Source organism: Methylocella tundrae (assembly GCF_901905185.1).
In the GTDB taxonomy this organism is placed as follows: domain Bacteria; phylum Pseudomonadota; class Alphaproteobacteria; order Rhizobiales; family Beijerinckiaceae; genus Methylocapsa; species Methylocapsa tundrae.
Genome location: NZ_CABFMQ020000087.1, coordinates 1 through 57671 on the forward strand (window position 1 = coordinate 1; position 57671 = coordinate 57671).

50 protein-coding genes and 1 tRNA gene (1 of these 51 running past the window's edge) are annotated in these 57671 nt (G+C 62.5%); 31 read left to right on the top strand and 20 right to left on the bottom strand.

What is annotated here, in order from left to right; genetic code table 11:
• Positions 1–353: 353 nt before the first annotated feature.
• Positions 354–1076 (top strand): leucyl/phenylalanyl-tRNA--protein transferase, encoded by a 723-nt coding sequence (gene aat / locus MPC4_RS12405; RefSeq protein ID WP_174512787.1) that lies wholly within the window; start codon positions 354–356, stop codon positions 1074–1076.
• Here the strand turns inward: aat and MPC4_RS12410 are convergent.
• The 7 genes from MPC4_RS12410 to MPC4_RS12440 are packed head-to-tail and all read right to left on the bottom strand — an operon-like array spanning position 1045 to position 7562.
• On the bottom strand, positions 1045–1521 hold the full coding sequence (locus tag MPC4_RS12410) for a cytochrome c-type biogenesis protein (RefSeq protein WP_174512788.1): 477 nt from the start codon (positions 1519–1521) through the stop codon (positions 1045–1047). The two genes, aat and MPC4_RS12410, sit on opposite strands and share 32 nt — an antisense overlap.
• 1 nt (position 1522) lies before the next feature.
• Positions 1523–3505: a heme lyase CcmF/NrfE family subunit gene (locus tag MPC4_RS12415; protein ID WP_174512789.1), complete on the bottom strand. Its 1983-nt coding sequence runs from the start codon at positions 3503–3505 to the stop codon at positions 1523–1525.
• A gap of 7 nt (positions 3506–3512) precedes the next feature.
• Positions 3513–4001, bottom strand: a complete 489-nt coding sequence (gene ccmE / locus MPC4_RS12420) for a cytochrome c maturation protein CcmE (protein WP_174512790.1) — start codon at positions 3999–4001, stop codon at positions 3513–3515.
• 7 nt (positions 4002–4008) lie between these two features.
• Positions 4009–5145 (bottom strand): c-type cytochrome biogenesis protein CcmI, encoded by a 1137-nt coding sequence (gene ccmI / locus MPC4_RS12425; RefSeq protein ID WP_174512791.1) that lies wholly within the window; start codon positions 5143–5145, stop codon positions 4009–4011.
• A gap of 47 nt (positions 5146–5192) precedes the next feature.
• Positions 5193–6644: a sensor histidine kinase gene (locus tag MPC4_RS12430; protein ID WP_174512792.1), complete on the bottom strand. Its 1452-nt coding sequence runs from the start codon at positions 6642–6644 to the stop codon at positions 5193–5195.
• A complete protein-coding gene (locus tag MPC4_RS12435; protein WP_174512793.1) occupies positions 6644–7354 on the bottom strand; it encodes a response regulator transcription factor in 711 nt (236 codons plus the stop codon). Before MPC4_RS12435 ends, MPC4_RS12430 begins: the two co-directional genes overlap by 1 nt.
• Before the next feature lie 25 nt (positions 7355–7379).
• Positions 7380–7562 (bottom strand): PepSY domain-containing protein, encoded by a 183-nt coding sequence (locus MPC4_RS12440; protein ID WP_174512794.1) that lies wholly within the window; start codon positions 7560–7562, stop codon positions 7380–7382.
• 530 nt (positions 7563–8092) lie between these two features.
• On the opposite strand from MPC4_RS12440, the gene sseA reads away from it, so the two are divergent.
• The 5 genes from sseA to parE all read left to right on the top strand — a co-directional run bounded on the left by sseA (position 8093) and on the right by parE (position 14310).
• Positions 8093–8956, top strand: coding sequence for a 3-mercaptopyruvate sulfurtransferase (gene sseA / locus MPC4_RS12445; protein WP_174512795.1), 864 nt, complete (start codon positions 8093–8095; stop codon positions 8954–8956).
• Positions 8957–9376: 420 nt separating this feature from the next.
• On the top strand, positions 9377–9766 hold the full coding sequence (locus MPC4_RS12450) for a hypothetical protein (RefSeq protein WP_174512796.1): 390 nt from the start codon (positions 9377–9379) through the stop codon (positions 9764–9766).
• A gap of 437 nt (positions 9767–10203) precedes the next feature.
• Positions 10204–10542 carry a P-II family nitrogen regulator gene (locus tag MPC4_RS12455; RefSeq protein WP_174512797.1) on the top strand — a complete coding sequence of 113 codons (339 nt, stop codon included), beginning with the start codon at positions 10204–10206 and terminating at the stop codon, positions 10540–10542.
• Between the two features lie 82 nt (positions 10543–10624).
• Complete coding sequence (glnA, locus tag MPC4_RS12460; protein ID WP_174512798.1) at positions 10625–12037, top strand: type I glutamate--ammonia ligase; 1413 nt, start codon at positions 10625–10627, stop codon at positions 12035–12037.
• 194 nt (positions 12038–12231) lie between these two features.
• On the top strand, positions 12232–14310 hold the full coding sequence (gene parE, locus MPC4_RS12465) for a DNA topoisomerase IV subunit B (protein ID WP_174512799.1): 2079 nt from the start codon (positions 12232–12234) through the stop codon (positions 14308–14310).
• Between the two features lie 504 nt (positions 14311–14814).
• Here the strand turns inward: parE and MPC4_RS12470 are convergent.
• Together MPC4_RS12470 and MPC4_RS12475 are read right to left on the bottom strand one after the other, a co-directional pair.
• On the bottom strand, positions 14815–16230 hold the full coding sequence (locus tag MPC4_RS12470; protein WP_174512800.1) for a PleD family two-component system response regulator: 1416 nt from the start codon (positions 16228–16230) through the stop codon (positions 14815–14817).
• A 62-nt stretch (positions 16231–16292) separates the two neighbouring features.
• Entirely contained in the window at positions 16293–16664 is a 372-nt protein-coding gene (locus tag MPC4_RS12475; RefSeq protein WP_174512801.1) for a response regulator, read from the bottom strand.
• A 110-nt stretch (positions 16665–16774) separates the two neighbouring features.
• Here MPC4_RS12475 and MPC4_RS12480 point away from each other — a divergent pair, with 110 nt between their 5' ends.
• Positions 16775–17101, top strand: coding sequence for a DUF3572 domain-containing protein (locus tag MPC4_RS12480; RefSeq protein WP_174512802.1), 327 nt, complete (start codon positions 16775–16777; stop codon positions 17099–17101).
• A gap of 9 nt (positions 17102–17110) precedes the next feature.
• Here MPC4_RS12480 and MPC4_RS12485 read toward each other — a convergent pair whose 3' ends face one another.
• Positions 17111–18103 (bottom strand): glutathione S-transferase family protein, encoded by a 993-nt coding sequence (locus MPC4_RS12485; protein ID WP_174512977.1) that lies wholly within the window; start codon positions 18101–18103, stop codon positions 17111–17113.
• A gap of 137 nt (positions 18104–18240) precedes the next feature.
• Here MPC4_RS12485 and hemB point away from each other — a divergent pair, with 137 nt between their 5' ends.
• The 7 genes from hemB to MPC4_RS12520 all read left to right on the top strand — a co-directional run bounded on the left by hemB (position 18241) and on the right by MPC4_RS12520 (position 27029).
• The gene (gene hemB, locus MPC4_RS12490; protein WP_174512803.1) at positions 18241–19329 is read left to right on the top strand and encodes a porphobilinogen synthase; all 1089 of its coding nucleotides are present in this window, start codon (positions 18241–18243) and stop codon (positions 19327–19329) included.
• Positions 19330–19872: 543 nt separating this feature from the next.
• Entirely contained in the window at positions 19873–21372 is a 1500-nt protein-coding gene (locus MPC4_RS12495; RefSeq protein WP_174512804.1) for a replicative DNA helicase, read from the top strand.
• Positions 21373–21467: 95 nt separating this feature from the next.
• On the top strand, positions 21468–22874 hold the full coding sequence (radA, locus tag MPC4_RS12500; RefSeq protein ID WP_174512805.1) for a DNA repair protein RadA: 1407 nt from the start codon (positions 21468–21470) through the stop codon (positions 22872–22874).
• Between the two features lie 221 nt (positions 22875–23095).
• Positions 23096–23698 carry a CvpA family protein gene (locus tag MPC4_RS12505; protein ID WP_134487233.1) on the top strand — a complete coding sequence of 201 codons (603 nt, stop codon included), beginning with the start codon at positions 23096–23098 and terminating at the stop codon, positions 23696–23698.
• 259 nt (positions 23699–23957) lie between these two features.
• The gene (gene purF, locus MPC4_RS12510; protein WP_174512806.1) at positions 23958–25439 is read left to right on the top strand and encodes an amidophosphoribosyltransferase; all 1482 of its coding nucleotides are present in this window, start codon (positions 23958–23960) and stop codon (positions 25437–25439) included.
• A gap of 123 nt (positions 25440–25562) precedes the next feature.
• Positions 25563–26312 (top strand): SDR family NAD(P)-dependent oxidoreductase, encoded by a 750-nt coding sequence (locus tag MPC4_RS12515; protein ID WP_174512807.1) that lies wholly within the window; start codon positions 25563–25565, stop codon positions 26310–26312.
• Between the two features lie 12 nt (positions 26313–26324).
• Positions 26325–27029, top strand: coding sequence for a hypothetical protein (locus tag MPC4_RS12520; protein ID WP_244628990.1), 705 nt, complete (start codon positions 26325–26327; stop codon positions 27027–27029).
• Between the two features lie 161 nt (positions 27030–27190).
• Here the strand turns inward: MPC4_RS12520 and MPC4_RS12525 are convergent, their stop codons facing one another.
• The gene (locus MPC4_RS12525; protein ID WP_244628991.1) at positions 27191–29284 is read right to left on the bottom strand and encodes a glycoside hydrolase family 3 N-terminal domain-containing protein; all 2094 of its coding nucleotides are present in this window, start codon (positions 29282–29284) and stop codon (positions 27191–27193) included.
• 295 nt (positions 29285–29579) lie between these two features.
• On the opposite strand from MPC4_RS12525, the gene MPC4_RS12530 reads away from it, so the two are divergent.
• The 9 genes from MPC4_RS12530 to xseA all read left to right on the top strand — a co-directional run bounded on the left by MPC4_RS12530 (position 29580) and on the right by xseA (position 41606).
• A complete protein-coding gene (locus MPC4_RS12530; protein WP_174512808.1) occupies positions 29580–31400 on the top strand; it encodes an ABC transporter ATP-binding protein/permease in 1821 nt (606 codons plus the stop codon).
• Between the two features lie 102 nt (positions 31401–31502).
• The gene (locus MPC4_RS12535; protein ID WP_174512809.1) at positions 31503–32762 is read left to right on the top strand and encodes a glucoamylase family protein; all 1260 of its coding nucleotides are present in this window, start codon (positions 31503–31505) and stop codon (positions 32760–32762) included.
• A gap of 1 nt (position 32763) precedes the next feature.
• Positions 32764–34233, top strand: a complete 1470-nt coding sequence (locus MPC4_RS12540) for a glycoside hydrolase family 15 protein (RefSeq protein ID WP_174512810.1) — start codon at positions 32764–32766, stop codon at positions 34231–34233.
• Entirely contained in the window at positions 34230–35129 is a 900-nt protein-coding gene (locus tag MPC4_RS12545) for a LysR family transcriptional regulator (protein WP_134487218.1), read from the top strand. The genes MPC4_RS12540 and MPC4_RS12545 overlap by 4 nt, the downstream gene beginning before the upstream one ends.
• A gap of 126 nt (positions 35130–35255) precedes the next feature.
• On the top strand, positions 35256–36575 hold the full coding sequence (locus tag MPC4_RS12550; RefSeq protein ID WP_244628992.1) for a DUF3422 family protein: 1320 nt from the start codon (positions 35256–35258) through the stop codon (positions 36573–36575).
• A 278-nt stretch (positions 36576–36853) separates the two neighbouring features.
• Positions 36854–38551, top strand: a complete 1698-nt coding sequence (locus MPC4_RS12555) for a cation:proton antiporter domain-containing protein (RefSeq protein WP_174512811.1) — start codon at positions 36854–36856, stop codon at positions 38549–38551.
• A 111-nt stretch (positions 38552–38662) separates the two neighbouring features.
• Complete coding sequence (locus MPC4_RS12560) at positions 38663–39220, top strand: sigma-70 family RNA polymerase sigma factor (protein ID WP_244628993.1); 558 nt, start codon at positions 38663–38665, stop codon at positions 39218–39220.
• The gene (locus MPC4_RS12565) at positions 39217–39930 is read left to right on the top strand and encodes an anti-sigma factor (protein WP_174512812.1); all 714 of its coding nucleotides are present in this window, start codon (positions 39217–39219) and stop codon (positions 39928–39930) included. The genes MPC4_RS12560 and MPC4_RS12565 overlap by 4 nt, the downstream gene beginning before the upstream one ends.
• A 68-nt stretch (positions 39931–39998) precedes the next feature.
• Positions 39999–41606 carry an exodeoxyribonuclease VII large subunit gene (gene xseA, locus MPC4_RS12570; RefSeq protein ID WP_174512813.1) on the top strand — a complete coding sequence of 536 codons (1608 nt, stop codon included), beginning with the start codon at positions 39999–40001 and terminating at the stop codon, positions 41604–41606.
• A 38-nt stretch (positions 41607–41644) separates the two neighbouring features.
• Here xseA and trxC read toward each other — a convergent pair whose 3' ends face one another.
• Positions 41645–42088, bottom strand: coding sequence for a thioredoxin TrxC (gene trxC, locus MPC4_RS12575; RefSeq protein WP_174512814.1), 444 nt, complete (start codon positions 42086–42088; stop codon positions 41645–41647).
• A 50-nt stretch (positions 42089–42138) separates the two neighbouring features.
• Positions 42139–42975: a glutamate racemase gene (gene murI, locus MPC4_RS12580; RefSeq protein WP_174512815.1), complete on the bottom strand. Its 837-nt coding sequence runs from the start codon at positions 42973–42975 to the stop codon at positions 42139–42141.
• A gap of 137 nt (positions 42976–43112) precedes the next feature.
• Here murI and MPC4_RS12585 point away from each other — a divergent pair, with 137 nt between their 5' ends.
• Complete coding sequence (locus MPC4_RS12585; RefSeq protein WP_174512816.1) at positions 43113–44537, top strand: MFS transporter; 1425 nt, start codon at positions 43113–43115, stop codon at positions 44535–44537.
• Here the strand turns inward: MPC4_RS12585 and MPC4_RS12590 are convergent.
• From MPC4_RS12590 to MPC4_RS12600, 3 genes are all read right to left on the bottom strand, one after another.
• The gene (locus MPC4_RS12590; protein WP_134487198.1) at positions 44510–45343 is read right to left on the bottom strand and encodes an RNA methyltransferase; all 834 of its coding nucleotides are present in this window, start codon (positions 45341–45343) and stop codon (positions 44510–44512) included. The two genes, MPC4_RS12585 and MPC4_RS12590, sit on opposite strands and share 28 nt — an antisense overlap.
• Positions 45344–45420: 77 nt before the next feature.
• Positions 45421–46299 carry a pyridoxal kinase gene (pdxY, locus tag MPC4_RS12595; RefSeq protein ID WP_244628994.1) on the bottom strand — a complete coding sequence of 293 codons (879 nt, stop codon included), beginning with the start codon at positions 46297–46299 and terminating at the stop codon, positions 45421–45423.
• Positions 46300–46380: 81 nt separating this feature from the next.
• Entirely contained in the window at positions 46381–47361 is a 981-nt protein-coding gene (locus MPC4_RS12600; protein WP_174512818.1) for a GlxA family transcriptional regulator, read from the bottom strand.
• Positions 47362–47523: 162 nt separating this feature from the next.
• Between MPC4_RS12600 and MPC4_RS12605 the strand changes: the two genes are divergently transcribed.
• Positions 47524–48165 carry an HD domain-containing protein gene (locus tag MPC4_RS12605; RefSeq protein ID WP_174512819.1) on the top strand — a complete coding sequence of 214 codons (642 nt, stop codon included), beginning with the start codon at positions 47524–47526 and terminating at the stop codon, positions 48163–48165.
• Between the two features lie 116 nt (positions 48166–48281).
• On the opposite strand, the gene MPC4_RS12610 is transcribed toward MPC4_RS12605, so the two are convergent.
• Positions 48282–48368: transfer RNA gene (locus tag MPC4_RS12610), tRNA-Leu, on the bottom strand.
• Positions 48369–48655: 287 nt separating this feature from the next.
• Here MPC4_RS12610 and MPC4_RS12615 point away from each other — a divergent pair.
• Positions 48656–49444, top strand: a complete 789-nt coding sequence (locus tag MPC4_RS12615; protein ID WP_174512820.1) for a prolipoprotein diacylglyceryl transferase — start codon at positions 48656–48658, stop codon at positions 49442–49444.
• 122 nt (positions 49445–49566) lie between these two features.
• On the opposite strand, the gene MPC4_RS12620 is transcribed toward MPC4_RS12615, so the two are convergent.
• Together MPC4_RS12620 and MPC4_RS12625 are read right to left on the bottom strand one after the other, a co-directional pair.
• On the bottom strand, positions 49567–51363 hold the full coding sequence (locus MPC4_RS12620) for a hypothetical protein (protein WP_174512821.1): 1797 nt from the start codon (positions 51361–51363) through the stop codon (positions 49567–49569).
• A 90-nt stretch (positions 51364–51453) separates the two neighbouring features.
• Positions 51454–52749: an adenylosuccinate synthase gene (locus MPC4_RS12625; protein ID WP_134487184.1), complete on the bottom strand. Its 1296-nt coding sequence runs from the start codon at positions 52747–52749 to the stop codon at positions 51454–51456.
• A 344-nt stretch (positions 52750–53093) separates the two neighbouring features.
• On the opposite strand from MPC4_RS12625, the gene rpmE reads away from it, so the two are divergent.
• On the top strand, positions 53094–53324 hold the full coding sequence (rpmE, locus tag MPC4_RS12630; protein WP_134487181.1) for a 50S ribosomal protein L31: 231 nt from the start codon (positions 53094–53096) through the stop codon (positions 53322–53324).
• Positions 53321–53842: a cupin domain-containing protein gene (locus tag MPC4_RS12635; protein ID WP_134487178.1), complete on the top strand. Its 522-nt coding sequence runs from the start codon at positions 53321–53323 to the stop codon at positions 53840–53842. The genes rpmE and MPC4_RS12635 overlap by 4 nt, the downstream gene beginning before the upstream one ends.
• 75 nt (positions 53843–53917) lie before the next feature.
• Here the strand turns inward: MPC4_RS12635 and rcdA are convergent, their stop codons facing one another.
• On the bottom strand, positions 53918–54451 hold the full coding sequence (rcdA, locus tag MPC4_RS12640) for a protease adaptor protein RcdA (protein WP_134487175.1): 534 nt from the start codon (positions 54449–54451) through the stop codon (positions 53918–53920).
• 280 nt (positions 54452–54731) lie between these two features.
• Here rcdA and MPC4_RS12645 point away from each other — a divergent pair, with 280 nt between their 5' ends.
• The 3 genes from MPC4_RS12645 to MPC4_RS12655 all read left to right on the top strand — a co-directional run.
• On the top strand, positions 54732–55535 hold the full coding sequence (locus MPC4_RS12645) for a hypothetical protein (protein WP_244628995.1): 804 nt from the start codon (positions 54732–54734) through the stop codon (positions 55533–55535).
• Between the two features lie 818 nt (positions 55536–56353).
• Positions 56354–57229 (top strand): 3-hydroxybutyryl-CoA dehydrogenase, encoded by an 876-nt coding sequence (locus MPC4_RS12650; RefSeq protein WP_174512822.1) that lies wholly within the window; start codon positions 56354–56356, stop codon positions 57227–57229.
• Between the two features lie 215 nt (positions 57230–57444).
• Positions 57445–57671: the 5' end (the start) of an HNH endonuclease gene (locus MPC4_RS12655; protein ID WP_134487169.1), read on the top strand. 343 nt of this gene lie beyond the right edge of the window; 227 of the gene's 570 nt are visible here — the first part of the coding sequence; its start codon is at positions 57445–57447; its stop codon lies beyond the right edge, outside the window.

Below are 57671 nucleotides of genomic sequence, written 5' to 3' on the forward strand. Positions count from 1 at the left end.
CGGTTGCAATCAATGTGGGTCCAGTTGCAATGATTGTGGTCCCAAGCGCCGGGCCTAGTTGCAATGATTGTGGGCCGGAACTTGCGATGATTGCGATCCCGGCCGCGGATGATTGCGGTCCGTTATACCTATCGGTGCTACCCTTCCGGTTCCGGCGGGCGATTGAAGGTTTTCATCTCTTTTTGATTTTAGAAGTCATAGCGCATCATACGCGAGCCGGCCGGGCAGCCTTTCGTTTGTCTCAGCCGCCGGCAATCATGGCGTCGCCGCCCGCTCGTTAGCATGTGTTTTGCTTGCCATTTAAGGCTTGCGATGATGATTCGGCGACCTGGCATGATGAACGAGTTTGCTCCATGAGCCGCGTGCGCGACCAATTCGAAATTACAGTCGATATTCTGCTTCGCGCCTATTCTATCGGCCTGTTCCCTATGGCTGAGAGCGCCGAGGACGCAAATCTGTTCTGGGTCGATCCAGAGGTCCGGGGCATTTTTCCGCTCGACGGAATCATCGTATCGAGAAGCCTCGCCAAAACGGTTCGTTCGGACGTTTTCGAAGTCCGGGTCGATCATGATTTCGACGCCGTGATCGACGGCTGCGCCGCCTCTTACCCCGATCGTGACAAGACCTGGATCAACCATCGCATCAGGCGTCTTTATCGCCAGCTTTTCGACACCGGGCGCGTACATACGGTCGAGACCTGGCAGGAGGGCGTTCTGGTCGGTGGCCTTTATGGCGTCCATCTTGGCGGCGCGTTCTTCGGTGAAAGCATGTTCCACCGCAAGACCGACGCGTCCAAAGTCGCTCTCGTGCATCTTGCGGCGAGATTGCGTAAAGGCGGCTTCAGCCTCCTCGACGCACAATTCGTAACGCCGCATCTCGCATCGCTCGGGGCGATCGAAGTGCCGAAGGAAATCTATCGAAGGCGGCTGGCGGACGCGATGGCGCATCCGGCGGATTTCTGGGCCTGGCCGAAGGGCCGCCGCGTCTTCGGCGCCGAAGCTCTCGAAGTTCTGCTGAAGAAGGGCGCGAGCGGCGCGGCGCCGGTCAAGACGCCTCGCGATCAAGCAAACTCTTGAGTCTTTGGCCTTCGCTATCGCTCAAGGGTTGCGCAGCCGGCGGAGCAGCGCGCCGCCGTCTGGCGTTGAGGAAAATCGCCGCCCCTCCGACGAGAAGAATCGCAAAAGGGCCGCCCCAGAGCAGCGCCGTCTCGACCTTGAAGGGCGGCTTCAACAGTATGAAATCGCCATAGCGCCGCACCAGATAGGCGCGGATCTGATCGTCGCTGTCGCCGGCCTTGAGACGTTCGCGAACGAGCAGCCGCAGGTCCTTGGCGAGAGGCGCGCCGGAATCGTCGATGGACTCGTTCTGACAGACCATGCAGCGCAATTGCGTCGAAAGGCTGCGCGCTCGCGCTTCAAGCTTTGCATCGGGCAGGATTTCATCGGGCTCAACCGCCCGCGCCGTCAGCGGGGACAGCGCCACAATTGCGATCAAAGCCCATTTGCGAAGACAAAAGCCCATGTTATTCGGCCGGGAGAGGATTTGCCGCGACGATTTTGCGGGCGCGGCGGGCGATGCCGACGCGGAAGCTCGTGTCGCTCAGCGACAGGCCGCCGCCAAATGCCATGATGAGGGCGCCGATCCAGATGAAAGCGACCAGCGGCTTCCAGAAGATGCGGGCGTTGACATTGCCGTCAGGCGCGACGTCGGCAATGCTCATATAGACTTGGCCGAGGCCAAGAGTTGCAATCCCCGCTTCTGAACGGCTCATCTTGCGCGACGGATAACTGCGTGTCGAGGGCTCGATGACGGCTTTGACGACGCCGCCCGCGCGGATGGCCGTCGTGCCGACAAGCTCCGAATAGTTCGGCCCCTGACGGCCCGAAATGCCCTGGTAGGTCAGCTGATAGGGGCCAATTTCGACTGTATCGCCGGGCTTCAGGGCCGTGATGCGTTCAGCGCCCCAACCGGTGGCGGCTAGGCCAAGCAGAGTGACGCCGATCCCGGCATGGGCGAAAGCCGTGCCGAAGGCCTGCCGCGGCAGACCAACAAAGCGATGGCCGAGCGAACTCAGCGAGGGTCCGCCGGCGAACAGGCGCCGGCCGAGGTCGGCAAAAGAGCCGAAAATGACATAGGCGGCGACGCCGCAGAGAATGACGCTCAAGGCCGGCCCGCCGCGTGAGGCCGCAAGAGCCAGCATGACGATGAGGCCGGCGCCAATGGCGTAGGTCAGCCTCTGCGCCGCGGCGAGGAGATCGCCCCGCTTCCAGGCCAACGCCTGGCCAATCGGCATGAGCAGGAACAATGGAATGAACAGTGGAATGAAAGTCAGATTAAAGAAGGGCGCGCCAACCGAGATTTTTTCCCCGGTCAGAGCTTCGAGCGCCAGCGGATAGAGAGTTCCGACAAAGACCGTCGCGCAACAGGTGGTAAGAAGGAGATTGTTGAGGACGAGCGCCCCCTCGCGCGAGATCGGAGCGAACAGGCCGCCCTGCTTCAGGCCGCCGGCGCGGGCGGCGAAAAGCGTCAGCGACCCACCAATGAAAAGCACGAGGATGAGGAGAATGAAAACGCCCCGCGTCGGATCGCTGGCGAATGCGTGCACCGAGGTCAAAACGCCCGAGCGAACGAGGAAAGTGCCGATCAGCGACAGCGAGAAGGCCAAAATGGCGAGGAAGATCGTCCAGATCTTCAACGCCTCGCGTTTTTCCATGACCAAAGTGCAGTGGAGGAGAGCGGTCGCCGCGAGCCAGGGCATGAGCGAAGCGTTTTCGACCGGATCCCAAAACCAGAAGCCGCCCCAGCCAAGGGTGTAGTAAGCCCAATAGGAGCCCATGGCGATGCCGAGCGTCAGGCAGATCCAGGCGATAAGCGTCCACGGCCGCACGAAGCGCGCGAACACCGCGTCGATGCGGCCGGAGATCAGCGCCGCCGCGGCGAAGGAATAGGTGATCGAGAGCCCGACATAGCCAAGATAAAGCAAGGGCGGATGAATGGCGAGGCCGGGGTCTTGCAACAGCGGATTGAGGTCGTTGCCTTCCGCCGGAGGCATCGCGAGCCGCGCGAAAGGATTTGACGTCAGTAGAATGAACAGGAGGAACGCCGCGGCGATCCACGATTGAACGCCAAGCACATTGGCGCGTAAATCTTCCGGCATGGTCGATGAAAACAGGGCGACGGCGGCGGCGAAAACCGACAGCACCAGGACCCACAAAAGCATCGAGCCCTCATGATTGCCCCAGACGCCGCTGATTTTGTAAATCAGCGGCTTGGCCGAATGCGAATTCTCGACGACGTTCAAAAGCGAGAAGTCAGACGTTACATGGGCGTAGGTCAAAGCGAAAAACGCATAGCCGATGAGCCCGAAACTCATCAACGCCACTGACGGCGCGACCGCCATCAAACGCCGGTCGCCGATCGCTGCGCCCCAAATCGGCACGACCGAATTGATGAGCGCCAGCGCCAAAGCGAGGACGAGAGCGTAATGGCCGGTTTCAACGATCATATCAGCCTCATTTCACGTTCGCCGCCTGCGCGCCGCCCTTGGCGGGGGCAGCCTCAGCGGCGCCGTTCTCCTGCCAGACGCCCTGCTTCTTCAACGCATCGGCGACCTCACGCGGCATATAGCGCTCGTCGTGCTTGGCGAGAACGCTGTCGGCGCGGAAGACATGGTCCTGTCCGAGAGCGCCTTCCGCGACGACGCCCTGCCCTTCGCGGAAAAGGTCCGGCAACAAGCCGGTATAGGTGACCTCGATGTCCTGTTTCATGTCGGTCACGGCGAAACGAACAGTCTGATCGCCCTCGCGCTGAAGCGAGCCCGCCTTGACGAGGCCGCCAAGCCGCAGCCGCGCCCCGCCTGGGGTCGCCTTTTGTGCAAGTTCAGTCGGCCCATAAAAGAAGACGATGTTGTCGCGCAGGGCGAACATCACAAGGCCCACGGCCACGCCGAGCGTTGCAAGCCCGGACAAAATCAAAGTGAGACGTCGTTGTTTGCGCGTCATATCAGTCTTAACCCTCAAGGCCAAGTTCGCGGGCAAGCGTTTCGATGCGGCCCTTCGCGGTCGCGTCGGCCGCCAGATTGCGTTTGGCGTCCATCAAGGCGGAACGGGCCTTGTCGGTTTCATTGAGGACGGCGTAGGCGCGAATAAGGCGCAACCACCCCTCGACGTCCTGTCCATTTTGTGCGAGCCGCGCAGCGAGCCGGTCAACCATGCTGTGAATGGCGCTCGCCTGGTCTCCCCCCGACATCGCCTCGATCTTGGCGGCGAGGGCTGGGTTGGCGGCGGGACCGCTCGGCGGCTGCGCGGCCGCCACAGCTTGTTCGGGGGCGCCGGTCAAAGCGGCGAGCTGCTGGCGCAGCGAGGGGGCCCAAGGCGCGTCGGCCGGCGCCTCGGCAAGGAGTTTCTCCCAAATCGCTTGCGCGCCTGCCTTATCGCCATTTTGCATGGCGGCGAGGCCAAGATAGAAGCGCGGGCGCGGCAAGGCGGGATCCTTGGCGGTCGCGGCCTCGAAGACCTCTTTGGCGGCCGCCGTCACCTTGCCGTTCGCGGTGGCGACCAGAGCTTCGCCATAACGAGACTGGCGTTCCGGCGTTTCTCCCAAAAGGCGCGAAGCAGCGGCATAGGCTTTGACGGCGTCGTCATAGCGGCCAAGGCGCATATAGACCGGGGCCAGAACGTCATAGCCTCGGCCGTCATTCGGATTTTGCACGAGATGGGCTTCGATCCTCGCGATCGCCGCCAGAATATCCGTGCGCGCCGGCGCTTCCTGTAGCCGCGCGGACAGCGGCAGATCGGGCAGCCCCGGATGACCGACGAGCCCATAAACGCCGAGCGCCAGGGCGGGCACGAAAATAGCGGCCGCGATCGCGGCAAGGCGGACTTTTTTTCCCGCCGCCGCCGATGGCTGCGGTCCGGAGGCGTCAGCGACAGCGAGCAGGCGCCGGGCGGCCTCGGCCTTGGCGCCTTCGGCGTCGCCGGCGGCGACAAGCCCGCCTTCGGCGTCACGGTCGATTTCGGCGAGCTGCGCCTTATAAAATGCAATGTCGATTGCGCTGCGCGAGAGGCCGCGCGGCGTCCGCGCGAGAGGCCAAAGGACGCTCAGCACCGCAACGCCTGTCAAAAGTGCAAATATCAGCCATATCATAGGCACTCTCTTAGTCATCAGCGCGATGCTTGCAAAGGACCTTTCGCTCACGAACGCGTTGGCGAGGGCGGGTTTGGCGTCGCAGGAAGCCGCAGTTCGGCGCGAAGACCACCCGTGGCGCTTCCAACAAGGCTCAGATCGCCCCCATACATCGCCGCGAGATCGGCGACGATCGACAGCCCGAGACCCGATCCCGGCTTCGTTTCATCAAGGCGGCGTCCGCGGGCAAGAGCCGCCTCGCGCATCTCAGGCGCCAGCCCTGGTCCATCATCCTCGATGATGACGCGGAAGAACGAGCGCTCCGCCTCGGTTTGGGCGAACTCGGGAAAGACGGCGACGGCGACGGCGCTTTTCGCCCATTTGCCTCCATTGTCGGCGAGATTGCCGATCATTTCCTCCAGATCCTGACGCTCCCCGAGGAATCGCACCGGCTGCGGCATATCCAGCGCGAAGCTTATCGCGCGCTCGGCGTATATTTTTTCGAACGCGCCGATGAAGGATCGTACGACCGGCTCGACGTCGGTCGCGCTCGTCACCGCGCCGGCCCGCACCGCCGCGCGCGCCCGGTCGAGATAATAGGCGACCTGGTCGCGCATGATCGCCGCCTGCTCCTCGACCTTCGCGGCGAGTGGCCCGGACGCCGCGGCCGCTTCGTTGATGATGACGCTGAGCGGCGTTTTCAGGGCGTGCGCGAGATTGCCGACCTGAGTGCGCGCGCGCTCGACGACAGCCCGATTGGCGCCGATAAGGAGATTCAACTCGCCCGCGAGCGGCGCTATGTCCGGTGAAAAAGCGCCGGCGATCGTTTCGCTTTCACCGCGGCGAATCGCCGCGACGCCCTCCTGCAGCTGACGCAGGGGCGCGAGGCCATAGCGCAACTGCAGGACGGAGGAGGCGACGAGCGCCAGCCCCAGCAATATGAATGTGACGATGAGATAGATCTCGAAGCGATTGATCGCAGTTTCTATCTCGTCGGTCTTCGCGGCGACCTGGACGAGGTAGACGCCGTCATCGCCGGTGTCGATTGTCCGTTCGACGATTCTGAGGCGCCTGTCGTCCGGTCCCTTGGCGTAGCCTTTGCGAGCGCCGCCCAAGCCTGCGGGAACGCCAATGTCGGCGAGGCGCGGCAGCCGCGCCGCGAACAGCGAGCGCGAACTTCGAATGTCAGGCTTGCCGGCGTCGAGGCGCGTAATCTGCCAGTACCATCCCGACAACGGCAATGCGAACTCGGGATCGTTTAATTCATCGGGATCCATTCGAGCGTTCTCGCCCGAGACGGCGATGTCGGCGACGAGCGCGCGCAAATAGACGCCAAGGCGCTCATCAAAATTGCGCTCCGCGGCGTGCTCATAAACAGTCGAAAGAAGGACTCCGGCGGCGAACAGTATGGCGAAGCTCAAAATCGCCGCGGACAGGAACAGCCGGCCGGCGATCGAAATTTTCTGCGTCGTCAGCGTTCTGGCGTCGCCCGCGCTTCGATCCTTTGACGCGAGAGCCATCAGCGGCTGGCGGCGGGATCGGGGCGATCGAGCAGCGCTCCTCCGCTCTTGCCGTCAGGCGTCAGGACATAGCCAAGCCCGCGCACCGTCTGAATGACGTCGACGCCAAGCTTCTTGCGCAGCCGCCCGACAAACACCTCGATCGTATTCGAATCACGATCGAAATCCTGATCGTATAAATGTTCGACAATTTCCGAACGCGAGACGATCTTGCCCTGATGATGCATCAGATAGGCAAGAAGCCGGTATTCGTGAGACGTCAGCTTGACCGGACTGGCGTTGACCAGGACGCGTCCGGCGCGCTCGTCGAAGCTGACCGGCCCGCATGAAAAAACGCTTGACGCATGCCCCGCGGCGCGGCGCATCAGGGCGCGCAGTCGCGCGAGCAGCTCCTCCACATGGAAGGGTTTCGTCACATAGTCGTCAGCGCCGGCGTCAAAGCCCCGCACCTTTTCGCCCCAGCGGTCTCGCGCGGTGAGGATCAGAACAGGCATCGAGCGCCCAGCCTTGCGCCACTCGGTCAAAACCGACACGCCATCTTTCCTGGGCAGACCGAGGTCAAGGACGACGGCGTCATAGGGCTCGGTGTCGCCCAGAAACCAACCCTCCTCCCCGTCGAATGCCCGATCGACGGCATAGCCGGCCTGCTGTAGCGCAGATGCTATCTGACGATTGAGGTCCTTATCGTCTTCGACTACGAGCAGACGCATGGAGAGAGCCCGGCGGTTTGATCAGTCAATCTTCGTGCTTTTTTTCGTTTTTGGTTTCGATAATCTGACCGGTCTTCGCATCGACATATGTGCGAATGATCCGTCCGTCGCGACGCAGCAGGCTGATCTCGTATACGAAAGCATCGCTCCAGCGACAAAGTTTCGCGCCGAGCGCTTCGGCCTGCAGGCGCGCCGCCGCTTTTTGCATGGCGCGGAAAGGTTCGGAAAGTTCATTGGCGCCGATCTTTTCGCGTGTCTCCCCCGTCGAAAAACATCGGCGCCCCTCCAAAGGCTGCGCCAGGGCGGCGACGCAAAAGCCAACGCAGGTCAGCTGTACAAGGGAAGAGATCAAAACGCCCATGCAACCCTGCTACGGCAACGACGCTGAACGTCGGATGAATAGGAAAGCCCGGCGGCGCCTATCCCGCTCACGCCCTCGCCGGCGCGGCGCGGATCGCGGGAGCTGCAGCCTTCCGGTCCGATGACGCCCTGCCGCAATAGCGGCAAAACGTCATTTCGAAGCGCGGACTTTCCCGGGCAATGTTGTCCTCGCGGCCGCCCTTTAGCAAGCATAATGGAAATGAAACGCACACCGTTCAAACGGCCTTTTTCAGGTCCCGCCGCGTTTGCAGCCTCTTACATCTTGCGGCCCGATATGAAAAAACCTTTCGCATCCGAATCTATTTCACGTCGGGCGCAGGCCCAGATCTCCACGGCGACGATAAAAGGCGGCGACAAATGACTGCGGGCTCCTCATCGGCATTCTTCGTATCGGCCGCGTGGCTGGCCGAGCATCTCGGCGCGCCGGATCTCGCGATCATCGACGGCAGCTTCTTCATGCCGGCTGAAAATCGCGACGCGAAGGAAGAGTTTCGCGCAAGCCATATCCCCGGCGCCGTGTTTTTCGACATCGACGCCATCGCCGACCATTCGACCAGCCTTCCTCATATGCTGCCCTCGCCAAAGGACTTCGCCGAAGCGGTCGGCAAGCTCGGCCTTGGCGACGGCATGCGTTTCGTCGTTTATGACAGCTCGAGCCTTGTCGGCGCAGCGCGAGTCTGGTGGACGCTGCGCCTCTATGGCGCAAAGAATGTCAAAATTCTGGAAGGCGGTTTTCAGCAGTGGCGAGGCGAAGGGCGTCCGCTTCAATCCGGCTGGCCTGAGCCCGCCCCGCGCGTCTTCACGCCGAATTTTGATGCTTCAGCAGTCGCCGCCGCGAAAGATGTCCTCAGCGCGAGCGAGACAGGATCGGCGCAGATAGTCGACGCCCGCAGCGCCGCGCGCTTTACAGGCGAAGCGCCCGAGCCTCGTCCGGGATTACGCTCCGGACATATTCCGGAGAGCAGCAACGTGCCCTGGAGCCTTATCGCCGCCGAGGGGCGGATCAAGTCGCCGGAGACGATCGAAGCCGCCTTCACTCAAGCCGGCGTCGACCTCACCCGGCCGGTCATCACGACCTGCGGCTCAGGAGTGACGGCCTCAATCCTGTTGCTTGCGCTCGAAACGATCGGCAAGAAAGACATTCGTCTCTACGACGGGTCCTGGAGCGAATGGGGCGGCGACCCCGATCTGCCCGTCGCCACCGGGAAAGCGGCGCCCTAAAGCTTTTTGCTCCCCGACGCGGAAACGCGCCGGGCGGCTTCGTCGAGACTTATAAGCTTGCCGCGAACTTGACGAGCGAAGGGAAATCGCTGGACGCTCAGCCAAAAGGGCTTGACGCCACAAAACACTGAGCTACCATTAGTTTAAGCGCGATGAGTCTGAAACCTTGAGGGGTTTACAGCGTTCGCAGCGTAAGTGGAGCGTCCGGCGACCGCCGGATGTGGCATTGGTCCGCGCAGGCACGCGCCAGCGTTTTTCAGGATCGAGCCAGCTGGCCCTGAGAGGCTTCCACATTCCCCTCCCTTCTTGGGGGGCTGCCGTCTTCACAGTCGATGCTTAAACTCGCCGCAAAGCCGCGGCGAGAGAGCCTCCGCATGGAAGGGGAACATTCCGCATCTCGAGACATTAGGAGTGACACACATGTGTGACTATTCGCTTGAAATGTACGCCTCCCGGCCTGCTCGCGAGTCCGAGAAATATGTGACGACCCGCTTCCCTTCAGGAAGCATCGGCCTCGCCGCGCCAGGCGACTGCACGACCGCCGTCTGCGTCCAATATGACACCCACCTTAACCTCGAAGGAATTTCGAGCGACCTGCAGACCCGTCTTGGCGTGCAGCCGGCTGAACATGTGATATTCGCCCGGCTTGAGCACGGCGCGTATCGGGATGGTGTGAAATTCGGCAACGGAAAAGAGATCTCGTTGCAGCTTCTCGGCTCGGGCGTTGGCGTGACGCTGGTCGACATGCACGTCGCTCCGAAAGCCGAAGCCCCTGCGCAGAAGCAAGACATATTGGAGCCGGCCGAATAATAAAGCCGCTTCTTGACGACGACCCGCTCCGTGTCCTCTCGGAGCGGGTTTGCTTTGCTGCCCGCTTGACGGATCATATCGCGCCGACAGCTTATTTTCTGTGCAGAAACGCGATTTTTTGAGCTTTCAAAGCCCTAATAGCGTCGCACGGCGATGACTCGGAATTGTTTTCAGCGCTCCCGACGCTGCGGCCGCCCCCCGAACTCCCCCCATCACCGCCATCCAGCCTCGGTCAAGCCCGCCAAACGCTTCGGCGCGCCGCTACAGCCGCTTTTTGGCCCGACGATTGCTTTATCAATCAAACCTGCTGCGGAAACGACAAAAAAGGCGTCTCGGACAACGATTTTCTAGGATCGGATGGCATTTTTGCCCCGCAGGTGGTAAGTGCCGCTGACTTCTCCCTGAGTTCATCGAACAATGCGACGTAAGAAACGCCAATGAAGAAGATCGAGGCGATCATAAAGCCTTTCAAGCTCGACGAAGTGAAAGAGGCGCTCCACGAAGCCGGCGTGGCCGGCATCACCGTGACCGAAGCCAAGGGCTTTGGGCGGCAAAAAGGCCATACCGAACTGTATCGGGGCGCGGAATACATCGTCGATTTCCTCCCCAAAGTTAAAATCGAAGTCGTCGTCGCCGACGGCATCGTCGACGGCGCCGTCGAAGCGATCCGCAAGGCGGCGCAGACCGGCCGCATTGGCGACGGCAAGATTTTTATTTCAAACATCGAAGGCGCGATCCGCATCCGCACCGGCGAAACGGGACCGGACGCCATCTGATGTCCGACTTTCGCTTGGGGCCCGGCGCCGCCGCGCCTTCGCAAACCCAATACGCTTTCTAATCAGATCGAGAGGCTTTGAAATGACGAAGACCGCCAAAGACGTGCTTAAGGAAATCAAGGACAATGACGTTAAATACGTCGATTTCCGCTTCACGGACCCGCGCGGCAAGTGGCAGCATGTGACGTTCGACATCACCCTCATCGATGAAGAGATCTTCGAGGAAGGGACGATGTTTGACGGATCCTCGATCGCGGGCTGGAAAGCGATCAACGAATCCGACATGTTGCTTATGCCCGACCCCGCGACCGCGGTGATGGATCCCTTCTTCGCAGCGCCCACGATGGTCATCGTTTGCGACATTCTGGAGCCGGGCAGCGGCGAGCCCTATAGCCGCGATCCGCGCGGCATCGCCAAAAAGGCTGAGGCTTTCCTCGCGTCCTCCGGCATCGGCGACGCAGTCTATGTCGGCCCTGAGGCCGAGTTCTTCGTATTCGACGACGTGCGCTTCCGCGCCGACCCCTACAACACGGGTTTCGTGCTCGACTCGGCGGAACTTCCCTCGAACTCCGACACCCCCTATGAAGGCGGCAACCTCGGTCACCGCATCCGCACCAAAGGCGGCTATTTCCCGGTGCCTCCGCAGGACGCCTCGCAGGACATGCGCGGCGAAATGCTCGCCGCCATGGCTTCAATGGGCGCCAAGGTCGAAAAGCATCACCACGAAGTCGCTTCCGCCCAGCACGAACTTGGACTGAAGTTCGGCCCGCTCACCAAAATGGCGGATGATCTCCAAGTCTATAAATACTGCATCCATCAGGTCGCGCAGAGCTACGGCAAGACCGCAACCTTCATGCCGAAGCCGATTTTCGGCGACAACGGCTCTGGAATGCATGTTCATCAATCAATCTGGAAGGCTGGCAAGCCGCTGTTCGCCGGCGACAAATACGCCGACCTCAGCCAGGAATGCCTCTGGTATATCGGCGGCATCATCCGGCACGCCCGCGCCCTGAACGCCTTCACCAACCCGTCGACCAACTCCTACAAGCGTCTGGTTCCCGGCTATGAGGCTCCCGTCCTGCTCGCCTATTCGGCGCGCAATCGCTCGGCCTCCTGCCGCATTCCGACGGCGTCGAACCCGAAGGCGAAACGCGTCGAGGTGCGTTTCCCCGACCCGATGGCAAACCCCTATCTCGCCTTCGCCGCGATGCTGATGGCGGGCATCGACGGCATCATCAACAAGATCGATCCCGGCCCGGCGATGGACAAGGACCTTTACGATCTGCCGCCGAAGGAATTGAAGAAGATCCCGACTGTCTGCGGCTCACTGCGCGACGCGCTCACCAATCTCGACAAGGACCGCGCCTTCCTCAAGGCCGGCGGCGTCTTCGATGATGATTTCATCGATAGCTATATCGAACTGAAGATGATCGACGTGATGCGCTTCGAAATGACGCCGCATCCGGTCGAATTCGACATGTATTATTCCTACTGAAAAGCTCTCTCCGGGGCGAAGCGCGGGCGGCCTTCGGGCCGCCCTTTTTCGTCCGCCAGACGCTCCCGCCGGCGCCGCCGGAACAAGTTTTATCCCCCCATCGTGGCGCTATCCCCTTAAATATGTTTCTGTTCCGTTCCCTTTCCGCCATGTTCATGTCATAAGGACCCCAACGTTAAGGGACAGACGAATTCATGGCCAATCATGGTGATCTTTTCGGCGGCGCGGCCCGCAAGCAGGCTCCCGCCCGGCGCGAAGCCAAAAGCGTAGCGCCCGCCGCCAAAGCCGAGGCGCTCAGCCGGGAGCCGAGCCGTGGGACTCCGGGAGAGTCCGGCTACACCGCCGCCTCCATCGAAGTGCTGGAAGGGCTGGAGCCGGTGCGCCGGCGCCCTGGCATGTATATCGGCGGCACGGACGAAGCCGCGCTCCACCATCTATTCGCGGAAGTTCTCGATAACGCCATGGACGAGGCCGTCGCTGGCCACGCCTCTTTTATCGACGTCAATTATGAAGCCTCGGGTTTCCTCAGCGTCACCGATAATGGCCGTGGCGTCCCGATCGACCCGCATCCGAAATTTCCGAAGAAATCCGCGCTCGAAGTCATCATGACGACGCTCCATGCGGGCGGGAAATTCGATTCTGGCGCCTATCAGACCTCTGGCGGCCTGCATGGCGTCGGCGTCTCCGTCGTCAACGCGCTCTCCGAACAGGTCGAGGTCGAAGTCGCGCGAGGCCAGATGCTCTACCGGCAAAGTTTTGCGCGGGGCGTTCCGACCAGCAAGCTGGAGCAGGTCGGCAAGGCGCCGAACCGGCGCGGGACGCGCGTGCGCTTCAAGCCCGATGATCAGATTTTCGGCAAAGGCGTCCATTTCAAGCCGGGCCGCCTGTTCAAAATGGCGCGGGCCAAAGCCTATTTGTTCGGAGGCGTCGAAATCCGCTGGCATTGCGCTCCGGAATGGCGCGATGCGAATACGAACGTCCCGGCCGAGGCGGTCTTTCACTTCCCCGGCGGCCTCAAGGACTTTCTCGCGCAGGACATCGAAGGCAAGGAGCTCGTTATCGAGCCGATTTTCACGGGCAAGATCGAAAAGCCCGGTGGTCATGGATCGCTCGAATGGGCGTTGTCATGGCTCAGCCTCGACGATGGCTTCGTGCATTCCTATTGCAATACGATTCCGACCCCGGACGGCGGCACGCATGAAGCGGGACTGCGCACGGCTTTGCTGCGCGGCCTCAAGGATCACGCCGAACGGATCGGCCAGGGCAAGCGCGCGGCATCGATTATCAGCGACGACATTATGACGTCCTGCGCCGCGATCATCTCGGTTTTCATTCGGGAGCCTGAGTTTCAAGGCCAGAACAAAGGCCGCCTGATGACGACGGAGGCCTCACGCATTGTCGAATCCGCGGTCCGCGACGCTTTCGACCATTGGCTCGCCGCGGCGCCGTCGCACGCCCTCAAACTGCTGGACTGGACCGTCGAGCGCGCTGAAGACCGTTTACGCCGCCGCGCGGAAAAGGACGTCGCGCGCAAAACCGCGAGCCGCAAGCTACGACTGCCCGGAAAGCTCGCAGACTGCTCGAATAACTCGGCGCAGGGTTCTGAAATCTTTATTGTCGAAGGCGATTCAGCAGGAGGATCGGCCAAACAGGCGCGCGATCGGGCCAATCAGGCGGTCCTGCCCTTGCGGGGCAAGATCTTGAACGTCGCCAGCGCCACGCGCGACAAATTGGCCGCCAATCAGCAATTGAGCGATCTGATCCAGGCGCTCGGATGCGGCCTCGGCGCCCATTACAAGGACGAGGACCTACGCTACGAGAAGATCATCATCATGACGGACGCTGACGTCGATGGGGCGCATATCGCCTCACTGCTGATTACCTTCTTCTACCGCCAGACGCCGAAGTTGATCGAGGGGGGCCATCTCTATCTGGCCGTGCCCCCGCTTTACCGCCTGACCCAGGGCGCGCGCCATGTCTATGCGCGCGACGACGCCCACAAGGATCAATTGATCGCCCGGACACTGACTGGGCGCGGCAAGGTAGAAGTCAGCCGTTTCAAAGGCTTGGGGGAAATGCTTCCTGCACAGCTTAAAGAAACGACGATGAACCCCAAGAGCCGCAGTCTGCTGCGCGTGGTCGTGCTGCCCGAGGATCGGGAGGGCACGTCGGATTCCGTTGAGCGCTTGATGGGCAATAAGCCCGAGGCGCGTTTCGCCTTCATTCAGGAGCGTGCCGCTTTCGCCAATGCGGCGGAGCTGGTGGTCGTGTAGCCGCAGGTTCGATCAGCATCCGGCGCCAAGGGAGTTTGGGCCGCGAAGCTTCGGCGTCGTTGAAAAAATCGGATGGGAAACATCGGACCGCTCGGCCCAACGCATGTCTGATGCCTGAAGTCCCTGCCGTCCCGCCGCTGGACCCGGGCTCGGCCTGTCAAGCTCAGAACCTGAAACGCCGCCGCGCGCAAAAATGCCGGCGAAGGTGGCCGGCGGCAAGTAGCGTTTCGAGGAGGCCACTCCTACTACTTGCGCGCCGGCCGACCCTACGGACCCAGGAGATGCGGCGGACCTGAGCACTCCGTAGGGTAACTTCCAGTCAAGTCGCCAAATGCGCGTGATGCGCAGGGACGCGGGTGGACATTTTCTTGCAGGAACCCCTCCCGCGCCGCACCCGATTTTCTCGAGCTCAGCGTCTGAACGTTAGCGCGCAGGGCCGACTCAATGCAACGACTTGTTGCGGCCGATTTCTCTCTTTCGTTAACGGGACGATTCTGGCGCGGCTCATGACGAACGGACGACGCGAAGACCCGTCATCCGTTCCAAGCGCACCGGCGCCGCCGCATCGATGAAGACACGGTTGCGGCCCGACTGTTTTGATCGGTAAAGCGCTTTGTCCGCGCGGCGCAACAAATCCGCCGCGTTCTGGGCGCTCTCCGCCAAGCCGATGGAAATCGTCACCGAAAGGGGCCGCTCCCTGGCTTCGACTGGAATCCCTTGGCTTTCGACGCCGGCGCGCACACGCTCGGCGACCCTGGCTGCGACGTCGAGACGCGTCTCAGGCATCAATATGACGAACTCATCGCCGCTGAGCCGGCAGAAAAGATCGGCGCTGCGGATCAAACCCTTGATCCGCGCGGCCAAATTTTGCAGGAGCTGGTCGCCGGCCTCGTGTCCATGCACGTCATTCACGGTCTTGAAGTGATCGATGTCGAACATCATCAAGGTAAGCGGCTTCGCCTTGCGCTTTGCTTCCTCAAGGAGAGCGGCGAGAGCGCCGTCGAGATAGCGTCGGTTGTGAAGGCCCGTCAAAGCGTCGACCACCGCCATTTCGATCGAGGCCTCGACATTCTGGCGCAAGCCATCCGCGTAGCGTTTACGGCGCAGCTGGGTGCGCACGCGGGCGATGAGTTCGTTGCGGTCGATCGGGCGCAGCAGATAATCATTCACGCCGAGGTCGAGACAGCGCAGGATTTTGGCGCGGTCCTCCGGTTCGGCGATGGCCAGAATCGGGATATGCCGGGTCGCCTCGACTGAGCGAATCTGGCTGCAGAGCCGGAGCCCGTCATAGGCGTTGAGGCTGAGGCTGACGATGAAGAGATCATAGCGCCCAGCGGCGCCTTCGACGAGCGCCTCCAGCGCGTCCGGCTCGAGTTCGACGTCATGCAGAGCGCGCAGCGCGCCCGTGACCGTCTCGCTCGACGAACGGCGGTCGTCGACAACAAGAATGCGCCCGCCGGAGCCGTTCTCGTCCATCACAGAGGCGAGCGGATTGTTGATTCCAAGTTGCGCCGCGCGCATCGCGCGGGTGCGCAATTCGTCGAGAGCGAGCCTCAGACGGGCGAGCGAGCGCACGCGCGCAAGAAGCGCGACCTCGTCGATCGGCTTGATCAGAAAGTCGTCCGCGCCGGCCTCAAGGCCGGTCAGACGGTCCGAGGGCTGATCCAGCGCGGTCACCATGACGATGGGGATATGCGCCGTCGCGGGATCTGCCTTGAGGCGGCGGCAGACCTCAAAACCGCTCATGCCTGGCATCATGACGTCGAGGAGAACGATGTCGCAATCGCCTCTGGCGCAGATCGAAAGCGCGGTCGGACCATTGGTGCAGGTCAGGACGTCGAAATATTCGGCCGTGAGCCGCGCCTCGAGCAGCTTGAGATTGGGAAGGATGTCGTCGACGACCAATACGCGTGCGGTCATATGGCTCCCCTTCGAGCATGCGGCCGGCAAAGGCGGGGGCGCCGCGAGCAACGGCGCGAAGATTATTGTTCGTGCAGGTAACTGCGCACGGTTTCGAGAAATTTGACGATCGAGATCGGCTTTGAGAGATAGGCTTCGCATCCGCCCTGCCGGATCTTTTCCTCGTCGCCCTTCATGGCGAAGGCGGTGATGGCGATGACCGGAATATGGCGCAATCCCTCATCCTCCTTCAGCCGGCGCGTGACCTCCAACCCCGAAACCTCAGGCAGCTGGATATCCATCAGGATCAGGTCCGGCATATGCTGGCGGGCGAGTCCGACGGCCTCGACGCCGCTGCGCGTTTGCACCGTGCGGTAGCCGTGCGCTTCAAGGAGGTCGTTGAACAGCTTCATGTTCAGCTCATTATCTTCTACGATCAGGATAGTTTTTTCCATCGAAGACCCACTTCCACCCTTGCAGAGGGCGGACCGCCCTGGCTTTCGAGCCATCCGATCATAACTGCAAGGCTTAACGGATAGAAATTGACGAAAGGGAAATCGCCAATATGCAAAATGGCGGTAATCGGTCGAATCCCGGCAAGGCCGCCGGTCCGCGGGAAGCCGCCAAGGAAAGCGCCGAGGCGCTCGCCATTGAGGTTTTGGGCTATATCGCGGCCGATCCGGCGGCGCTCGAAGGTTTCATGAGCCTCTCGGGGCTCGAAATCGGCAATCTTCGCGCCGCCGCCGCCGAACCTGGATTTTTTGTCGGCGTTCTCGATTTTCTGGCGTCCAATGAGGCGTTGTTGCTGGCCTTCGCGGCCAATGCAGGCCGCGATCCCGCCGCGATCCTCAGGGCGCGGCATGTCCTCGCTCCCCCAGAGGAGATGATCTAGGGCGCGAAATTATGCGAGGCCGCCGGTGAGCCGCGCGCGGTCATGCGGCGCGGAAAAATCGATTCTTGGGCCAACGGGAACGATCCCGGTCGGATTGATCTGCAAATGGCTCTGATAATAATGCCCTTTGATGTGGTCCGGGTGAAAAGTCGCGGCGATGCCGTCAGTCTGATAAAGGTCGCGGACATAGCCGAAAAGGTTTGCATAATCGGCGATGCGCCGGACGTTGCATTTGAAGTGGCCGACATAGACGATGTCGAAGCGCAGCAGGGTCGTCAGCAGCCTGATGTCGGCTTCGGTGATGCGGTCGCCGCAGAGATACCGGCAGTCCGCGAGCCGGGCGTCGAGAAAATCCAGCGTGTCGAACAAGGGTCCGATCGCTTCCTCATAGGCCGCTTGGGTCGTTGCAAAGCCGGCCCTGTAGACGCCATTGTTGACCGTCGGATAAATGCGCGCGTTGAGCGCGTCGATTTCGCCGCGCAGATCCTCCGGGTAAAAATCGCCGGCTTTCGCCCCCACGCCGTCGAAGGCGGAATTGAACATGCGGATGATTTCGGAGGATTCGGTCGAGACGATCGTCTGCTTTTCCTTGTCCCAAAGGACGGGCGTCGTGACGCGGCCGGAATAATGGGGCGCGGCGGCGCGATAGACCTCGTACAGAAAGCTGGCGTGATGGATCGGATCGCCGATGACGCCCTCGCCCGGAGCAAAGGTGATGCCGTTCTCCCGCATCAGCCAGTTGACGATCGACAGTCCGATCATCGGCGCGAGGCCTTTCAGCTCGCGGAAAATCAGTGTCCGATGCGCCCAGGGACAAAAATAGGCGGCGTAGAGATGATAGCGGCCGGGCTCCGCCTTGAAGCCGCCCTCCCCGCTCTGCCCCGGCGCGCCGTCCGGCGTCACCCAATTGCGGAACTTGGCGGCGTCGCGCTCGAAGCGCCCGCCCGTGCTCTGCGTGTCATACCATTGGTCGCGCCATATGCCGTCGACGAGCAGTCCCATCATTCACCTTTTTGATTTGGAGGATGCGCGATAGGGTCGCGGCCGCGGCTCCAGCTGCGCCCGCGGCTTGCGATGAAGGATGGCTGAGCTTACACATCGATCGCGTCCGAGCCGAGCCTGACGCGGGAGATTTTTGCATGATTTGGCCGCTCAATCCAAAATCAAAACGTCAGCCGACAACCGAACTGCTGGCGCTTGCGCCGCCTGCGAGCGCCGAAGCGCAGCCGCGGCCGGCGCCACGCGGCGAACCTCTGCTGCGTCTGCGCCGGAACCGCAAAGCCGATTGGGCGCGTCGTCTCGTACGCGAGAATGTTCTGACCCCTGCCGATCTGATCTGGCCGATCTTCGTTTGCGAAGGCGTCAATCTGCGCGAACCGATTTCCTCTCTGCCGGGAGTCGACCGGCTTTCGATCGACGCGGCCGTTGATTCCGCGCGCGAGGCGCAGGCCTTGGGAATTCCAGCGCTCGCGCTTTTTCCCTATACCGATCCGGCGCTGCGCGACGAGACCGGCAGCGAGGCGCTGAACCCCGAAAACCTTGTCTGCCGCGCCGTGCGGGCGATCAAGGAAACGACGCCGGATCTTGGCCTTATCACCGATGTCGCGCTGGATCCCTATACCAGCCACGGCCATGACGGGCTTATGGCCGGCGAGGAAATTCTGAACGATGAGACGGTCGAGGTGCTGGTGCAGCAGGCGCTGAACCAGGCCCGCGCGGGCACCGACATGATTGCGCCGTCCGACATGATGGATGGCCGCGTCAGGGCGATCAGGGCGGCGCTCGACGCCGAAGGTTTCCAGTCCGTGCAGATATTGGCCTATGCGGCCAAATACGCTTCGGCTTTCTATGGCCCATTCCGCGACGCCATCGGCACCAGGGCGACGCTCATCGGCGACAAGCGCACCTATCAGATGGACCCCGCGAATTCGAACGAGGCGCTGCGCGAGGTCGCGCAGGACATCCTGGAAGGCGCCGACATCGTGATGGTGAAGCCGGGCCTGCCCTATCTCGACATCATCTGCCGGGTGAAAGACAAATTCGGCCTGCCGACCTTCGCCTATCAGGTGTCCGGCGAATACGCGATGATTCAAGCAGCGGTGAACAATGGCTGGCTTGACGGCGACAAAGCGATGATGGAAAGCCTGCTCGCCTTCAAACGGGCCGGCGCCGACGCTGTTTTAACCTATTTCGCGCCACGCGCCGCGAAGCTGCTGCAGGGCGGATGAGGCAACCCTTGGCCGCTGCCCGAAAGCCCTCATGATGAGGAGCGCCGGAGGCGAGCCCCGCGCCGGCGGAAGGGCTCCCCCATTCAGCTTTTTTTTTGGAATTTCATGCAACCCGCGGGTCGCCGAGACGATGCTTAGAGTTTTCATCCCTGTCGCCTATGGATTTCTGGGCCTTGCTTTTCTTGCGGCCGCCGACTTCGGATATTCCGAAGGAGCTTGCGGAGGCGCCTACACCGGTCAAGACGGCGCGAGCTATACATGCGGGACAAACCGCAAACCCAATTGCCAGCAAGGCACTGGACGGTGCCAATGCCTTGAAAGGAAGGAATGTCCCGGCGGCCAACAGGATGAGGAATGGTAGGCGAGCCCGCGGTATTGAAGACGGGCGCCGGCGAGCGTCCACGGCATTCTTCCACATTGTCCGCAGACGATGTGGATAGCGGGCGCGAGTCGAGTTGTTTTTTGCGCCGGGCCAATATGCGTGGCATGCAAGTAGGCCAGCCGCATGGTGAAGGCTTTGAAGTGATTCGCAAGAAAGACTGAATGTCAGCCATCGACAATCTGATCAGCAAGTCCGGCGCGCGGCAGGGCGCCGAGGCGCCTGGCTACCGGCTCGCCCCGCATAATCTCGAGGCCGAGCAGGCGCTGCTCGGCGCGATCCTCGTCAATAATGACGCCTTCGATCGCGTCTCCGACTTTCTGAAGCCCGCGCATTTTTCCGAGGATGTGCACAGGCGCATTTTCGACGTCGCGGGGCAATTGATCCGGGCCGGCAAGCTCGCATCGCCGATCACGCTCAAAACCTTCCTCGGCGACCATGATCTTGGCGGCATGAGCGTGCCGCAATATCTCGCCCGCCTCGCCGCCGAGGCGACGACGGTCATCAACGCCGAGGATTACGGGCGGACGATCCATGATCTGGCGATCCGCCGCGATCTCATCCTGATCGGCGAGGACATCGTCAACGCGGCATATGACGCGCCCGTCGCCGCTTCGCCGCGCGAGCAGATCGAGGAGGCCGAGCGCAAGCTGTATTCGGTCGCCGAGACCGGCCGCTATGAGGGCGGCTTCCAGCGTTTTTCCGACGCTTTGACGATCGCCGTCGACATGGCGGCGAAAGCCTTTGAGCGCGACGGCCATCTTTCCGGCATATCGACCGGGCTTGTCGATCTCGACCACAAAATGGGCGGCTTGCAGGCCTCCGATCTCATCATCGTCGCCGGACGCCCGGGCATGGGCAAGACGGCGCTTGCGACCAACATCGCCTTCAACATAGCCAAGGCGTATGAATCTCAGATGCGCCCCGACGGCACGCCCGAGACGATCAATGGCGGCATCGTCGGCTTTTTCTCGCTTGAAATGTCGGCCGAGCAGCTGGCGACGCGCGTCATCGCTGAACAGGCCGCCGTGGCGTCTTACAAGATCCGGCGTGGCGACATCAGCGAATCCGAATTCCATCGCATCGCCGACGCCGCCCGCCTGATGCAGTCGATCCCTTTTTACATCGACCAGACCGGCGGCTTGTCGATCGCGCAATTGACCGCGCGGGCGCGCCGGTTGAAACGCCAACGCGGCCTCGACGTTCTGGTCATCGACTATCTGCAATTGCTCGGCGGCTCGAAAAGTAGGGGTGACAGCCGCGTGCAGGAGGTGACCGAAATCACCACCGGCCTCAAGGCTCTGGCCAAGGAGATGAACGTGCCGGTGATCGCCCTTTCGCAATTATCGCGTCAGGTCGAATCGCGCGATGATAAGCGCCCGCAGCTCTCCGACCTTCGCGAATCGGGTTCGATCGAGCAGGACGCCGACGTCGTGATGTTCGTTTATCGCGAGGAATATTATCTGAATAACAAGCAGCCGCGCGAAGGCACCGAGGAATTCATCAAGTGGCAGACCGACATGGAGAACGTCCACGGCAAGGCCGAGGTCATCATCGGCAAGCAGCGCCACGGCCCGACCGGAACCGTCGAGCTTGCTTTTGAAGCGGAAATGACGCGCTTCTCCAATCTCGCCCGCGAAGACGCCTTGCCGGACCATATCTGAGCGGCGCGGGATTTCCGCCCGCTTGTGGACTACCGGTCCAACATATTGGAAATGAAAAGAGACTCTGTGATCTCCATATTGAGACAGGCGCGCTGATGGCGAAGCCGCACGCCTCATTCGTCTGTCAGAACTGCGGCGCCGTCACCGGGCGCTGGCAAGGCCGCTGCGAGGCCTGTGGAGAATGGAACACGATCACGGAGGAAAGCGCCGCGACCGGCATTGGCGCGCAGGCGGCGATTGGCATGCGCAAGGGCCGGGTTTTCGAGCTTTCAGGCCTGATCGAGACGGACCGCCCGGCGCCGCCGCGCATCCTGACCGGCATCGGCGAACTCGACCGCGTGACGGGGGGCGGCTTTGTCTCCGGCTCCGTGCTTCTGCTCGGCGGCGAGCCCGGTATCGGCAAATCGACGCTGCTCATTCAGGCCTGCGCGGCGCTCGCCGCCAAGGGTCAGCGCGTCGTCTATATTTCGGGCGAAGAGGCGGTCGACCAGGTGCGTCTGCGGGCGCAGCGCCTTGGCCTTGCGAAAAGTCCGGTCGAACTCGCCGCCGAAACCAGCGTCGAAGACATCATTGCAACGCTGAGCCGCGGCAAGCGCCCTTCCCTCGTCGTCATCGATTCGATCCAGACCATGTGGACGAGCCTCGTTGAATCGACGCCGGGCACGGTGAGCCAGGTGCGCGGCGCGGCTCAGGCGCTGATCCGCTTCGCCAAGACGACCGGCGCGGCGGTGATCCTTGTCGGGCATGTCACCAAGGACGGCCAGATCGCCGGCCCGCGCGTGGTCGAACACATGGTCGACGCCGTTCTTTCCTTTGAAGGCGAAGGCGGCCGCGATCTTCGCCTGCTTCGCGCGGTCAAGAACCGCTTCGGCCCGACTGATGAGATTGGCGTCTTCGAGATGACTGGGCGCGGCCTAGCGGAAGTCGGCAACCCCTCCGCCCTTTTTCTCTCAGCGCGCGACGCCGCGGCGCCCGGAGCCGCCGTCTTCGCCGGGATGGAAGGCTCGCGCCCCCTGCTTGTCGAATTTCAGGCGCTGGTGGCGCAAAGCTCCCTCGGCACGCCGCGCCGCGCCGTCGTCGGCTGGGACGCCTCGCGCCTTGCCATGATCGTCGCCGTTCTCGAAACGCACGCCGGGGTCAAGCTTTCCCAATATGACATTTACCTCACCGTCGCGGGCGGATTGCGGGTTGGCGAACCGGCCGCCGACCTTGCCGCGGCGGCCGCCCTGGTTTCATCCTTGAGCAACATAGCGCTGTCCGCCGATTCGGTTTTCTTCGGCGAAATCGCGCTTTCGGGCGCTATCCGGCCGGTGGCGCATGGACTCGCGCGGCTGAAAGAGGCGGCAAAACTCGGCTTTTGCCGCGCCACCATTCCGCATGGGCCAAGCGAGCGCGGCGAGGCCGTTTCAAAAGATTTGGCCGTGCGCGGTTGCAAGCACATCTCGGGACTGGCGGCGGAAATCGGCGCCGGCAAGCGCGAGGCGGCGCGCCAGCGCGGCTGACCTGCGGCAACGCTCGCGGAGGGCCTCCCCTTTGCGCCTTCTCTTTGCGGGGTGACTGGGGCCGATCGGCTCGCTATAAGAAATTCGCGACGCTTTCGGCGCTATCGTGGTCTTTTGCTCGTTTTGGCGCCGGTCTACCCGGCAACGTCAGTCGATAGCAGCGGCGCTTCGCGCGCCAGCGGCATCAAACATGGGATTTGGGCGCAAGGGGCCAAACAACAATGCCATCCTATCTCGATCTGGGCTTGATCGTCGTCATCCTGATTTCCGCCTTTCTCGCCATGCTGCGGGGATTCACCCGCGAGGTGCTGGCCATCGCCTCATGGGGCGCCGCGGCGTTGGCCGCGGTCTACCTGCATCCGCTGGTGCTGCCCTATGTGAAACCATACATCGCCAAGGACGTGATCGCGCTCGCCGTTTCCGCCGCGGGCGTTTTCTTCGTGACCCTGATCGTGGTCTCGCTGATCACCATCAAGTTTTCGGACGCCATTCTCGATTCGAAAGTCGGCGCGCTCGATCGCTCGCTTGGCTTCGTCTTCGGAGCGGTGCGCGGACTTCTCCTTTGCGTCATCGCCTTCATCTTCTTCAACTGGCTCGTTCCTGAAAAGACGCAGCCCGAGTGGGTCAGAACAGCGCGCATGCGGCCCTTGCTGCAAGTCACCGGCGATCAACTCATGGCGATGCTGCCCGACGATCCCGAGGGCCTCCTCGCCAAGCTGAAGCAGCCGAAGGCAGTCCCGAACGAAGAGGCGGCGCCCGACAGCGACGTCGCGCCAACCGCGCCGCTTCCGACTCCGAAGCCTCCGAGCGGAAAAAAGACCTGAGCCTCGCAGCGCGAGCCTGTTTGGCCCGCGCCAGGGCGAAGCCGCTATGCACAGAAAAGAATCCGCTTCTCTCAAGAGAAAACCCCGAGGGTGCGACAATCATCGCTCCCGCGGAGGGTCGACGAATGGCGTGAGTTGCATTATGTAACTTTTGTGGCGTCGGCGCGGCTCGAGTCTGTGAGACATGGCTCAACGTTCGGGAACACGCCAGCAATAGCTTGAACGCCAAGCTGCTCGTCGAGAGCGGCAGGAGACGGTTATGGATGACGCAGCCCATTCTGGTTCGAGCAGCTGGACGGATCTAGACCTCGAAGCCGATCGGCTCCGCGAGGAATGTGGCGTCTTTGGCATCTTCGGCCATCCGGACGCCGCCGCCGTCACCGCGCTCGGACTGCACGCCTTGCAGCATCGCGGCCAGGAAGCGGCGGGCATCGTCTCTTTTGACGGGCAGCGCTACAATTCTGAGCGCCGCCTGGGCCTCGTCGGCGATCATTTCTCCAAAGCCTCGACGATCGCCCGCCTGCCGGGCGAGGCTGCCATTGGCCATGTGCGCTATTCGACGACCGGCGAGACCATTCTGCGCAATGTGCAGCCGCTCTTCGCCGAACTGAATTCCGGCGGCTTCGCGGTCGCCCACAACGGCAATCTCACCAACGGACTGACCCTCCGGCGTGATCTCGTCCAGACCGGCGCCATCTATCAGTCGACATCCGACACCGAAGTTATTTTGCATCTGATGGCGCGCAGCCGCCGGCTGCGCATCGTCGAGCGCTTCATCGAAGCCCTGCGCGCGCTAGAAGGATCCTACGCGCTCGTCGCTCTCTCGAATACAATGCTGATCGGCGCCCGCGATCCGCTCGGCATCCGCCCTCTGGTTCTCGGCGAACTCGACGGCAACTATATTCTCGCCTCGGAAACCTGCGCTCTCGACATTATCGGCGCCCGCTTCGTGCGCGACATCGAAAATGGCGAGATCGTCGTCATTTCGAAAGAAGGCATTGAAAGCCTGCACCCCTTCCCGCCGCGCCCGATGCGCCCCTGCATTTTCGAATACATCTACTTCGCCCGGCCGGATTCCATCGTGCATGGCCGGCCGGTCTACAATGTGCGCAAGGCGATGGGCGCCGAACTCGCGCGCGAATCGGGCGTAGAGGCCGACGTCGTGGTGCCGGTGCCGGATTCGGGCGTGCCCGCCGCGATCGGCTATGCGCAATGCTCCGGCATTCCCTTTGAACTCGGCATCATTCGCAACCATTATGTCGGGCGCACCTTCATCCAACCGACCCAGACCGTGCGCGAACTGGGGGTGCGCCTCAAGCACAGCGCCAACCGCGCCGTCGTCGAAGGCAAGCGCATTGTGCTGATCGACGATTCGATCGTACGGGGTACGACCTCCGTCAAGATCGTGCAGATGATGCGCGACGCCGGCGCCAAAGAAGTGCATTTCAGAATTTCATCGCCGCCGATCACTCACCCCGACTATTACGGCATTGATACGCCGGTGCGTGAAAACCTCCTCGCCGCGACCCATACGCTGGAGGAAATGCGCGATTACATCGGCTGCGATTCGCTGGCTTTCCTCTCGGTCGATGGCACTTACCGCGCGATGGGGGAAGAAGGCCGCGATCCGCTGCGGCCGCAATTCACCGACCATTGCTTCACCGGCGATTATCCGACCCACCTCACCGATCTCACCGGCGAGACGAAAAGCCAGCTTTCTCTCCTCGCCGAAGCCAGTTAGATCCCTTTGATCTAAACCTCAGCAAACCTTCGATCCTGCGCTTCAAATCCCGGCTTCCGCTCGCCTTGGAAGCGCGATAGAGGTTCCTCCGCAAGCCATCCATCGTCGAGCGCAAAGCCTTCCATGCCTGTTTCCCTTCAAGGCCGTATCGCCCTCGTCACCGGGGCGTCCCGTGGCGTCGGCCGCGCCGTCGCGCTCCAACTCGCCAGAGCCGGCGCGCATATCATCGCGCTCGCCCGCACCCAGGGCGCACTCGAGGATCTCGACGACGCCATCCGCGCCGAAGGGAGCGAAGCGACGCTCACGCCCTGCGACATCACGGATTTCGACGCGCTCGACCGTCTCGGCCGGGCGATTTATGACCGCTGGGGCAAGCTCGACATTCTCGTCGGCAACGCGGGCGTACTGGGCTCAATAACGCCCCTCGGCCACATCGAGCCGAAAGAATGGGACGAAGTTTTGGCGGTCAATGTCACCGCCAACTGGCGGCTCATCCGGTCGCTCGACCCGCTGCTGCGCGCGTCGGACGCGGGCCGCGCGGTCTTCCTGACTTCCAGCGTCGCCCATGCCGCTGATTTCCGGCCCTATTGGGGCGCCTATGCCGTCTCGAAAGCCGCGCTCAATGCTTTGGTGCGAACATACGCCGTCGAGACCATGAACATCACCGCGATCAAGGTCATGGCCGTCAATCCGGGGCCGTTGCGCACGCGCATGCGCGCAAAGGCGATGCCGGGCGAAGACCCGATGACTTTGCGCACGCCGGAAGATTTCGCGCCGAAAGTCGCCGCCCTTTGTTCGCCGGACTGGACCGAGACCGGCAAGCTCTATGACTTTCCGCAAGACCGCGTGCTAAGCTTTACGGCGCCTGCGTAAGGGCGACGGTTTATGGAGACACTGCGGGTGCGCTCTGGCGCTCAATTGATCCCAGCGGCTGGCTTCGCCCTCCTGATTCTCCTCGGAGCGGCGCGCGGGGACGGCCAACCTCCCCCGGCCTGGACAGACAGCTTCGGCGCCCGCCTCGAAGCTCTCGCTCTGCTGCAAACCCTCAACGCGGATTTGCTCAGCCATGACAGCGCGACGCTGACCCTCGATCGCTGGTGCGAAACGCATCATTTGGCCTCGCCCGCCCAAATTGTCGCCGAGCGGATGACGGGCGTCGAAAAGCCGCCGACGCGGGAGCAGCGTCAACTCCTCGGCGTCGGCGAGGCCGAGCCTATCCGTTATCGGAGGGTGCGCCTCGCCTGCGGCGATCATGTCCTGTCCGAAGCCGACAATTGGTATGTGCCCGCAAGGCTGACGCCTGAAATGAACCATGCGCTCGAGTCGACCGACATCGCCTTCGGGCGCGCCGTGCAGCCGCTGCACTTTCAGCGCCGGACGCTCTCGGCGAAACTGCTCTGGTCTCCGCTGCCGCAAGGCTGGGAGATGGCGGCCACAGCGCCGGACTCAGGCGGATCGCCGCTGAAAATTCCAGCTGCCGTGCTTGAACATCGCGCCGTGCTGACGTTGCCCGACGGCGCGCCATTTAGCGAAGTGGTCGAGACCTACACTAGCGAAATCCTCGCTTTCCCTCAGCCGCCCCAGCCCTGAACCAGACCCTCCGCGACATGATTGATGAGAGCCTGAGCCGCCGCGCCTGTGCCATGCGCGCCTTGCGAAATTTTTGGGAAGCGAACCGCATACGCCGCTCAATGACGCCGTTCGGTTGACGCTCGCCGGATTGGGGCGCCCGCCGATGAGCGCTTTTTCGCTCAAGGCAGAGCCTCAAGCCTGATCGTGACGAGAGCCTCCGGCTCGGCGCTGAATCCGGCGGAAAATTCGAAAGCGCCGGGCTCGAAACAGGGTTGGGAATCCGCGCCGGGAAAGCTCAGTTCGCGAGCGGCCAGCGAAAAATAAACCAATCCTTTTTCGCCCGCGCACAATGCGATCTTGGCGAATCCCTTAAGTTCGAGCAGGGGCCGGGCGATCGAGGCAAGCACGTCGCGTGCGAACAGAAACACCGTCGCCTCGCCACTTTGCGGTCCCTCATTGACGATCTCGGCGGTGAATTCGACCGTCTCGTCGAAACGGAAGCTTTGGCTTTTTGCGCGCAGATCGCTGATCGCAAAGCAGCTATAGGACAGGCCGTGTCCGAAATAAAATTGCGGCCGAACTGAAACGTCGAGATATTTGCTCGTGTAAGAATCATTCGGGGCGAAAGGACGTCCCGTCGGGCGGGGGCCGAGAAAAATCGGAATTTGCCCGACGGCGCGGGGCCAGGTGACGGGCAGGCGGCCGACGGGGTTGAAGCGCCCCGTCAGCACATCGGCGATCGCGTTTCCAGCTTCAACACCCAGAAACCACGTCGCAAGGACCGCAGCGGCTCGCTCGAAGAGCCAGGGAACCGTCAGGGGCCGGCCGCTGGATAAAAGTGCGACGACGGGCTTGCCGAGATCAAGCGCCGCCTTCGCCAGTTCCGTCTGGCGCCCAGGCAGCCCAAGATCGGCGCGCGAGGCCGCCTCTCCGCTCATCGCGGCGGCTTCGCCAACGCATAGCACGATGACGTCGGCGTCGCGGCAAAGCTCCAAAGCGCCAATGATTCCTGAATCATCCTCCCCCTCGATGCCGACGCCGGCCGCGAACCGTATCTCAACATCAGGCAGCGTGGCGGCCAGACCTTCGAGAATGGCCACGGGCTTCTCCCGGTCGCCCGCCGCCGCCCACGGCCCATCCATTTCCCGTCTTGCGTCGGCGAGCGGACCTATGACCGAGATTTTTTCCAAAGACGACGGAAGCGGCAGCGCGCCCTTATTCGTCAGAAGCACGATCGCGCGCCGCGCGGCCTCGCGCGCCAGAGGCCCCGGCGCGGGGCTCGGAGTTTCGACTTTGCGTTGGCGGCAAGCAGCGTCGAAAAGCCCAAGGCGCTGCTTCAGCGTCAACACGCGGCGCACGCTGGCGTCGATCTCCTCCATCGAGACGCGCCCCTCGGCGACGGCTCGCGGAAGACCTTTGTGATAAGCCCCGCTCATCATGTCGATGTCGACGCCCGCGATCAGCGCCAGCGCGGCCGCGTCCACGAGATCGGCGGCAACGCCATGGCGCATCAATTCGGCAAGCGCGTTGTAATCGCTAATGATTACACCGTCGAAACGTTGTTTTCCGCGCAGCCAGCCGCGCAGCAAGGGGCGATGCGCCGTCATGGGAATGCCGGCAAGATCCATGAAGGCCGGCATCACGGCGGCGCAGCCGGCGGCGACCGTCGCCGCGAAAGGCGGGAGATACGCCTCATGCAGCGTGCGCTCGGAAATGTCGACCGAGGCATAATCGCGGCCCGCCAGCGCCGCGCCATAAGCGCAAAAATGCTTCACCGTTGCGGCGACGGCCCCAGGCTCCTCAAGATTCGCGCCCTGAAAACCAAAAACTTTGGCTTTGCCGAATTCCGCCGCGACAAGTGGATCTTCCCCTGCCCCTTCGGCGATGCGGCCCCAGCGCGGATCACGCGCGACATCGAGCATCGGCGCAAAAACCAGCGAAATCCCGTCTTGCGCCGCCTCCGCCGCGGAGGCTCGCGCCGTCGCGGCCCAAAGCGCGGCGTCGAAGGCCGCGGCTTCCGCGAGCGGAATGGGAAAGATGGTGCGGTGGCCGTGCAGGACGTCAAAACCGACAAGGAGCGGGATTCCGAGCCTCGTCTCCTCGATGGCCATTTTTTGAACAGCCGAAATGACCTCGGCGCCCCAGAGATTGAGGAGGCTCCCGACGCGACCGGCGCGAATGTCGGCCGTTACGTCTCCGCCGAGAAGCGGACCCGTTACAGCATAGCCTCCGGCAGCCATGCTAAGCTGACCAACCTTTTCTTCGAGGGTCATCGCCGCGAGAAGTTTTGATATCCTGTCGATAGCCGGTCCTCGCGCCGCCCTTATGAATGAACGCTGGCCGGGGCGCCGGTCAGCGCGATCGTGCTAAACTTTTAAAAACCGCTTACGAACCGGGAGCATTTTCGATCCTGATTGATGAAAAAGCGAGGGCCGGGGCGTAGCTTTGCAATATCGAAGGCGCCGGAACGCACAGCCAACTTCGCATTCGGCCATCACTCTGTGAATTTGCATAATCATATCAAGGGGTGCTTTTTAGCAGCCAGCCGCCACTGAAAATCGCGATTTGATGACCAGACCAGCAAATATGCCGCCCGCGACCGAAACCCGTGAGCACGGGTTCGACGCCCAGCTTCTGATGATGATGCGGGCCTTGTGGGCGTCGCCCGAGCGCAATCAATTCCTTCTTCTCGCCTTTGCGCTCTGCGTTGTTGTCGGCGCCACGGCTTTTGGCCAGATCAAGCTGAACGCATGGAACCATCCCTTTTATGATGCGCTCGCGCGCAAGGACCTTTCCGGTTTCCTGCAGCAGCTCTGGGTTTTTGCGATGATCGCCAGCGGCCTTCTGATTTTGAACGTCGCCCAGATCTGGCTCAATCAGATCACCAAGCTGAAATTGCGCGCGCGGCTGACACGCGAGCTCATTGATCTCTGGCTCGGGCCGAGGCGGGCGTTCCGGCTCGCAAACGCCGGTGAAATCGGGGTCAATCCGGATCAGCGCATTCACGAGGACGCGCGCCATCTCGTCGAGCTGACCACCGATCTTGGCATCGGCCTGCTGCAGTCGACGCTTCTGCTTGCCAGCTTCATCGGCGTCTTGTGGATTTTGTCGGACGGCATCGGGTTCAATCTTTTCGGCCATCATGTCGCGGTCCCCGGCTATATGGTCTGGTCCGCGCTCATTTACGCGGGCGCGGCGTCCTGGATGAGCTGGCGTGTCGGAAATCCGTTGATCCAGCTCAACGCCGAGCGTTACGGGCGCGAGGCGGAGCTGCGTTTTGCTCTTGTGCGCGTGAATGAACGCAACGACGCCATCGCTTTCTACGGCGGCGAGGAGGATGAAAAGCAACGTCTGCACAATGAGTTGCAGCCTGTCCTTGACATCATGCGCCGGCTCGTGACCGGCGTCACCCGGCTGACCTGGATCACCGCCGGCTACGGATGGTTCGCAATTGTCGCGCCGATCGTCGTCGCGGCGCCGGGATTTTTCAGCGGCGATCTCACGCTCGGCGGCCTGATGATGGTGGTCGGCGCCTTCAATCAGGTGCAGCAGGCGCTGCGCTGGTTCGTCGACAATTTCAGCGCCATCGCCGACTGGCAGGCGACCTTGATGCGCGTCGCCACCTTTCGGCAGGCGCTCGTCGACATAGATAGGCTCGGCAATAGCGCCGGCCGCATCGAGATCGCGCCTTCGACAGAGGAGAAGCTGCAGTTCGACGATCTGCGCGTGGCGTCGCCCGAGACCTGCACCAGGCTAAGCGAGCGCCATGTCACGATCAAACCGGGAGAGCGCATCTTGATCATCGCCAGACCCGGCGCGGGAAGGAGTAATTTCTTCAGTGCGATCGCCGGTCTCTGGCCGTGGGGCTCCGGGCGCATTTCGCTGCCGGTCGGACATGCGATGATGTTCCTGTCAAACCGCCCCTATCTCCCGCCGGGAACCTTGCGAGCGGCCATCGCCTATCCCTCGCCCGCCAAAAATTTCGAGGAGGGCGCCTTCGCCGCGGCGCTGCAGCGGATGGGTCTCGCCCGTTTGTTGCCGGATCTCGATCATTCGCACCGGTGGGAACGTGAGCTCGGCAGCGATGAACAGCAAAGTCTTCAGTTCGCCCGTCTCCTGCTCCACAAACCGCGCTGGGTTCTGATCAACGAGGCGCTCGACGCGCTCGACGAGGACACGCGCGCCATCGTGATTGACCTTTTTTCGTCGGAACTGGCCGGGACGGCAGTCCTCAACATCGGCAGGCCCGACACGCAAAAGGGATTCTTCTCGCGCGTCCTGCACCTCATCGAAGACCCACATGGAGAAACGCTTGCGTCCCACCTCAGTCCGGGCGTTGCGGCGACGCCGGCGTGCGACGCTGGGGCGAACGCCAATGTCATTGATTAGCGCGCTTTGTTTTCGCCCATTTTCCTTGACGCAACTACGTTTGAAAATGCTCTCATCATCTGAACCCGTGGCGGCAAACGGGCCTTGATCGTGGAGACGTCCTTGACCCGCCCGCAATCTTCGAACCTCTCAGACGAGGCGCTGCTTGATCTCGTGCAAAGGCAGACCTTCCGGTTTTTCTGGGAAGGCGCTCATCCCCTCAGTTTTCTTGCGCGGGACCGCACCGGGCTGAACGCCGACGCCAGCGACGATCTGATCTCGATCGGAGGATCCGGCTTCGGCGTCATGGCGATCATCGTCGCCGTCGCGCGCGGCTGGATCGAACGCGAAGCAGCGGTTGCAAGACTTAACGCGATGATCGCTTTTCTCGAACGGACGCCCTCCTATCATGGTCTGTTTCCGCATTTCATGAATGGGCGCACCGGGGCGACCATTCCCTTCGGCCGCAAGGATGACGGCGCCGACATCGTCGAGACGGCCTTTCTCTTTCAGGGCCTTTTGTGCGCGCGGCAATTTTTCGATGGAGAGGGAGCGGACGAGAAAAGCCTGCGCGATCACATCACCTGGATGTGGAGCGATGCGGAATGGAACTGGCATACGCGTGACGGACGCAAAGCGCTGACATGGCATTGGAGCCCGAACAATGGCTTTGCCCTCGACGCGGAAATCAGGGGCTGGAACGAATGTCTCATCGCTTATGTCCTCGCCGCCGCCTCGCCGCGCCACGCCATCGATCCGGCCGCCTATCACGGCGGCTTCGCTCAGAGCCGCGTCTTCATCAACCGGCGCAGCTTCTATGATCTCGAGCTACCGCTTGGTCCCGATTTCGGCGGACCGTTGTTCTTCGCGCATTATTCGTTCTGCGGGCTCGACCCGCGCGGCCTTCGTGATGATTACGCCGATTACTGGCGACAGAATGTCCAGCATACGCTGATCAATTACGAACACTGCGTGCGCAACCCGAACGGCCACAAGGGCTATGGCCCCTCAGCGTGGGGATTGACTGCGAGCGACGACCCGTCGGGCTATATGGCGCACGCGCCCGACAACGACAATGGAGTGATTTCACCGACAGCGGCGCTCTCGAGTTTTGCCTACGCGCCGCAGCAATCGATGCGCGCCATGCGCCATTTTCACGACGATCTTGGCGAAGGGATCTGGGGACGTTTCGGCTTCGTCGACGCCTTCAGCGAGACGCATGGCTGGCGCGCCGAGACCTATCTCGCCATCGATCAGGGCCCCATCGTCGTGATGATCGAGAATTTCCGCAGCGGCCTGATGTGGCGTTTGTTCATGGGCGATCTCGATGTCCAAAGAGGCCTGCGCCGTCTTGGCTTCCAATCGCCGCATATCGGCGCCTGACATGCAAGCTTTTGCGCAAGAGCCCTGGCGGCAGGAATTGACGGGATGGATGGAGCGCCAATATCCCCTTTCGGCGAAAGCCATGATGAGCGCCATATCAGCAGTTCAGATCGTCAAGGAGCGGCGTGGATTCGGCCGCTTTATTCGCCCTGCGAGAGGATCGATTCTGGCCTCGCCCGTCATGGCCGCCTATGATCCAGACCCGGACTATTTCTTTCACTGGCTGCGCGATTCGGCCGTCATCGTCGACGCCCTGCGCAGCCTGATCGAGAGCGGCGAAGTAACCGAGCTGGAGGGCCTTGGCCATTTCAGGGATTTCCTGCGCTTCAGCCTTACGCTCTCGACGCTCGACGGACGCGACTTTCTGAAAGGCGCCGGCGATTTCCGTGCGAAGGTCGAGCCTTTCTTTCTGCAATATGTGCGCCCAGACAGCGAGTTTATCGCGCTTACCGGCGACAGCGTTCTCGGCGAGCCGAGGTTCGATCCAGACGGCGCTTTCGACATTCTGAAATGGTCGCGCCCCCAGCACGATGGGCCGGCGTTACGCGCGCTTTCCGTCGCCCGGTTTTGCGCCTCGGTTGCGGCGAAAGACGCAGAGGCGCTCGCTCTTGCAAAGCAGCTCCTGTCGCGCGATCTCGATTTCACTTTGAAGCGGTGGCGCCAGCCATCCTTCGACATATGGGAGGAGGAACTCGGCCGCCACTACTACACCCAGCTCGTGCAATGCGAGGCTCTCGAACAGGGCGGCCTCTGGATCGCGGCGGCGGGAGAAGCAGAGCTCGGCCGCGCATACCGCGCGGAGGCGCACGCGATCGCCGTCAGCCTGGATGATTTTTGGAGCGAGGAACAGGGATTTCACCGCAGCCGCATCAGCGCCAACGCGGCTTGCCACGAGAAGGATCTCGACATAGCGACCTTGCTCGCCGTGATCCATTCCGGGCGCAAGCAGGGGAGCCACAGCGTTTTGGACTCGCGCGTCATCGCCACCGTGATGCAACTGGAAGATCTTTTCGCCGGCCTCTACAGGATCAATCAGCCGCCGATACAAAATCGCGCGCCCGCGATGGGGCGTTATCGAGGCGACGCCTATTACAGCGGCGGCGCCTATTATTTTTCAACGCTAGGCGCCGCCGAATTCTACTTTCGCGCGGCCGGGGCGGCGGCGGACGCCGACATTCTCGAATGGGGTCGACACGGCTCCGACATTTGCCGGCGGCTCGGGATCCGTCATTTTGATGACGCGCATCATTCAACTCTGGTCAAGGCGCTGTTTCGGCGGGGAGATATGTTCATGGCGACGGTAGCGGCCTTCACGCCTTCGAGCGGCGACCTCTCCGAACAGTTCGATCAGACGACCGGCGCCCAGACTTCGGCGAAGTCTCTCGCCTGGAGCCATGCCGCTTTTATCAGCGCCTATGCGACCAGAGGCGAGGCTCTGCGCAAGCTCGAGCGGACGGAGCCCTCGGCATGATCGAAAAGCTCGAGTTCCTGCTCGCCCTCTCGCGCGAGCGCAATTTCAGCCGCGCCGCGGAAAGCTGCGGCGTCACTCAGCCGACGCTGTCGGCCGGCATCAAGCAGCTCGAAGATACGCTGGGCGTGTTGCTCGTCAATCGCAGTTCGCGCTTTCATGGAATGACGGCGGACGGCGAGCGCGTGCTCGAATGGGCGAAGCGCATCGTCAGCGACGCGCGGGCGATGCGCCAGGAAATGCGCGCGCCGAGGACATCGCTCACCGGCCATCTCACGATCGCCGCGGTGCCGACCGCGCTCGGCATGGTGCAAAGGCTCACCCTGCCCTTCCTGCAAAAGCACCCCGCCGTTCGCTTCACCATTCTGTCGGAGACCTCGCGCCAAATTCTCTCGATGCTCGATGATCTTCAGATCGACGCGGGGCTCACCTATCTCGACAATGAGCCGCTCGGACAGATTCGCACGGCGCCGCTCTACTATGAGCGCTATCGATTGCTGACCTCCGCGCATCGTCCGCTCGGCGACCGCTCCTCCGTCACCTGGAAAGAGGTCGCGCAGATCCCTCTCTGCCTGTTGACGCCCGACATGCAAAATCGCCGCATCATCGACCGCATGCTGGGAAGCGTCGAGCCGCCTGGCCCGCCAATGCTCGAATCAAATTCGATGGTGGTCCTTGCCGCCCATGTGCGCACCGGGGAATGGGCCAGCATCATTCCGGAAACCTTCGCCGACGTGCTCGGCCTCAGCGAACCATTGCGCTCCATTCCCATTGTCGAACCGCAGGAGGTGCAAAGGATCGGACTGGTGCTGCCGCGCCGCGAGCCGATGCCGCCGCTTTCGCGCGCCCTGCTCGCCGAAGCCAATCGTCTGGCGCTGCCCGAAGGCGTCGATATTTAATCCGATCAACGGCGGAAAGGCCGCGTTTGCAATTTTGCAATACGCAGGCGTGTATGAGAGCATAATCGCCAAATCGAATGCTCCGCTGGCTATTGATCAGCGGCGCGCCCTGCAAGGACCTGATGCGTGCTGGACAAACCTGACGCCGCCGATATCGGATTCAAAGAGCACGTCCTGCGCTCGCGCGTGCTGGCCGAGGTCCACGCCCGTCCTTTCGAGGCGATGGCCGGCTGCAAGCGCATTTTGCATTTCGCCTTCATGACCAATCACGAAGAGGCGGAGAAAGCGCAGGCGGCGTTGGCGCAATTCTGCGTCGAGCGCGCGGCGCAGGCGCCCCTGCCTGGCGCCAAACATCATCGCGTCGAACTCGCCCCGACTGTGCTGCGCTGGGAGCGGCACGGCGAATTCGTCACTTATACCTGGGAGTTTCCACAGGAGGTCGGCGCCGGCGCCGGCGACGCTGAGAAGACGGCGTTCCGGCCCGATGCGGGCGAGCTCTCGCGCGTCATGCGCATGCTGCCGCAGCCAGGGCCCCTCCTCGTCGCCATTGATCTCGACGTGCTGCCGGAAGCCAAGATCGGCGACAGCTGGCGGCGTCTTTTCGGGCAAAGCGAATTGGCCGCGTCGGAAGTCTCCCACGGCGCGGCGATCGTCGCGACTGACTTTCATGCCGACGTCTTCGGCTTCGTCCGCATTCTCGTCCTGGATCGCAAGCTCACCGAGGTCGAGGCGGGAGCGCTGGCGCAACGGCTGCTCGAACTCGAAACCTATCGCACGCTTGCGCTGCTCGGCCTGCCGCGCGCGCAGGATCTTGCTCCTGAGATCAGCCACATCGAAGCCGAACTGCCGCAATTGATCGGGCGTATGCGCGACAGCGAAGGTCTGGACGTGAGCCGGCAATTGCTGAACCGGCTCAACGCGCTTGCCGCCGAACTCGAAACCGCCGCCGCGCAGAGCCTTTATCGCTTCGGCGCGACGAGGGCATATTATGATTTGCTGAACCTGCGTCTTGAATCGATTGGCGAACGCGCCCTGGCTGACGTGCCGACGCTGGCCGCGTTCCTCGCCCGCCGCCTCACTCCTGCGATCCGAACCTGCGCGGCGATCGAGGCGCGCCAGGACAATCTGTCGCAAAAGCTCGTACGCGCAGCGCAGTTGCTGCGAACGCGCGTCGAAGTCGAACTGGAAAGCCAAAATCAGGATCTGTTGCGGAACATGAACGAGCGCGTGCGCATGCAACTGCGTCTGCAGCAGACCGTCGAAGGGCTGTCCGTCGCGGCCATTACTTATTACATCTCCTCGATCGCACATCTCATTCTCGAAGGCGTCCATCAGCAGGAGCACGCGCTGGACCCGGCGCTGGCGACCGCAATCATCGTGCCGTTCGTCGCCGTTCTGGTCTGGTGGAACGTCCGCCGCCTGCGCGGACGCCATCCCGTCGATTGATCTTGCCGCCGAGTCAGCCTTCGTCAACGGTCACGCTGACGCTATCATGGTTGATCGCGCCGGTCCTTGCTGGCATATCGCGAAGGTCGACGCGTGTTTGAGGCGGTGCGACGATGCAGCCTGATCAGCCGGCCTGCCCGGGAATCGCATTCTGCTCTTTGAGCCCTTGTTTGACGCATGATGTGGATCCGGAAGTCGGCAACTTTTTCGGCATCATGCTTGAGCGCGGAATGCGGGATTTGACGCGCGCCCGAACGGGGCGAGGCAGGAGAGCATAAGTGCAACACGCAGTTCCGCTCATCACGACGGTCGCCGCCGCCTTTGGCGTCGCGCTTATCTTCGGATTTTTCGCGGCGAAGCTGAAGCTGCCCGCACTGGTCGGCTATCTTCTGGCGGGCGTCATCATTGGTCCTTTTTCGCCCGGCTTCGTGGCCAATGGCGAGATCGCCTCCCAACTCGCCGAAATCGGCGTGATGCTTTTGATGTTCGGCGTCGGGCTGCATTTTTCCCTCGAAGACCTGTGGGACGTGCGCAAAGTCGCGCTGCCCGGGGCGATTTTGCAGATCGCCGTGGCGACGGCTTTGGGCGCCGCCCTCGCCCTCTACTGGGGATGGGGCCTTGGAGGCGCTTTGGTGTTCGGCCTTGCCCTTTCCGTCGCCAGCACGGTCGTGCTGCTGAAGGCGCTGGAGAACCGCGGCGTCCTCGACACGACGAACGGGCGCATCGCCGTCGGCTGGCTGATCGTCGAGGATCTAGCCATGGTGCTTGTCCTCGTACTGTTGCCGCCGCTGTCCGGCGTTCTCGGCGGCCACGCCGCCGTTGGCGCCGGCCCGGATCTCTGGTGGACGCTCGAGATTACCGTCGCAAAGATCGCCGGCTTCGTAACGGTGATGCTGGTGGTGGGCCGCCGCGTCTTCCCCTGGCTTTTGTGGCAGGTCGCGCGTACCGGCTCGCGCGAGCTCTTCACGCTTTGCGTCGTCGCCGCGGCGGTCAGCCTTGCCTATGGCGCAGCCGAATTATTCGGCGTTTCTTTTGCCCTTGGCGCATTTTTCGCCGGCATGGTCATCCGAGAATCCGAATTCAGCCACCGCGCCGCCGAGGAATCGCTCCCCTTGCGCGACGCCTTCTCGGTGTTGTTCTTTGTTTCGGTCGGCATGCTGTTCGACCCCAAGGTATTGATCGACCAGCCTTTGCGCATCCTCGCGGTGGTCGGCATCATCATCGTCGGCAAGTCGCTCGCGGCGGCGGCCCTCGTCTTGATGTTCCGCTATCCGCTCAACACGGCCCTGACGGTTTCGGCGAGCCTCGCGCAGATCGGCGAATTTTCTTTCATTCTGGCGGGTCTCGGCATGAAGCTTGGCCTTCTGCCGCATGAGGGACAAAATCTCATCCTGGCCGGCGCCCTGATTTCGATTACGTTGAACTCGCTGGTATTTGAGGCGCTGGAGCCGATCCAGCGCTGGATCAAATCGAAATCGGAGCTCGCCCGCCTTGTCGAGAGGCCCGACGATCCTCTGGCCGAACTTCCCATGTCGACCGAGGATAAATATCTCGCCAAGCAATGCATCATCGTCGGCTATGGGCGAGTGGGGCGGCGAATTGGCGCGGCCTTGGCCGAAGCCGGAATTCCATTCGTAGTGGTCGAGCAAAATCGTGAAATCGTCGAGCATTGCCGCGAAAAGGGGATTCCCGCCGTCTCCGGCGACGCCGCTGATATGGCGGTGCTGATCCAGGCCCATATCGCCAAGGCGAGCGTGCTCGTCATCGCAACGCCCGACTCGCTCGATATCCGGCAAATGCTCGCCATCGCCGCCAAGGTCAATCCGGCAATCGAGACCGTCGTGCGCACCCACAACGAGGAGGAAGCGACGCTGTTGCGGCAAGAACAGGCCGCGACGATCTTCCTCGGCGAGCAGGAACTCGCAAAAAGCATGACGCGCTATGTGCTCGAGCGCTTTGGCCGCGCCAAGACGTAACTTTTCACGCCGACGCCCGTTGATAGGAGCAGTGCTGGCGCCGAACGGGTTTTTTGCTAGAGTTCGGCATCGCAGTTCGCCCAGGCGGACACAGGTCGGGGGGAAGCGCTTTTGCCGGGCATCGACAACACCGGGCTCGCAGATCTGATCGTCGCGGTCGCGGGCGAAGATCGCAACGCCTTTCGGGCGCTTTACGATCAGACATCAGCGAAACTTTTCGCGATCATCTTGCGTATCATCCGCAACAGGTCTCTGGCGGAAGATATTTTACAAGACGTCTATCTCAGGGTCTGGCGCAACGCAGGCGCCTACGCGCCGGAGTCCGGTTCGCCCCTCGCCTGGCTGAGCTCAATCGCGCGCAACCGAACGATCGACATATTGCGTCAAAAGAGCCTGACGGCGGTTCCGGTCGGCGGGGACGATGGCGATTGGTGGGAAAAGATCGCTGGCCCGCGCAATGTCGAGGCTGATCTCATGGACGTCGCGGCGCTCCGCCATTGCCTCGGCGAGATCGAGGAGCCGAGCCGCAGCTGCGTTCTCCTGGCTTACTATGAAGGCTATTCGCGCGACGAACTTGCGGTTCGTTTCGGCAAGCCGGTGAGCACAATCAAGACCTGGCTGCACCGCAGCCTCACGGCCTTAAAGGCGTGTCTGGAACCGACATCATGACCGAGGAACGCGAGATCCTGGCCGCGGAATATGTGCTCGGCACGCTGCACGCGGATGAGCGGACGCTGTTTACCAGCGTCCTCGTACACGATGCGGACACAAGGGCCGCCGTCGCCGCGTGGGAGCAGCGTCTCGCTCCGCTGAGCGTCGCCGTGGCCGAAGTGGCTCCCTCGCCGGGCGTCTGGGAACGGATCGAGGGCGCGCTGCCTTCGCCGCGGCCATTCGGCGTCCTTGAGGGCGGCCGCGCCGACGACTCATCGGCTCCGCCGACCGCGCTTCGCCGTTCGCTCAATCGCTGGCGCGCCGCGGCGCTCGCGGCGGGCGCTCTCGCCGCCGGACTTGCAGTCTTCATTCTCGACCGCCAATTGATGCATCCCGCCGTGCAGCCGACCTATGTCGCGGTCGTCAACCGCGGCGGCGACCTGCCGGCGCTGGTCGTTCGCGTCGATCTCGCCACCGGAAGCGTCTATGTGCGCCCCGTCTCCACACAAACGCCATCCGGGAAAAGCCTCGAGCTTTGGTATATCGGGGCGGGCAAGGCGCCGAAATCCATGGGACTCGTCGGCGGCAATGCGATCAAAATGCCGCTTCCGGCGGGCCTTTCGCTGGACAAGGCGAGCTTCGCCGTGACAGTCGAGCCTGAGGGCGGCTCTCCCAGCGGCGATCCGACCGGCCCCGTCGTTTACTCTGGTCAACTGATCAAGGAATGACGCTTCTGCAACGGCGCGATTGATTTTGATGCGCCAGAGCCACCTTGATGGCCGAGAGTCGAGCCCTTATGCCTGAAGCGTCAGCGACCAACGCCCCCGAACTCAGCGTTTCGGAACTCTCCAACGCCTTGAAGCGAACCATCGAGGATCGCTTCGGTTTCGTGCGTCTGCGCGGCGAAATTTCCAATTATCGCGGGCCGCATTCCTCGGGCCATGCCTATTTCTGCCTCAAGGACGCCTCCGCCCGCATAGACGCCGTGATCTGGAAAGGCGTTTTTTCACGCCTGCGGGTCAAACCGCAGGAGGGTCTCGAAGTCGTCGCGACCGGCAAGATTACGACCTTTCCGGGCAAATCGAGCTATCAGATCATCATCGAGGCGATCGAGCCGGCTGGCGTCGGCGCGCTCATGGCGCTGTTCGAGGAGCGCCGCCGCACGCTTGCGGCCGAAGGCCTGTTCGACGAGGCGCGCAAGCGCGCTCTGCCCTTTTTGCCGCTGCGGATCGGCGTCGTGACTTCGCCGACCGGCGCCGTCATCCGTGATATTCTTCACCGCATCGCCGATCGCTTCCCGCGCCATGTGCTGGTCTGGCCGGTGCGCGTGCAGGGCGAGACCTCGGCGGCGGAAATCGCGGCGGCGATAGCGGGTTTCAGCGCCCTGCCCTCCGATGGCTCATTGGCAAGGCCCGACGTGCTCATCGTGGCGCGGGGCGGCGGCTCGCTTGAGGATCTTTGGAGCTTTAACGAGGAGATCGTCGTTCGCGCGGCGGCGGCGAGCCTCATCCCCCTGATCTCCGCCATCGGTCACGAAACGGACTGGACGCTGATCGACCACGTCGCGGATCTTCGTGCGCCGACGCCGACCGGCGCCGCCGAAAAGGCGGTCCCCGTGCGGCTGGAGCTCATCGCCGCCCTCGCCGATCTCGAGCGCCGGCATGCCGGCGCGATGGCGCGGTTCATCGAGCGGCGCCGCGCCGAAGCGCGCGCGCTTTTCCGCGCCCTGCCGCAAGCCGAAGAGATCCTCGCTTTGCCGCGCCAGAGGCTCGATCATGCCTCCCGGCGCCTTTCGGGCGCGGTGCTTCGCACGCATGACCGTCAACGCATCGCGCTCGGAAAGCTGTCCCAGCGCCTCGCGCGGCAATCGCCGCAGGCCCGCCTTAGCCGAGCTGGCGAGCGCCTTTCAGCGTTGGAGCAGCGTATGCGCCGCGCTCTTGCGACCGGCGCCGACCGGCGCGGCGAAAGGATCAGAGCTCTCGGCAGCCGGCTGGTCAATGCCCGGATTTCCAGCGTTCGCATGGAGCAGGAAAGAGCAGCGGCGGCGCGGCGCCGGCTGGACGCGCTGGCCGGGCGCATGGCGCATGCATTTCGCGGAGGAATCGCCTGGCGGCGGGCGGAGCTTAGACGCTTCGACCAGTTACTCGTCAGCCTCGGATACAAGAACGTTCTTGCGCGCGGTTTTGCCCTGGTTCGGGACGCCGAGAACAAGCCGCTGCGTCTGGCGGCCGGGATCGCGGATGGCGCGCTCCTCGACATAGAATTCGCGGACGGCCGCAAAAGCGCGATCGCCGGGCCGCCGCAAGAGGCAGGCCAGGCGACAGGCCCCGCAAAATCCAGCCGCGGCACGGCGCCGGACAACAAAAAAACCCGGAAAGAGCGCGGACAGGGCTCACTGTTTTAGGGCGTTTCGTCGGCTGAGTTTGTCTTGCCGCGCCAGACTCACCCGACAGGGATCTGCGTCAGCCAGGCGCGCAAGGAATTGCGGTCGAGCGCGCCCGCCCGCTGGGCCAGAATGGCTCCGTGGCGAAACACCATCAGCGTGGGAATGCTCCTGATATTATAGCGCGCGGCAAGCGCCTGTTCCGCTTCGGTATCGACCTTGAGGAAGCGAAAGTTCGGTTCGAGTTCCAGCGCGACCTGCTCATAGGCGGGCGCCATCATCTTGCATGGGCCGCACCAATCCGCCCAGAAATCGACCACCACCGGGACGTCGCTGCGGTCAATCTGCTTGTCAAATGCTGCGCCCCCAGTGGCGAATGGATGCCCTTCAAAGAGCGGCTTGCCGCAGCGCCCGCATTTGCCTTGTTTCGGGTCGCGGTCGCCGGGCACGCGATTGACGGCCTGGCAATGCGCACAGACGATGTTCCTGGCGGTGGCGTCCATATCCTGAAACTCCATTCACAATTCGGATCGAGGACGACGCTCCACGCAATTCACGCAAAAACCAGCGGCATCGGCTCCAGAGCGACCCTGTCGATGCCGCGTCGGCGCAGCGCCTCGCGCAGTTTTGGCCCGGGCTCCGCGGCGCCCGTGAAAAGCGCCAGCGCCGGATTTGCAGGAGGCTCGCCCGTGTCGAGCCTGAACCCCAGATCTTCGAGAACGTGGTCCGTCCGGCGGGCGATGGCTGGGGCCGGGTCGATCCATGTCACAGGCCACGGCGCAAGCCGCTCAAACTGTTCGATCAACAAAGGATAATGGGTGCAGGCGAGCGCGATGCTATCCGTGCGCTGTCCGCCGTCCTCGACGAAAGCCGGCGCTATCTCCCGCAGGATAGCCTTGTCGGAGGGCGCCTCGCCCTGCATAAAAGCTTCCGCGAGGCTCGCGAGGGCGCTCGATCCAATCAGCGTGACGCTGCAATCGGCGGCATAGGTGCGCACGAGGTCGTGTGTGTAATCGCGCGCGACCGTGCCCGGCGTCGCCAGCACGGAAATCACCTTCGAGCGCGATTGATACGCCGCGGGTTTGATCGCCGGGACAGTGCCGACGAAGGGCAGCGTGGGAAACGCTGAGCGCAAATGCGGCAGCACCAAAGTCGAGGCCGTATTGCAGGCGATGACGGCGACGTCCGGCGCGTAAGTTTCGATCAGCCGCCCGATGACGCTGAGAACGCGCGGCGCCAGCGCCGATTCCGGCAAGGCGCCATAGGGAAAGCCCGCCTCGTCCGCCGCGTAGACGAACTCCGCGTCCGGACGCAAGCGCGCCACCTCGACGAAGACGGTGAGGCCCCCAAGGCCAGAATCGAACACAAGAATTCGCGGCGCGCGGGACATGAATGGAACCGGTGCGATGTTCAGGCCTTTCCTAACTTATTCTGGCGGCGGGAGCGACCTGCAAAGCCAGGCTGTGGCCGAAAATGCAGGCGCGAATGGTTAAGACATCCTTGATCGGAATGAAACAAGACACAAAGATGGCGGACGTCGTAGAAACATTCGTTCCGGCCCGGCTCGACCGCTTGCGCTGGAACAAATTCCACACGCTCGTCGTCGTCGCGCTCGGCGTCACATGGGTGCTGGACGGGCTGGAAGTGACGCTCGCAGGCTCGGTTTCGGGCGCTCTGGTAGCCAGCCCCCGCCTGCATTTTTCCGAGGCCGACGTCGGTCTCGCTTCGAGCATCTACCTCATCGGCGCCGTGACGGGGGCGCTTTTGTTCGGCTGGATGACCGACCGGCTCGGCCGCCGATTATTGTTTTTCGTGACCCTTGGACTCTATCTCGTCTCGGCCGCGGCGACCGCGCTCAGCTGGAATCTTGCGAGCTTTTGTCTGTTCCGGCTTTTGACGGGCGCCGGCATCGGCGGCGAATATAGCGCCGTCAATTCGACCATTCAGGAGATGATTCCCGCGCGCTATCGCGGCCGGACGGACCTTGCCATAAACGGCTCGTTCTGGATCGGCGGCGCGCTCGGGGCGGCAAGCTCTATTGTTCTGCTCGATCCCGCCATCATCAACCCTGAAATCGGCTGGCGCCTCGCCTTCCTGATCGGGTCGGCGCTGGGTCTTGTCATCCTGTTGCTGCGCGCATGGATTCCCGAAAGCCCGCGCTGGCTCGTGATTCATGGGCAGGCGGAGGAAGCCGAACGCATCACCGGCGACATTGAGACGAAGGCCAGACGCGCGCCTGAGAGCAGCGCCGATACGAAGCCGATGCGCATACGCCCGCGCAAGTTTACGCCGCTGAAAGAGGTCTTCCATACGCTTTTCGTCACCTATCGCCAGCGCGCGCTTGTCGGCCTCACGCTGATGGCGGCGCAGGCTTTTTTCTATAATGCGATTTTTTTCACCTATGCGCTGGTTCTCACCAGATTCTATGGCGTCGAATCGCATCATGTCGGCTGGTATATTCTCCCTTTCGCTCTTGGCAATGTGCTGGGTCCGCTGATTCTCGGTCCGCTGTTCGATTCGATCGGCCGCAGGCCGATGATCGCGCTCACCTACGCCCTCTCGGGGCTTCTCCTCGCCGCCAGCGGCTGGCTGTTCGCGCATGGCCTTATCGATGCGACGCAGCAGACGATCGCCTGGATGACGATCTTCTTCTTTGCATCAGCGGCGGCGGGCGCCGCCTACCTGACTGTGTCCGAGACCTTTCCGGTCGAAATCAGGGCGCTCGCCATCGCCGTCTTTTACGCAATGGGAACCGCGATCGGGGGCGCCGGCGCGCCCTATCTGCTCGGCGCGCTGATCGCCACCGGCTCACGCGGCAGCGTTTTCATCGGCTATCTTATTGGGGCCGCCTTGATGCTGATCGCCGCCATCGTCCAATGGTTTTTCGGCGTCGCGGCGGAAGGCAAGCCTCTCGAAAGCGTCGCTCAGCCTTTATCTTCATCCTCCGATTGAGTCTGCGCCGTCTTTGCGGCCTTCTCAGCGCGCGGCCCTTCGACAAGCCTGACGAACATGCCGCGCAGCGTGCTGACATCCTGTTGGCTCAGACTCAAGCGATGAAAGATATTCCGCAAGTTGCGCCGCATAACGGGCGCCTTGCCGATCGGACGGAAGAATCCCGCGCGCTCAAGTTCGCCTTCGATATAGGCGAAGAAGGAGAGCACCATTTCGCGCGGGGCGGCGGGCGAGCGCGCATCCGCGACAAACGGCGCTTTCGCCTCCGTTGAGGCGCGCATCCATTCATAGCCGACGAGAAGCACAGCCTGTGCGAGATTGAGCGAGGCATAGGCCGGGTTCACCGGAAAGGTGATGATCATATCGGCTACAGCAACTTCGTCGTTGGAGAGGCCGGTTCGTTCCGGCCCGAACAGCACGCCCCTTTTCTCCCCCGCCGCGATGGCTCGAGCGGCCTCCGGCATCGCCTCAAAAGGCGTGAGGACGGGCTTGTGTTGCCCCCGTTCCCGCGCTGTCGTCGCATAAACGAAATTGAGGTCGGCGACGGCCTCTTCCAGCGTGTCGAAGAGCTTCGCGCCCTCGAGCAGATGCACGGCGCCCGCAGCGGCGGCGTTGGCGCCTTTCTTCAAGGCTCCCGTGCGCGGCCAGCCTTCGCGCGGCGAAACGAGGCGCAGATCAGAGAGGCCGAAATTCGCCATCGCCCGGGCGCACATGCCGATATTCACGGCGAGCTGCGGGCGCACCAATATAACCGCGGGTCCGCCCTCGGCGCTTTTCTTGGTTCGATCTGTTCCAGCGCCGGTCATCGTGCGTCATGCCTTGAAGTGTTCGACTTGCGAAAGGCCGGTGTTGCCTCAATGGACGCACAAAGGCAATCGCCGGCTCAAGGCGCCCTGCAGCCGGGGAGAAAATCCGAGGGTGAAATCTGCAGCTCATAAGAATGCTCGGCCAGGGTTCTTTGCAGAACTTTGAAGACGCCGGCCGTCGCGGCTTCAGCCGCGCGCAGGAGGTCAGCCCCGTTGGCGAGATGAGCGACGAACAGCCCGGCGAAAAGATCGCCCGCGCCGTTCGGTTTGATCGGAAGCCGCTGCGTCGCGATGCGATGAAGAGCGCCGTGATCGTAGACGATGGTCTCGATGTGGCCGGCTGGCGTATCGATCAGCGTGCATCCCGTCACGACGAGGCGCATCGGCCCGCGCTGGCTGAAACCCGCCGCGGCGACGTGCAAATCCATGATGCTGCGCGCAGGCGCCTGCGTCAGAAGTTCAAGCTCGAACTGATTCGGCGTAATGATCGAGGCCGCTGGCGCAAGGCGGTCGCGAATGATCTCGATAATCTCCTCGGCGACGAAAACGCCAGGCCCGTCATCCCCGATCACGGGGTCGCAGATGTAAAGGAGATCGGGATTTCGCGCCTTGGCCCGGCCGATGAATTCCGCGACGACGGCGCCGACACGGGCGGAGCCGAGATAGCCGGTGAGCATTGCTTTGGAAGCCTCAACGAGCCCGCGCTCTTCGACGCCACGAAGGAGATCTTCGACGAGTGAAGGCTCCAGGACGCGCCCGCGCATCGTCGGATAGAGAGGATGATTCGAAAGCAACGTCGTCGGGACGGCGGCGACCGTCAGCCCGAGCGTCTGCATCGGAAAGGCCGCCACGCTATTGCCGACATGACCATGGACGACCTGGCTCTGGATCGAGATGACATGCGGCCCCGGGCCTATAGAGCCCGGTGGCTCCTGCCTCGCTTCAGAGCTCTCCACGTCCATATCCCGTAATTTGTCGTCGTCCGCTCTTATAGAGAGATTTGTCGCGATGGGCGAGCGCGCGCCGGACGTTCAGCGTCACGCGAGCGCCCTCAACCGCATGTCGGGCCGGCCAAAACTCTTGCGATAGTCAGCCGGCGTCACGCCGACATGACGCACGAAAGCGCGCCGCAAGGTGTCGGCGCTGGCGAAGCCGCAATGGGCGGCGACCTGCTTTGGCGCCTCGGCCCCTGATTCAAGGAGGCGCCGCGCAGCGTCGACCCGGGCGATTTCCACATAGGCCGCTGGGGTCATGCCGACCTCCGATCTAAACAGCCGCGCGAAATGGCGCGCGCTGACGCCTGCGCGCGCGGCAAGGTTTTCGACCGCGTGATCGCCGGACGGGTTTGCGGCGATCCAACGTTGCACCTCCTGTAGAGCGGAGCGGCCGGACGGCGCCGCCTCGCCCCGGCGGCTGAATTGCATCTGGCCGCCGGGGCGCTTGAAATACATGACGAGCTGACTGGCGATCTTCATTGCCAGATCGCGGCCAAAATCCTCTTCAACAAGCGCCAAAGCGAGATCCATGCCGGCCGTGACGCCGGCCGCCGTTCGCAGCGGTCCGTCCGCCAGATAGATGGCGTCCTCCTCGACGAGAACCGCCGGATAGCCGGAAGCCAGCTTTTTCGCCGCGGCCCAATGCGTCGTGGCGCGGCGCCCATCGAGAAGCCCAGCGGCGGCGAGCAGGAAAGCGCCCGTGCAGACGGAGCCATATCGGCGCGCTGCGAGCGCCTCGCTCCGCACCCATTCGAGCGTTGAAAGTTCGAATCGAGCCTCAGCCAATCCGGGTGCGCCGGCGATCAGCAGCGTATCCGAAGGCGCGGCCGGCTGGCCGACGACGAGGTCGGCAAGAACCTGAATTCCGGACGAACTGCGGATCGGCCCGTCGATGCTGGCGACCACGCGTAAACGGTAAGCCTCGCGGCCGGACTGCGCATTCGCCTCCGCAAAAACGTCGAGTGGCCCCGAGACGTCGAGCAATTGCACCCCGGGCATCGCAAGGATCGACATCAGCTTCATCGAAAATCGCCCCGCCCATGGCCGACAGGATCGCAATATGGCAGAATTCATCGTATTACGTCAATTGATGCCATCAAGCCCCTCCGCTTCAATGGACGGAACGGCGCGCACTGATCCACTGAAGGACAAAGCCCGCCGCCCATTAGACATCAGGAGGATGACATGTCGCTAGAGATCGCAGGCGTTAAGAAGCCTGACAGTAAACTTGCCCGGGAGATCACCGAACTGGTGCGGGACACCGAGTCCCCGTTGCTCTTTCACCATTCCTCGCGGGTCTTTTTCTTCGGCGCCCTCTCCGGCAATCGCAGAGGGCTGAAATATGATCCGGAATTACTTTATGCGGGCGCAATGTTTCACGATATGGGCCTGACTCACGCCCATAGCAGCGCAACCGAGCGTTTCGAAGTGGATGGCGCCAACACCGCGCGCGATTTTCTGCGCCGTCACGGCATTTCACAAAACGATATCGACATCGTCTGGACGGCGATCGCGCTGCACACCACGCCAGGCATTCCGCAACATATGAAGCCCGAAATCGCGCTCCTCACAGCGGGCGTCGAGATGGATGTGCTGGGGCTCGACTATGCGGGATTCAAAGATAGGGAACGCCAGGAAATCGTCGCCGCTCATCCGCGCGGCGACCATTTCAAGCAGGGCATCATCAACACGTTTTATGATGGAATCAAACACAAGCCGGAGACGACCTTCGGCAACGTCAAGGCGGACGTCATCGAATTCAAAGATCCGAGCTTCAGGCGCGGCAATTTCTGCAGCGTGATTTTGAATTCGGCCTGGCCGAGCTAACCCGCCAGACCGGCCGATCTACGACCAGAGCGCCTCGCCATCTCTACGGATGATGCGGGGCGTTCGCAGTCTTGCCCCGACCAGCAAGACTCATTCGGCGCAGATATATTGAAGAATGGTGCGGGCGGTCGGAATCGAACCGACACTCTGTCACCAGAACCGGATTTTGAGTCCGGCGCGTCTACCAGTTCCGCCACGCCCGCGAAAGCCGACGCTTTCGATTCGATCGAACAAGCCGTCAGCGTTTCTAATCCCTCTCCGTTAGCGGATTGCGCTGAGCCTCGCAACCTCGCGCAGCGCTTTTTTGGCTGCGCTTCGGTCAGCAAGCATTTTCCCCCGGCCCATTCATAGAGGTGTCGCTCCGCACAGATCGCAAGCGGCACAGGGGGCACTCTGGCGGTCTCGCGCTGGAACATTTTGCTCTTCTGACCACGGCATTTCGTTCATCGCTCAAAAATGCTCCGGCCATGCCGCGAAAGGAAATGGAGCCATGAAGAACGTCACGGTTGTAATCGTAACGACATTCGCGCTTGTGACGACGGCCATGGCCGTCGAGATCGCGCGGCGCCAGGCCTCGGTGGCGGATGTCGTCAGAGCGTCGGATGCGCTTAACGCGAGCGCCGCGGCGAGTGCTGCCGGGGCTCAGCCCGCAGCTCCGGCGGCCGCGTCCCAAGCCCTCGGCGCCACGGACGCCGCCATGACGGAGCCGGCCCTCCCAACGCCGTCGGCGGAGGCTGTCGCGCCCGAGCAGGCGCCCATGCGCGACGCCTCGCCTCTGACGTCCGTCACGATTTCCACCGCCTCCGAAACCGGCCCCGCCTCTGAAAAAGACCCCGGAGCGCAAACCACGCTTTTCACGATACCGCAAGGACCGGCCCCAGCCCTCGCAGCCGATGCTCCGCAAACAAAGTCCGGCGGCGAGAACGGAACGGCGAATGACGCCAAGGCGGCGATTGTCAAGCCGAGCGTCGCGAAGCCGGCGTCCCGGAAGTCCGCCACGGAAAAAGCGGGGATCGACAGGCCCGCGTCCCTGCCGTCGGCGCCGCCAAGCGACAGAGCTCATCGCGTCGCGACAGCCCGCTCCGAACACGATGCAGAGCAACCGGCGCGCGAGCGGCATGCGGCGCCCCGCTCTTTCCGTTATGCGAGATGGCAGGGCGGCGACAGCGCACATCTGCGGGCGGGCCCCGACGCCTATGGATTTTCAGGGAGCTTTGGCGGCTGCGTGTATCGTGGGGTGGTTTCGGTGACCGGCTATCGCATCGAAAGGTCATGCTAGAGCACGCTGGCTCCGCGCGACGCCGATTGCTCTTTCCCCCGTTATTTCACCAGATGATGTTCGCGAATATGCTTGCGCTGTCATGTTCGAAGCTGGCCTGACGGAACGGCGTGTAAAGAATTCTACTGGGCGCTCCAGGCCGCAAGCGCGTCATCGATCGCGCGCTCACCGGCCGGTCCCTTCTCAAACGTCAATTTGGCGATTTTGCCGTTGCTCAGCAGCATCGGCACGTCGATCCATCCGCGCGACTTCAAAAGATCGAGATTGGTCGCTTCCGACGGGCCGCGGTTCAAACCCACGAGAAAGGAATTATCCGTGATCGCGACAGGGACGCCGCTAAGGGCGTCGCCGGTGGCTGTGTCTTCGCGCCGCATCTGCGGCACGCTGATCTGCTGGACCCCGCCAAGAGGGCTGTCGGCGGGTTCAGTGAATTGAATTTTCATTGTGTGCGAGGCTGGCAGGCTGCTGTCGAAGTTCTTTTGCAGGGTCATCTCCGCCTGCAGCTTCTCCTCTGGAATGTCGATTTCAGCGTGGACCGCCATGCTGAGCGGATCGCCCGGCCCATTGCTGACATTGTCGACCTTCCAGACCACCACTCCAAGGTAAGTCTTCACTTTTGACTGCTCGTCGGGCGCCTCGACAAGAAGCGCGGCGCGGCGTGAGACGGGAGCCGTCGCATCGGGCGATGGGCCCTCCTCCTTTGTCGCGGAAGCGTCCGCCGCCGCGCGCGTGGATGACGAAGCCGGGGCTCCAGCCGACGACTGCGAGCCGACGCCGATGCGGTCGACGATCTTTCCATTTGAGCTTGCTTCGGGCGAGATGACCGGCGCGGCGGCCTTCTGGCGCAAATCCTCCGGCCGGTCTTTGAGCTCATAGGCGGCGATCGCAATGAGAAAAACGAGCAAGCCTAAAATAAAGCCAAAAATCCACAAACGCGGCGGCGCGGCGCTTTCGCGCGGCGGCTGCGGCGCAAAGGGGCGCTGCGCGTCCGCTCTCGGCTTCGCCAACGCTGACGGAAGCTGACGCGCCCCGGGGCGCTCCGGCGCAACGCCCGATTCGTCGTCGCCAACAGGCTCAAATGCGCCTGCGCCGTCCTCATAGAACGCGGCCGCGTCAGAGGCGCCGCCGTCAGATGACTTGGGCGGCTGAAAGTCGCGGTCGTCAGACCGGCGAGGCTCAAAGTCGTCCCCCTCGATTTCATGAAACCGCGCCGCTGCCGGCGCCCCATCGGCTGGCGCCCGCGTTTGAGCCGACGCCTCCGGCGGCTCGCCAGGCGCGGTCTCGGTTTTGGACGGAGAGACCGGAAAGGCCGGCGAACGAAGCGCCGGCGCAGGCCCTGCCGTGCGCCGGGCAGAAAACCCCTCTGGCCTTGCCGCCGGTGGAAAAAACGGCGGCTTGTCGCGGCGCACCTTGAAGAACATCGGCGGGCGCGGCGCCGCCAGCGTTGACGATGGTGCGGTCGTCTGCGGGGGTTCGGGGCTCGCTTCCGAAGCCGCCGCGTCGGACGGCGGCGGCGCGATGAAGCCCGATGAAGCCGGAGACTGCGGCGTCTCAGCGACAGGGGGCGTCTCTTGGGGCGAAGCGTCCTCCGCCGCCGGAGCGGCCTCGAGGCCTGGCGGCGGCGAAACGGGAGCCGCTTCGCTTGGCTCGGGCGGCGCCGCTACGTCGGCTGGGGGAAGCGCAGGCGCTATGGCCTCGGGCTCGGGCGGAGGCGCGAATTCTGTTTCGAGCCGCGCCACGGCGATTTCGAGAGCCGCGCTTTCACGGTCGATTTCAGCTTCCGGGATCGGCGGCTCAAGACGTCGCAACTGCCCGAGCAAAGCGTTGCGGGCGCGGTCATAGATGGCGCTCCGCGCATCCGGCGTTGGATCAGGCAGGCCTGCGACGGCCTTGGCGAGGAGCGGATAATAGTCAGCCATGTCCCGTTCAGACCATTCCAGCGCGTAGCCGTCAATCCATAAGCCGCTTATATCACGGGCGGAAAATCGATCCACACCGTCGCCGCTTCCTCAATCCCGGAAAGGATTATGCACGAGAATTGTGTCGGCGCGCTCCGGGCTTGTCGATAAAAGCGCCACCGGAGCCTCGATCAGCTCTTCGATGCGCCGCACATATTTGATCGCCTGCGCCGGCAGTTCGGCCCAGGAGCGCGCGCCTGACGTGACGCCGTCCCAGCCTTCCATCGTCTCGTAGATCGGCTCGACGCGCGCCTGCGCCGCCTGGCTCGCCGGAAAGCGGCTGACGCGCTCTCCGTCGAGATGGTAGCCGACGCAGACCTTGATTTCGGGAAAGCCGTCCAGAATGTCGAGCTTGGTGAGAGCGATGCCGTCAATGCCGGAAGTCTTGACAGTCTGCCGCACCAGCACCGCGTCGAACCAGCCGCAGCGTCTGCGCCGGCCCGTATTTGTGCCGAATTCACGGCCCCTGTCGCCGATGCGCTCGCCGACCTCGTCCAGAAGCTCGGTTGGAAAAGGCCCGCCGCCGACGCGCGTCGTATAGGCTTTGGCGATGCCGAGCACATAGCCGATCGCCTTGGGCCCAAGGCCCGAGCCGGTGGCTGCATTGGCGGCGACGGTGTTCGACGAGGTCACGAAAGGATAGGTGCCGTGATCAACGTCGAGCAGCGCGCCCTGCGCGCCTTCAAAGAGGATGCGCTTGCCGTCGCGCCGCGCGGTTTCGAGCAAATCCCATGTGGCGTCCATATAGGGCAGGATTTTCGGCGCGACGCTGGCGAGCTCCTCCCTGATCGCGGCGACGCTGACGGGCTCAAGCCCCAGCCCGCGCCGGAGCGGATCGTGGTGCGCGAGCAGGCGTTCAATTTTTTCACCAAGCGACTGCGGCTCGGAAAGATCCATGAGCCGGATGGCGCGGCGCCCGACCTTATCCTCATAGGCGGGCCCGATGCCGCGCTTGGTCGTGCCGATCTTGAGGCCGCCAGACGAAGCGGACTCGCGGTGCGCGTCGAGTTCGCGATGCAGCGCCAGAATCAAGGTGACATTATCGGCGATCTTCAGATTATCCGGCGAAACGGCGACGCCCTGTCCTTCGAGCTTGGCGATCTCGTCGACAAGATGATGCGGATCAAGCACGACGCCATTGCCGATCACCGAGAGCTTGCCGGGGCGCACGATGCCGGAGGGCAACAGCGCGAGCTTGTAAACCTGACCGTCGATAACCAGCGTGTGGCCGGCATTGTGGCCGCCCTGGAAACGCACCACAATATCGGCCTCGACCGACAGCCAGTCGACGATCTTGCCCTTGCCCTCGTCGCCCCATTGGGCGCCGACCACCACCACATTCGCCATTGATCCGGTTCGCTCTTAAATGATAATGCGCCGTTTGAGGGCTTGGCCTGGGGCCGGTTCGATCCGAAGTCGCAACCAGGCGCGAAGGCGTTCAAAAACAATCCCGGCGCTTGCGCCGGGCTGTTCCGGCGTACACAATCGCCGCGCGTGAGTAAAGCCGCCCGCGCGAGGGCCGTGCAACATAGGCGCGCGCTCTTGTCAGGCGCGAGGCGCTTTGCTATAGGGCGCTTTCTCCCGTCACGATCGACCTGCCGCGGGCCGCGATAGCGCTTCCGCCGACATTTGGCCGGCTCGCGTCGACAGGCCGATGGCCATAAAGCTTGCTAGCAGTCCAAGGATTTTCGATGAAAGCCGATATTCATCCGCAGTACCATCTGATCAAGGTCGTCATGACCGATGGAACCGAGTTCATGACCCGCTCGACCTATGGCGAGGCGGGCGCGACCCTGAACCTCGACATCGACCCCAAGACGCATCCGGCCTGGACCGGCGGTTCGGCGCAATTGCTCGATCGCGGCGGACGTCTGTCGCGCTTCAATTCGCGCTTTGGCGGCCTGAACTTCGGCAAGAAGTGAGCGCGGCGGCGAAAGTCGCCGAACTCACCGCCGACGAGGTTTGCGCGCTGCTCGGACTTGAGCCGAACGCGACCTGCGGCTTCGTGCGCGAGACCTATCGGAGCGCTCTGCCGATCGCCGCGGGCGGCCTTCCTGCGCCTTTCGACGGCGGGCGTCCGCTTGGCTCCGGCCTCTATTTTCTCGTCGCCCCGACGGCGCCGGTCAAGCTGCATCGCATCCGCAACGATCAGCTCTATCACTATTATCTCGGCGACCCGCTCGAGGTTCTGCTGCTCCGCGACGACGGCGCGGCTGAACGCATCGTCGTCGGCCCCGATCTTCGCGCCGGTCACCATGTGCAGCTGCTGATCCCCGGCTCGACCTTTCATACCGCCCGCGTCCTCGGGGAGCGGCGCTGGTTCCTCGGCGGGAGCACCGAATGGCCGGGGGTCACGCCCGCCGACGTTGAAATCGGCGACGCCGAGGCGCTCGCGGCGCTTTATCCCGCCTGCGCCAGCGATCTGCGCGCCTTCGTATGAGCGGAACGCATCCTTCTCTTTAAGCCTTTGTTTTGACGCATGATGCGCGTCCGGAAAGTCTACAACTTTCCGGTGTCATAGCGTTTCGTTTGGAAACGCCGCGCGCAAAAGCGCGATCTGGCCTTCCACCGGGCTCGGCGTCAGAGCGAGGGCCTGGACAGTTTCCGAGCGATAGATCAGCCCATCCAGATGGCGGATGCGCGCCTGAACGCGAAGCGACATTTCGACGAGTTCGCAGAGGCGCCGCGGCAGCTCCGACAGAAGGTCCTCTGTCGAAACGGCGTCCTGCCGCGACAGATGGATGCGGCGTTTTTCGCTCGACGCCTCGGCGCGGGTCAATTCTCCTTCATTGACTGCGCGCTGGAGCAACAGCCACGACGCAATCTGCATCAACCGCGTCGTCAGCCGCATGCTTTCAACCGCATAGGCGAGCGCGGCGGGGCGCGGCAAGGCGCTCGCCTCCTCGCGACCGGCGCCGTCGAGATAAGCGGCGGCGTCGCCGACGAGATCCATTCCTTCCTTGAACAGGCTCAGGAACTGGTCCGAGCCGACCAGCTTCTCGCCGAAGGACACCGCATTGACCGTTTTGATAAGCGACGTTTGCAACATTCTCGCGCCTGTTCCAAATTTTTGAAGCGTCAGCCCGGCTATGGATTTCCGAAAAGCTACGTCTTTCTGAGGATTATGACTCGTTTCCGCCGCGTCTCTTTAAGAGACCCGCAGCGGCGATGAGGCATAGTAGCGGAGAATTCCCGGCGCGGGGGCTTTACCTTTCGTTAGGCTTAACGCGCCGCCGTGCGCCGTGCAGGGCGAAGGCTTGGCGCATGTTTGGCCGCCTAGCCTTCGCCTGAGGTCCAGCGATTTCCCCCCCTGCCAGCCAAGGACGAACATGACGCACTCCCAGCAGCGACCGATGGTCTTCGTCGCGACGCCCTGTTTTGGCGGTCTCGTTTCCCAGCACTACATGCAATCGATTCTCAGCCTGATGCAATTTGCCGGGGCCGCCGGCTTCGACGCGGCGCTCGCGTTGCTCGGCCATGATTCGCTGATCACACGCAGCCGCAACACGCTCGTCAGCCAATTCCTGGAGACGCCCGGCGCAACGCACCTTCTGTTCATCGACGCCGACATCAGCTTCGATCCTGAACATATCTTTCACATGCTTAACTTCGACCAGGATTTCGTCGCGGGCATCTATCCTTTGAAAGTGATCGACTGGAGCGACGCGGCCATCCGGCGCGCCGCCACCAGGGGCGAGAGCTTTCAATCCGCGCCGCTCCTCTATGTCGGCTCGCTCTGCGCGGGGAAGGAACTCGAACGCCGCGGCCGTTTCGCCACCGCGATCTATTGCGGCGGCGGCTTCATGCTGCTGAAGCGTCACGTCATCGAACGGATGATCGAGGCGTATCCCGAAACGCGTTACGCCAGCGTGCATGCCTATTCCAACGCCGGCAAAGGCGCCAGCTATGCCCTCTTCGACTGCATGATAGACCGTGAGACCAACGCCTATGTCAGCGAGGATTTCGGATTCTGTCAGAGATGGCGCGACATCGGCGGCAAAATCTGGCTCGATACCGAGGGCAAACTCACCCATGTCGGATCGTATAGTTTCCAGGGCGACCCTCAGCCGCGCTATCTGGCCGCCCCCGTTGCGGGGCCGCGCGGCGCAAGCGAACCCATCGAAATGATTTGAATTCGCCGCGCCCTCGCTTTGCCCGACTGCGCCGCAAAACGATGGCGTGGACCGCGCCGGCCCAGAGAGAGAGGAAATCGGTGGAGCGTGCTGATTTCTTTGGTAGAGTTCTGAATTTGCGCGATTGCGAACTGAGGCGGAGGAGTCTCTAACATTCTCCCTCAAGGGTTTGCCCGCACAACCTCAAGCTCGTCTGTCGGCATTTTTGTCGAGAAAGCGTCGGCTGAGGCGAACCGCGGCCGCGCCTTGCGGCCGCCGCCCGCCAAATGTTCGGCGATAAGCCGCTCACCCAGTCTGCAACGCGACAATATTCCCGGAACATTTTGAGCGTCAGGCGTCGAGAATGATCAAGCCGCCAGGAATTCCATTTACCTAACCCTAATTCTGCGGGCAGTCTGTGACTTTTGCTGAAATACGTCAGTCAGCACCGCAATATAAATAGCTCTTCGCCAGCGATTTTTAAGCTTTGCATTCCAAGCGAGACTTTACAAAGTGGGCGCAAACTCGACATAAGGCGCCATGAGGAAGCTAAAGGGACGAGGCGATTTTTCAAACTCTCGCGCCGAGCCTGCACTCGGGATCGAAGCGGACTATGCCGCCGATGTTCCGGAGCCTTTCAACGCGGCGAAAGCACATTTTGATTATGGTCAAGATGTTTGATCCGTTCTAGAAGTCTCAACGACTTGACCTGAGGGTGGGTCTCGGCTGGGGCGCCGGGGCCTGCCCTGGGCCGGTTAACGGGCATTTGAACGCCGCGCCTGCTTCAGCATTTCCGGAGCTGGGCGGCATGGTGATTATTCCGGTTATGGGCGGATGAAATGAACATCAACAAAATCGGGGTGGTCGGCGCAGGGCAAATGGGCTCCGGAATCGCCCAAGTCTGCGCTCTCGCCGGCATGGACGTTGTCCTTAACGACATTTCGGAGGAGCGCGTCACGGCGGCCCTCTCGGTGATCGGATCGGGTCTCGCGAAACAGGTGGAGCGGCAGCAGATCGACGAGGCGGCTCGAGACGCGGCTCTGGCGCGCATACATCCCGGGATCGATTACGAGGCCTTTCGCGACTGCGACCTCGTCATTGAGGCGGCTTCCGAGAACGAGGAAGTCAAACGCAGAATCTTCACCAAGCTCTGCGCCTCGCTGCGCCCGGAAGCACTGCTCGCAACGAATACGTCCTCGATCTCCATTACGCGGCTCGCGTCGGCGACGGACCGGCCGGAGCGCTTCATCGGCATACATTTCATGAACCCCGTCCCGCGCATGCAGCTCGTCGAGCTGATCCGGGGCATCGTCACCGAAAATGAGACGTTCGAGGCGGCCAAAGAGCTGATTACGCGCCTCGGGAAGACCTTTACGGTATCGGAGGATTTCCCTGCCTTCATCGTCAATCGCATCCTGCTGCCGATGATCAACGAGGCGATCTACACGCTCTATGAAGGGGTTGGATCGGTCGAGGCGATTGATACCGCCATGCGGCTTGGCGCCAATCATCCGATGGGGCCGCTTCAGCTCGCCGATTTCATCGGGCTCGACACCGTGCTGTCGGTGATGCAAGTCCTGCATGAGGGACTTGCCGACACCAAATATCGTCCATGTCCCCTGCTCGTAAAATACGTCGAAGCCGGCTGGCTCGGCCGAAAGACGCAGCGTGGCTTTTATGATTACCGCAGCGGAACGCCCATCCCGACTCGCTGATGCGCCGAGTAAGGCGCTTCTCCACCCGGTTTGAGCCGCTCCTTCACCGTTGATTGATGCATCCGCGGCCGCGCTCGGACGCTTTCGCCTTCACAGGGCCGTCATCCGCAACCTACACTATAGTGGCGAATCGCCGCTTTGCTCCGGGCCGAAATCGAATTGACGTGGTAAGCCATAGAAGCTAAAGCGAAAACGCTGAAGGAGAGGCGCCGGAGTTGACGGTCCATTTCCATCCCACTGCTTCGCCGGAAGCGTGTCCGGCCCTTGTGCTCAATGCCGACTTCCGGCCCTTGAGTTACTATCCCTTATCGCTATGGTCATGGCAGGACGCCATCAAGGCGGTTTTTCTGGACCGTGTGAATATCGTCTCGAGTTACGATAAGGCAGTCCGAAGTCCGAGCTTCGAAATGCAGCTCCCTTCGGTCGTTTCTCTCAAGACCTA

Excerpts from the sequence above, each read along its gene's own strand:
- MPC4_RS12650 (WP_174512822.1), top strand. The coding sequence starts at position 56,354 with ATGAACATCAACAAAATCGGGGTGGTCGGCGCAGGGCAAATGGGCTCC.
- MPC4_RS12645 (WP_244628995.1), top strand. The coding sequence starts at position 54,732 with ATGACGCACTCCCAGCAGCGACCGATGGTCTTCGTCGCGACGCCCTGT.
- MPC4_RS12415 (WP_174512789.1), bottom strand. The coding sequence starts at position 3,505 with ATGATCGTTGAAACCGGCCATTACGCTCTCGTCCTCGCTTTGGCGCTG.
- MPC4_RS12615 (WP_174512820.1), top strand. The coding sequence starts at position 48,656 with ATGAAGAACGTCACGGTTGTAATCGTAACGACATTCGCGCTTGTGACG.
- glnA (WP_174512798.1), top strand. The coding sequence starts at position 10,625 with ATGACGAAGACCGCCAAAGACGTGCTTAAGGAAATCAAGGACAATGAC.
- purF (WP_174512806.1), top strand. The coding sequence starts at position 23,958 with ATGGATGACGCAGCCCATTCTGGTTCGAGCAGCTGGACGGATCTAGAC.
- rcdA (WP_134487175.1), bottom strand. The coding sequence starts at position 54,451 with ATGTTGCAAACGTCGCTTATCAAAACGGTCAATGCGGTGTCCTTCGGC.
- MPC4_RS12620 (WP_174512821.1), bottom strand. The coding sequence starts at position 51,363 with ATGGCTGACTATTATCCGCTCCTCGCCAAGGCCGTCGCAGGCCTGCCT.
- MPC4_RS12480 (WP_174512802.1), top strand. The coding sequence starts at position 16,775 with ATGCAAAATGGCGGTAATCGGTCGAATCCCGGCAAGGCCGCCGGTCCG.
- MPC4_RS12600 (WP_174512818.1), bottom strand. The coding sequence starts at position 47,361 with ATGAAGCTGATGTCGATCCTTGCGATGCCCGGGGTGCAATTGCTCGAC.
- MPC4_RS12450 (WP_174512796.1), top strand. The coding sequence starts at position 9,377 with ATGTGTGACTATTCGCTTGAAATGTACGCCTCCCGGCCTGCTCGCGAG.
- ccmE (WP_174512790.1), bottom strand. The coding sequence starts at position 4,001 with ATGACGCGCAAACAACGACGTCTCACTTTGATTTTGTCCGGGCTTGCA.
- MPC4_RS12625 (WP_134487184.1), bottom strand. The coding sequence starts at position 52,749 with ATGGCGAATGTGGTGGTGGTCGGCGCCCAATGGGGCGACGAGGGCAAG.
- trxC (WP_174512814.1), bottom strand. The coding sequence starts at position 42,088 with ATGGACGCCACCGCCAGGAACATCGTCTGTGCGCATTGCCAGGCCGTC.
- MPC4_RS12435 (WP_174512793.1), bottom strand. The coding sequence starts at position 7,354 with ATGCGTCTGCTCGTAGTCGAAGACGATAAGGACCTCAATCGTCAGATA.
- radA (WP_174512805.1), top strand. The coding sequence starts at position 21,468 with ATGGCGAAGCCGCACGCCTCATTCGTCTGTCAGAACTGCGGCGCCGTC.
- MPC4_RS12505 (WP_134487233.1), top strand. The coding sequence starts at position 23,096 with ATGCCATCCTATCTCGATCTGGGCTTGATCGTCGTCATCCTGATTTCC.
- hemB (WP_174512803.1), top strand. The coding sequence starts at position 18,241 with ATGATTTGGCCGCTCAATCCAAAATCAAAACGTCAGCCGACAACCGAA.
- MPC4_RS12525 (WP_244628991.1), bottom strand. The coding sequence starts at position 29,284 with ATGACCCTCGAAGAAAAGGTTGGTCAGCTTAGCATGGCTGCCGGAGGC.
- MPC4_RS12565 (WP_174512812.1), top strand. The coding sequence starts at position 39,217 with ATGACCGAGGAACGCGAGATCCTGGCCGCGGAATATGTGCTCGGCACG.
- MPC4_RS12545 (WP_134487218.1), top strand. The coding sequence starts at position 34,230 with ATGATCGAAAAGCTCGAGTTCCTGCTCGCCCTCTCGCGCGAGCGCAAT.
- MPC4_RS12540 (WP_174512810.1), top strand. The coding sequence starts at position 32,764 with ATGCAAGCTTTTGCGCAAGAGCCCTGGCGGCAGGAATTGACGGGATGG.
- murI (WP_174512815.1), bottom strand. The coding sequence starts at position 42,975 with ATGTCCCGCGCGCCGCGAATTCTTGTGTTCGATTCTGGCCTTGGGGGC.
- MPC4_RS12515 (WP_174512807.1), top strand. The coding sequence starts at position 25,563 with ATGCCTGTTTCCCTTCAAGGCCGTATCGCCCTCGTCACCGGGGCGTCC.
- MPC4_RS12605 (WP_174512819.1), top strand. The coding sequence starts at position 47,524 with ATGTCGCTAGAGATCGCAGGCGTTAAGAAGCCTGACAGTAAACTTGCC.
- MPC4_RS12530 (WP_174512808.1), top strand. The coding sequence starts at position 29,580 with ATGACCAGACCAGCAAATATGCCGCCCGCGACCGAAACCCGTGAGCAC.
- MPC4_RS12455 (WP_174512797.1), top strand. The coding sequence starts at position 10,204 with ATGAAGAAGATCGAGGCGATCATAAAGCCTTTCAAGCTCGACGAAGTG.
- MPC4_RS12590 (WP_134487198.1), bottom strand. The coding sequence starts at position 45,343 with ATGACCGGCGCTGGAACAGATCGAACCAAGAAAAGCGCCGAGGGCGGA.
- aat (WP_174512787.1), top strand. The coding sequence starts at position 354 with ATGAGCCGCGTGCGCGACCAATTCGAAATTACAGTCGATATTCTGCTT.
- MPC4_RS12585 (WP_174512816.1), top strand. The coding sequence starts at position 43,113 with ATGGCGGACGTCGTAGAAACATTCGTTCCGGCCCGGCTCGACCGCTTG.
- xseA (WP_174512813.1), top strand. The coding sequence starts at position 39,999 with ATGCCTGAAGCGTCAGCGACCAACGCCCCCGAACTCAGCGTTTCGGAA.
- ccmI (WP_174512791.1), bottom strand. The coding sequence starts at position 5,145 with ATGATATGGCTGATATTTGCACTTTTGACAGGCGTTGCGGTGCTGAGC.
- MPC4_RS12440 (WP_174512794.1), bottom strand. The coding sequence starts at position 7,562 with ATGCAAAAAGCGGCGGCGCGCCTGCAGGCCGAAGCGCTCGGCGCGAAA.
- MPC4_RS12485 (WP_174512977.1), bottom strand. The coding sequence starts at position 18,103 with ATGGGACTGCTCGTCGACGGCATATGGCGCGACCAATGGTATGACACG.
- rpmE (WP_134487181.1), top strand. The coding sequence starts at position 53,094 with ATGAAAGCCGATATTCATCCGCAGTACCATCTGATCAAGGTCGTCATG.
- MPC4_RS12430 (WP_174512792.1), bottom strand. The coding sequence starts at position 6,644 with ATGGCTCTCGCGTCAAAGGATCGAAGCGCGGGCGACGCCAGAACGCTG.
- MPC4_RS12410 (WP_174512788.1), bottom strand. The coding sequence starts at position 1,521 with ATGGGCTTTTGTCTTCGCAAATGGGCTTTGATCGCAATTGTGGCGCTG.
- sseA (WP_174512795.1), top strand. The coding sequence starts at position 8,093 with ATGACTGCGGGCTCCTCATCGGCATTCTTCGTATCGGCCGCGTGGCTG.
- MPC4_RS12470 (WP_174512800.1), bottom strand. The coding sequence starts at position 16,230 with ATGACCGCACGCGTATTGGTCGTCGACGACATCCTTCCCAATCTCAAG.
- parE (WP_174512799.1), top strand. The coding sequence starts at position 12,232 with ATGGCCAATCATGGTGATCTTTTCGGCGGCGCGGCCCGCAAGCAGGCT.
- MPC4_RS12475 (WP_174512801.1), bottom strand. The coding sequence starts at position 16,664 with ATGGAAAAAACTATCCTGATCGTAGAAGATAATGAGCTGAACATGAAG.
- MPC4_RS12520 (WP_244628990.1), top strand. The coding sequence starts at position 26,325 with ATGGAGACACTGCGGGTGCGCTCTGGCGCTCAATTGATCCCAGCGGCT.
- MPC4_RS12495 (WP_174512804.1), top strand. The coding sequence starts at position 19,873 with ATGTCAGCCATCGACAATCTGATCAGCAAGTCCGGCGCGCGGCAGGGC.